Origin of the sequence: Nocardia sp. NPDC005825 (assembly GCF_040630175.1) — a bacterium.
Lineage (GTDB): Bacteria > Actinomycetota > Actinomycetes > Mycobacteriales > Mycobacteriaceae > Nocardia.
This window is the reverse complement of the sequence record NZ_JBEXXC010000015.1, coordinates 56,096-111,109: the sequence shown is the minus strand read 5'-3', so window position 1 is coordinate 111,109 and position 55,014 is coordinate 56,096. Positions and strand designations below refer to the sequence as shown.

General features: G+C 69.0%; 61 protein-coding genes (2 of these 61 only partly in view). 40 read left to right on the top strand and 21 right to left on the bottom strand.

Annotation, left to right across the window (positions count from 1 at the left end):
- A protein-coding gene (locus ABZ382_RS31060) for a PucR family transcriptional regulator (protein WP_357096364.1) crosses the window boundary here: on the top strand, positions 1-1,398 show its 3' portion. Its footprint begins 111 nt before the window's first position; only the last 1,398 of its 1,509 coding nucleotides appear in the window; the start codon falls outside the window, past its left edge; it ends in the stop codon at positions 1,396-1,398.
- Here the strand turns inward: ABZ382_RS31060 and pucL are convergent.
- The 4 genes from pucL to glp all read right to left on the bottom strand — a co-directional run bounded on the left by pucL (position 1,380) and on the right by glp (position 5,102).
- Complete coding sequence (gene pucL / locus ABZ382_RS31055) at positions 1,380-2,300, bottom strand: factor-independent urate hydroxylase (protein ID WP_357096361.1); 921 nt, start codon at positions 2,298-2,300, stop codon at positions 1,380-1,382. The genes ABZ382_RS31060 and pucL overlap by 19 nt on opposite strands.
- Positions 2,301-2,425: 125 nt before the next feature.
- Positions 2,426-2,845, bottom strand: coding sequence for a molybdenum cofactor biosynthesis protein MoaE (locus ABZ382_RS31050; protein WP_357096358.1), 420 nt, complete (start codon positions 2,843-2,845; stop codon positions 2,426-2,428).
- A complete protein-coding gene (gene moaCB / locus ABZ382_RS31045) occupies positions 2,838-3,863 on the bottom strand; it encodes a bifunctional molybdenum cofactor biosynthesis protein MoaC/MoaB (RefSeq protein ID WP_357096355.1) in 1,026 nt (341 codons plus the stop codon). The genes ABZ382_RS31050 and moaCB overlap by 8 nt, the downstream gene beginning before the upstream one ends.
- A gap of 33 nt (positions 3,864-3,896) precedes the next feature.
- On the bottom strand, positions 3,897-5,102 hold the full coding sequence (gene glp / locus ABZ382_RS31040; protein ID WP_357096352.1) for a gephyrin-like molybdotransferase Glp: 1,206 nt from the start codon (positions 5,100-5,102) through the stop codon (positions 3,897-3,899).
- A 107-nt stretch (positions 5,103-5,209) separates the two neighbouring features.
- Between glp and moaA the strand changes: the two genes are divergently transcribed.
- From moaA to ABZ382_RS31025, 3 genes are all read left to right on the top strand, one after another.
- Positions 5,210-6,268 (top strand): GTP 3',8-cyclase MoaA, encoded by a 1,059-nt coding sequence (gene moaA, locus ABZ382_RS31035; RefSeq protein WP_357096350.1) that lies wholly within the window; start codon positions 5,210-5,212, stop codon positions 6,266-6,268.
- Positions 6,261-6,503, top strand: coding sequence for a MoaD/ThiS family protein (locus ABZ382_RS31030; RefSeq protein WP_357096347.1), 243 nt, complete (start codon positions 6,261-6,263; stop codon positions 6,501-6,503). The genes moaA and ABZ382_RS31030 overlap by 8 nt, the downstream gene beginning before the upstream one ends.
- Positions 6,504-6,601: 98 nt before the next feature.
- A complete protein-coding gene (locus ABZ382_RS31025) occupies positions 6,602-7,024 on the top strand; it encodes a DUF1003 domain-containing protein (RefSeq protein ID WP_357096344.1) in 423 nt (140 codons plus the stop codon).
- Here the strand turns inward: ABZ382_RS31025 and ABZ382_RS31020 are convergent.
- From ABZ382_RS31020 to ABZ382_RS31010, 3 genes are read right to left on the bottom strand one after another with little or no spacing between them, the layout of a single operon-like run.
- Positions 7,009-7,785 carry a phosphotransferase gene (locus tag ABZ382_RS31020; RefSeq protein ID WP_357096342.1) on the bottom strand — a complete coding sequence of 259 codons (777 nt, stop codon included), beginning with the start codon at positions 7,783-7,785 and terminating at the stop codon, positions 7,009-7,011. The two genes, ABZ382_RS31025 and ABZ382_RS31020, sit on opposite strands and share 16 nt — an antisense overlap.
- A 26-nt stretch (positions 7,786-7,811) precedes the next feature.
- Positions 7,812-8,648, bottom strand: a complete 837-nt coding sequence (gene nadE / locus ABZ382_RS31015) for an ammonia-dependent NAD(+) synthetase (RefSeq protein WP_357096339.1) — start codon at positions 8,646-8,648, stop codon at positions 7,812-7,814.
- A 31-nt stretch (positions 8,649-8,679) separates the two neighbouring features.
- Complete coding sequence (locus ABZ382_RS31010) at positions 8,680-9,258, bottom strand: helix-turn-helix domain-containing protein (RefSeq protein ID WP_357096410.1); 579 nt, start codon at positions 9,256-9,258, stop codon at positions 8,680-8,682.
- 210 nt (positions 9,259-9,468) lie between these two features.
- On the opposite strand from ABZ382_RS31010, the gene ABZ382_RS31005 reads away from it, so the two are divergent.
- From ABZ382_RS31005 to ABZ382_RS30980, 6 genes are all read left to right on the top strand, one after another.
- Complete coding sequence (locus tag ABZ382_RS31005; protein ID WP_357096336.1) at positions 9,469-10,035, top strand: NAD(P)H-dependent oxidoreductase; 567 nt, start codon at positions 9,469-9,471, stop codon at positions 10,033-10,035.
- 96 nt (positions 10,036-10,131) lie between these two features.
- Complete coding sequence (locus ABZ382_RS31000) at positions 10,132-11,052, top strand: G1 family glutamic endopeptidase (protein ID WP_357096333.1); 921 nt, start codon at positions 10,132-10,134, stop codon at positions 11,050-11,052.
- A gap of 450 nt (positions 11,053-11,502) precedes the next feature.
- The gene (locus tag ABZ382_RS30995; protein WP_357096330.1) at positions 11,503-11,742 is read left to right on the top strand and encodes a redoxin NrdH; all 240 of its coding nucleotides are present in this window, start codon (positions 11,503-11,505) and stop codon (positions 11,740-11,742) included.
- A 22-nt stretch (positions 11,743-11,764) separates the two neighbouring features.
- The gene (nrdI, locus tag ABZ382_RS30990; RefSeq protein ID WP_357096327.1) at positions 11,765-12,235 is read left to right on the top strand and encodes a class Ib ribonucleoside-diphosphate reductase assembly flavoprotein NrdI; all 471 of its coding nucleotides are present in this window, start codon (positions 11,765-11,767) and stop codon (positions 12,233-12,235) included.
- 59 nt (positions 12,236-12,294) lie between these two features.
- Positions 12,295-14,376 (top strand): class 1b ribonucleoside-diphosphate reductase subunit alpha, encoded by a 2,082-nt coding sequence (nrdE, locus tag ABZ382_RS30985; RefSeq protein ID WP_357096407.1) that lies wholly within the window; start codon positions 12,295-12,297, stop codon positions 14,374-14,376.
- A 381-nt stretch (positions 14,377-14,757) separates the two neighbouring features.
- Entirely contained in the window at positions 14,758-15,768 is a 1,011-nt protein-coding gene (locus ABZ382_RS30980) for an alpha/beta hydrolase family protein (protein WP_357096324.1), read from the top strand.
- 34 nt (positions 15,769-15,802) lie between these two features.
- On the opposite strand, the gene ABZ382_RS30975 is transcribed toward ABZ382_RS30980, so the two are convergent.
- Entirely contained in the window at positions 15,803-16,003 is a 201-nt protein-coding gene (locus ABZ382_RS30975) for a hypothetical protein (protein ID WP_357096321.1), read from the bottom strand.
- Positions 16,004-16,296: 293 nt separating this feature from the next.
- Between ABZ382_RS30975 and ABZ382_RS30970 the strand changes: the two genes are divergently transcribed.
- Positions 16,297-17,493, top strand: a complete 1,197-nt coding sequence (locus ABZ382_RS30970; protein WP_357096318.1) for a lipase family protein — start codon at positions 16,297-16,299, stop codon at positions 17,491-17,493.
- Between the two features lie 3 nt (positions 17,494-17,496).
- Here ABZ382_RS30970 and ABZ382_RS30965 read toward each other — a convergent pair whose 3' ends face one another.
- The 3 genes from ABZ382_RS30965 to ABZ382_RS30955 all read right to left on the bottom strand — a co-directional run bounded on the left by ABZ382_RS30965 (position 17,497) and on the right by ABZ382_RS30955 (position 21,035).
- The gene (locus tag ABZ382_RS30965) at positions 17,497-18,771 is read right to left on the bottom strand and encodes a helix-turn-helix domain-containing protein (protein ID WP_357096315.1); all 1,275 of its coding nucleotides are present in this window, start codon (positions 18,769-18,771) and stop codon (positions 17,497-17,499) included.
- A gap of 294 nt (positions 18,772-19,065) precedes the next feature.
- Positions 19,066-20,370, bottom strand: coding sequence for an ATP-binding protein (locus ABZ382_RS30960; protein ID WP_357096312.1), 1,305 nt, complete (start codon positions 20,368-20,370; stop codon positions 19,066-19,068).
- Positions 20,367-21,035 (bottom strand): response regulator transcription factor, encoded by a 669-nt coding sequence (locus tag ABZ382_RS30955; protein WP_357096310.1) that lies wholly within the window; start codon positions 21,033-21,035, stop codon positions 20,367-20,369. Before ABZ382_RS30955 ends, ABZ382_RS30960 begins: the two co-directional genes overlap by 4 nt.
- A 375-nt stretch (positions 21,036-21,410) precedes the next feature.
- Here ABZ382_RS30955 and mgtE point away from each other — a divergent pair, with 375 nt between their 5' ends.
- Positions 21,411-22,799 carry a magnesium transporter gene (mgtE, locus tag ABZ382_RS30950; RefSeq protein WP_357096308.1) on the top strand — a complete coding sequence of 463 codons (1,389 nt, stop codon included), beginning with the start codon at positions 21,411-21,413 and terminating at the stop codon, positions 22,797-22,799.
- A 244-nt stretch (positions 22,800-23,043) separates the two neighbouring features.
- Positions 23,044-24,006, top strand: coding sequence for a class 1b ribonucleoside-diphosphate reductase subunit beta (nrdF, locus tag ABZ382_RS30945; protein WP_357096305.1), 963 nt, complete (start codon positions 23,044-23,046; stop codon positions 24,004-24,006).
- A 256-nt stretch (positions 24,007-24,262) separates the two neighbouring features.
- Here nrdF and ABZ382_RS30940 read toward each other — a convergent pair whose 3' ends face one another.
- Entirely contained in the window at positions 24,263-25,306 is a 1,044-nt protein-coding gene (locus ABZ382_RS30940; protein ID WP_357096302.1) for an ABC transporter substrate-binding protein, read from the bottom strand.
- A 281-nt stretch (positions 25,307-25,587) separates the two neighbouring features.
- Here ABZ382_RS30940 and ctaD point away from each other — a divergent pair, with 281 nt between their 5' ends.
- The 9 genes from ctaD to ABZ382_RS30895 all read left to right on the top strand — a co-directional run bounded on the left by ctaD (position 25,588) and on the right by ABZ382_RS30895 (position 33,866).
- Positions 25,588-27,324, top strand: a complete 1,737-nt coding sequence (gene ctaD / locus ABZ382_RS30935; protein ID WP_357096299.1) for a cytochrome c oxidase subunit I — start codon at positions 25,588-25,590, stop codon at positions 27,322-27,324.
- A 133-nt stretch (positions 27,325-27,457) separates the two neighbouring features.
- Entirely contained in the window at positions 27,458-28,477 is a 1,020-nt protein-coding gene (locus ABZ382_RS30930) for a nitronate monooxygenase (RefSeq protein WP_357096297.1), read from the top strand.
- Positions 28,478-28,590: 113 nt separating this feature from the next.
- Positions 28,591-29,820 carry a phosphoserine phosphatase SerB gene (serB, locus tag ABZ382_RS30925; protein ID WP_357096294.1) on the top strand — a complete coding sequence of 410 codons (1,230 nt, stop codon included), beginning with the start codon at positions 28,591-28,593 and terminating at the stop codon, positions 29,818-29,820.
- Positions 29,821-29,919: 99 nt separating this feature from the next.
- Positions 29,920-30,393, top strand: coding sequence for a protease inhibitor I42 family protein (locus ABZ382_RS30920; protein ID WP_357096291.1), 474 nt, complete (start codon positions 29,920-29,922; stop codon positions 30,391-30,393).
- 21 nt (positions 30,394-30,414) lie between these two features.
- The gene (locus ABZ382_RS30915) at positions 30,415-31,158 is read left to right on the top strand and encodes a peptidyl-tRNA hydrolase (protein WP_357096288.1); all 744 of its coding nucleotides are present in this window, start codon (positions 30,415-30,417) and stop codon (positions 31,156-31,158) included.
- Between the two features lie 147 nt (positions 31,159-31,305).
- Positions 31,306-31,527, top strand: coding sequence for a hypothetical protein (locus ABZ382_RS30910; protein ID WP_357096286.1), 222 nt, complete (start codon positions 31,306-31,308; stop codon positions 31,525-31,527).
- Between the two features lie 25 nt (positions 31,528-31,552).
- Positions 31,553-32,386, top strand: coding sequence for an ABC transporter ATP-binding protein (locus ABZ382_RS30905; protein WP_357096283.1), 834 nt, complete (start codon positions 31,553-31,555; stop codon positions 32,384-32,386).
- A 92-nt stretch (positions 32,387-32,478) separates the two neighbouring features.
- Complete coding sequence (locus ABZ382_RS30900) at positions 32,479-32,976, top strand: hypothetical protein (RefSeq protein WP_357096280.1); 498 nt, start codon at positions 32,479-32,481, stop codon at positions 32,974-32,976.
- Between the two features lie 116 nt (positions 32,977-33,092).
- Positions 33,093-33,866 carry an NUDIX hydrolase gene (locus ABZ382_RS30895; protein ID WP_357096404.1) on the top strand — a complete coding sequence of 258 codons (774 nt, stop codon included), beginning with the start codon at positions 33,093-33,095 and terminating at the stop codon, positions 33,864-33,866.
- Positions 33,867-33,875: 9 nt separating this feature from the next.
- Here the strand turns inward: ABZ382_RS30895 and ABZ382_RS30890 are convergent, their stop codons facing one another.
- A complete protein-coding gene (locus ABZ382_RS30890; RefSeq protein ID WP_357096277.1) occupies positions 33,876-34,154 on the bottom strand; it encodes a hypothetical protein in 279 nt (92 codons plus the stop codon).
- Between the two features lie 75 nt (positions 34,155-34,229).
- Here ABZ382_RS30890 and ABZ382_RS30885 point away from each other — a divergent pair, with 75 nt between their 5' ends.
- From ABZ382_RS30885 to ABZ382_RS30875, 3 genes are read left to right on the top strand one after another with little or no spacing between them, the layout of a single operon-like run.
- Positions 34,230-35,009 carry an enoyl-CoA hydratase-related protein gene (locus ABZ382_RS30885; protein WP_357096274.1) on the top strand — a complete coding sequence of 260 codons (780 nt, stop codon included), beginning with the start codon at positions 34,230-34,232 and terminating at the stop codon, positions 35,007-35,009.
- Between the two features lie 35 nt (positions 35,010-35,044).
- Entirely contained in the window at positions 35,045-36,022 is a 978-nt protein-coding gene (locus ABZ382_RS30880; protein WP_357096273.1) for a class I SAM-dependent methyltransferase, read from the top strand.
- 19 nt (positions 36,023-36,041) lie between these two features.
- Entirely contained in the window at positions 36,042-37,202 is a 1,161-nt protein-coding gene (locus tag ABZ382_RS30875) for a class I SAM-dependent methyltransferase (RefSeq protein ID WP_357096270.1), read from the top strand.
- Between the two features lie 4 nt (positions 37,203-37,206).
- On the opposite strand, the gene ABZ382_RS30870 is transcribed toward ABZ382_RS30875, so the two are convergent.
- Positions 37,207-37,605 carry a PPOX class F420-dependent oxidoreductase gene (locus tag ABZ382_RS30870; protein WP_357096267.1) on the bottom strand — a complete coding sequence of 133 codons (399 nt, stop codon included), beginning with the start codon at positions 37,603-37,605 and terminating at the stop codon, positions 37,207-37,209.
- Positions 37,606-37,724: 119 nt separating this feature from the next.
- On the opposite strand from ABZ382_RS30870, the gene ABZ382_RS30865 reads away from it, so the two are divergent.
- On the top strand, positions 37,725-38,159 hold the full coding sequence (locus ABZ382_RS30865; RefSeq protein WP_357096401.1) for a MarR family transcriptional regulator: 435 nt from the start codon (positions 37,725-37,727) through the stop codon (positions 38,157-38,159).
- A 3-nt stretch (positions 38,160-38,162) separates the two neighbouring features.
- On the opposite strand, the gene ABZ382_RS30860 is transcribed toward ABZ382_RS30865, so the two are convergent.
- Positions 38,163-38,642, bottom strand: coding sequence for a MarR family winged helix-turn-helix transcriptional regulator (locus ABZ382_RS30860; RefSeq protein WP_357096264.1), 480 nt, complete (start codon positions 38,640-38,642; stop codon positions 38,163-38,165).
- A gap of 68 nt (positions 38,643-38,710) precedes the next feature.
- Here ABZ382_RS30860 and ABZ382_RS30855 point away from each other — a divergent pair, with 68 nt between their 5' ends.
- A complete protein-coding gene (locus ABZ382_RS30855; RefSeq protein WP_357096262.1) occupies positions 38,711-39,172 on the top strand; it encodes a MarR family winged helix-turn-helix transcriptional regulator in 462 nt (153 codons plus the stop codon).
- On the opposite strand, the gene ABZ382_RS30850 is transcribed toward ABZ382_RS30855, so the two are convergent.
- Positions 39,153-40,493, bottom strand: a complete 1,341-nt coding sequence (locus tag ABZ382_RS30850; RefSeq protein ID WP_357096259.1) for a PQQ-binding-like beta-propeller repeat protein — start codon at positions 40,491-40,493, stop codon at positions 39,153-39,155. The two genes, ABZ382_RS30855 and ABZ382_RS30850, sit on opposite strands and share 20 nt — an antisense overlap.
- A 162-nt stretch (positions 40,494-40,655) precedes the next feature.
- On the opposite strand from ABZ382_RS30850, the gene ABZ382_RS30845 reads away from it, so the two are divergent.
- The 3 genes from ABZ382_RS30845 to ABZ382_RS30835 are packed head-to-tail and all read left to right on the top strand — an operon-like array spanning position 40,656 to position 42,439.
- A complete protein-coding gene (locus ABZ382_RS30845; protein ID WP_357096258.1) occupies positions 40,656-41,402 on the top strand; it encodes an acyltransferase in 747 nt (248 codons plus the stop codon).
- 30 nt (positions 41,403-41,432) lie between these two features.
- Positions 41,433-41,966 carry a DUF1697 domain-containing protein gene (locus ABZ382_RS30840; RefSeq protein WP_357096255.1) on the top strand — a complete coding sequence of 178 codons (534 nt, stop codon included), beginning with the start codon at positions 41,433-41,435 and terminating at the stop codon, positions 41,964-41,966.
- Positions 41,967-42,004: 38 nt separating this feature from the next.
- Entirely contained in the window at positions 42,005-42,439 is a 435-nt protein-coding gene (locus ABZ382_RS30835) for a cupin (protein WP_357096252.1), read from the top strand.
- Positions 42,440-42,515: 76 nt separating this feature from the next.
- On the opposite strand, the gene ABZ382_RS30830 is transcribed toward ABZ382_RS30835, so the two are convergent.
- From ABZ382_RS30830 to ABZ382_RS30820, 3 genes are read right to left on the bottom strand one after another with little or no spacing between them, the layout of a single operon-like run.
- Entirely contained in the window at positions 42,516-43,778 is a 1,263-nt protein-coding gene (locus ABZ382_RS30830) for a glycosyltransferase family 4 protein (RefSeq protein WP_357096249.1), read from the bottom strand.
- On the bottom strand, positions 43,775-45,328 hold the full coding sequence (locus tag ABZ382_RS30825; protein ID WP_357096246.1) for a glycoside hydrolase family 57 protein: 1,554 nt from the start codon (positions 45,326-45,328) through the stop codon (positions 43,775-43,777). Before ABZ382_RS30825 ends, ABZ382_RS30830 begins: the two co-directional genes overlap by 4 nt.
- Positions 45,325-46,107 (bottom strand): class I SAM-dependent methyltransferase, encoded by a 783-nt coding sequence (locus ABZ382_RS30820; RefSeq protein ID WP_357096244.1) that lies wholly within the window; start codon positions 46,105-46,107, stop codon positions 45,325-45,327. The genes ABZ382_RS30825 and ABZ382_RS30820 overlap by 4 nt, the downstream gene beginning before the upstream one ends.
- A gap of 190 nt (positions 46,108-46,297) precedes the next feature.
- Here ABZ382_RS30820 and ABZ382_RS30815 point away from each other — a divergent pair, with 190 nt between their 5' ends.
- The 4 genes from ABZ382_RS30815 to ABZ382_RS30800 all read left to right on the top strand — a co-directional run bounded on the left by ABZ382_RS30815 (position 46,298) and on the right by ABZ382_RS30800 (position 48,741).
- The gene (locus ABZ382_RS30815; protein ID WP_357096241.1) at positions 46,298-47,083 is read left to right on the top strand and encodes an electron transfer flavoprotein subunit beta/FixA family protein; all 786 of its coding nucleotides are present in this window, start codon (positions 46,298-46,300) and stop codon (positions 47,081-47,083) included.
- A gap of 38 nt (positions 47,084-47,121) precedes the next feature.
- Positions 47,122-48,081 carry an electron transfer flavoprotein subunit alpha/FixB family protein gene (locus ABZ382_RS30810; protein WP_357096238.1) on the top strand — a complete coding sequence of 320 codons (960 nt, stop codon included), beginning with the start codon at positions 47,122-47,124 and terminating at the stop codon, positions 48,079-48,081.
- Between the two features lie 109 nt (positions 48,082-48,190).
- Positions 48,191-48,484 (top strand): hypothetical protein, encoded by a 294-nt coding sequence (locus ABZ382_RS30805; protein WP_357096235.1) that lies wholly within the window; start codon positions 48,191-48,193, stop codon positions 48,482-48,484.
- A gap of 23 nt (positions 48,485-48,507) precedes the next feature.
- Positions 48,508-48,741, top strand: coding sequence for a hypothetical protein (locus ABZ382_RS30800; protein ID WP_357096232.1), 234 nt, complete (start codon positions 48,508-48,510; stop codon positions 48,739-48,741).
- A 274-nt stretch (positions 48,742-49,015) separates the two neighbouring features.
- Here ABZ382_RS30800 and ABZ382_RS30795 read toward each other — a convergent pair whose 3' ends face one another.
- Positions 49,016-49,141, bottom strand: coding sequence for a hypothetical protein (locus tag ABZ382_RS30795; RefSeq protein WP_357096229.1), 126 nt, complete (start codon positions 49,139-49,141; stop codon positions 49,016-49,018).
- A gap of 259 nt (positions 49,142-49,400) precedes the next feature.
- On the opposite strand from ABZ382_RS30795, the gene ABZ382_RS30790 reads away from it, so the two are divergent.
- The gene (locus ABZ382_RS30790) at positions 49,401-49,619 is read left to right on the top strand and encodes a hypothetical protein (protein ID WP_357096226.1); all 219 of its coding nucleotides are present in this window, start codon (positions 49,401-49,403) and stop codon (positions 49,617-49,619) included.
- A gap of 74 nt (positions 49,620-49,693) precedes the next feature.
- Positions 49,694-50,635 (top strand): aminoglycoside phosphotransferase family protein, encoded by a 942-nt coding sequence (locus ABZ382_RS30785; RefSeq protein WP_357096223.1) that lies wholly within the window; start codon positions 49,694-49,696, stop codon positions 50,633-50,635.
- Between the two features lie 18 nt (positions 50,636-50,653).
- Here the strand turns inward: ABZ382_RS30785 and ABZ382_RS30780 are convergent, their stop codons facing one another.
- The gene (locus ABZ382_RS30780) at positions 50,654-51,514 is read right to left on the bottom strand and encodes a LysR family transcriptional regulator (protein ID WP_357096221.1); all 861 of its coding nucleotides are present in this window, start codon (positions 51,512-51,514) and stop codon (positions 50,654-50,656) included.
- A gap of 112 nt (positions 51,515-51,626) precedes the next feature.
- Between ABZ382_RS30780 and ABZ382_RS30775 the strand changes: the two genes are divergently transcribed.
- From ABZ382_RS30775 to ABZ382_RS30760, 4 genes are all read left to right on the top strand, one after another.
- Entirely contained in the window at positions 51,627-52,922 is a 1,296-nt protein-coding gene (locus ABZ382_RS30775) for an NAD(P)/FAD-dependent oxidoreductase (protein ID WP_357096219.1), read from the top strand.
- A gap of 78 nt (positions 52,923-53,000) precedes the next feature.
- Positions 53,001-53,618: a PadR family transcriptional regulator gene (locus ABZ382_RS30770; RefSeq protein WP_357096216.1), complete on the top strand. Its 618-nt coding sequence runs from the start codon at positions 53,001-53,003 to the stop codon at positions 53,616-53,618.
- A gap of 77 nt (positions 53,619-53,695) precedes the next feature.
- Positions 53,696-54,718: an ATP-binding cassette domain-containing protein gene (locus ABZ382_RS30765; RefSeq protein ID WP_357096214.1), complete on the top strand. Its 1,023-nt coding sequence runs from the start codon at positions 53,696-53,698 to the stop codon at positions 54,716-54,718.
- On the top strand, positions 54,715-55,014 hold the start of the coding sequence (locus ABZ382_RS30760; protein WP_357096211.1) for an ABC transporter permease. Its footprint extends 462 nt past the window's final position; only the first 300 of its 762 coding nucleotides appear in the window; the start codon lies at positions 54,715-54,717; the stop codon falls past the right edge of the window. Before ABZ382_RS30765 ends, ABZ382_RS30760 begins: the two co-directional genes overlap by 4 nt.

Here is a 55,014-nt window from a genome sequence, read left to right as displayed (position 1 = left end):
GACCCCCGGCCCTTCGTCACCCCGGGCGCGTTGGTCTGCACCGGCCTGGTGTGGCGGCAGCAGGCCGCGGACTCCGACCGCTATGTCGGCCTGCTCGCCGGATCCGGGGCGGCGGGCGTGGTGGCCGGGCAGGCCCTGCACGGGCACGTCCCCGACGACGTGGTGACGGCCTGTCGAGACCACGGCCTGCCGCTGCTGTCCGCCCCGCAGAGCATGCCCTTCAGCCGCATCATCGAATACCTCGCCGAACAGGCCGCCGAAGTGCGCTGGCGCCGAGTCCAATCCCGCGCCGACCGTCAGCGCCGCCTGCTCTCCGCCGTCGCCGCCGGAGCCGAGATCGATACGGTGATCGCCGATTTCGCCGCCGGACAACCGGTCTCCGCCTGGCTCCTGACCGCCACCGGCACCGTCATCGCGGGCACCGAGCCCCTGACCGACCCCGAGATCGACCGCATCCTCGCCACCGCCCTGACCGCCCCGCGCCTGCCCGCCGTCGCCGTCGGGGCCCTGCGCGTCCTCCAGGTCGGCGCCGGCGATCGAATCACCGCCTGGTACCTGGCGATCCGCCCCTCGGCCCCCGAACTCGACCCCTACGGCGCGGACCTCGCAGCGGTGGCCGAGCTCTACCGCCAGCGCCGCGCCGACCGCCGGCACCTGAACTGGGAACTGGCCGACCGCTTCCCGGCCCCGTTCCCCGACCGGTCCGGACTCGCGGAAGCGGCGATCGTCTGCGAGGTCCACCTCACCACCGGCACCCCGCACGGTGGTCCGGGTCTGCCCGACGGTGCCGCCGCGCTGGGGGCCGTACGCACCGCCCTGCACGATGCCCTGCCGGATATCGTCACCACGATCGACGGGGAGGGCAGGCTGGTCGGTGTGACCGCGGGGACCCAGGCCGCGACGGCGGGCGTGGTGAATCGCCGACTCGGCCGAATCGCACCGGCGCTCGGCGGGATCCGGCTCGCGGTCGGGGTGAGCGCGCGGCAGCCGGAGGAACCGCTGGCGGGGACGATCAGCGCGGCGGCGGCCGCGTCCACGGCGGCGCGGGAGGATGCCGGGCCGGTCAGTGTTCGTGTCGCCGATATCGATTCGGCCGTCGGGCTGTTCACCGCGGTGCCCGGTGGATTACAGCGGCGGTTCGCGGAGCGTGTGTTGGGGCCGGTGCTGGAGTACGACCGGGTGCACGGGGCCGGGCTGGTGGGGACCCTGGAGGTGTTCCTCGGCTGCGACGGGTCGTGGCGGCAGGCCGCGGAGCGAATGCATGTGCACCTCAATACCGTTCGCTACCGGATCAGGCGGATCGAGGAGTTGACCGGGCGGGATCTCGGGCGGATCGAGGATCGGCTGGATCTGTACCTGGCGGTGCGGACGTTGTCGGGTCAGACCGCGCCGGTGTAGGGGTCCCAGGCGATTCCGGGGTCCGGTGCGCCCTCGCGCAGGACACTGGCCTGGATCAGGCCGTAGGGGCGGTCGTCGGCGTGGAACACCTCCCCGTTGTTGGGGACGCCGAAACGGCCGGTGTCGTAGGCGAAGTGGTGCTTGTTGGGCGCGGAGAAGCGGATCTCGGCCAGGCCCGGGTAGGCGGCCAGGGCGGCGCGGCCCATCTCGTACAGGGTCTGCTGCAAGGCCTTCGAGTGCAGGGTGGCGAAGGTTTCGATCAGTGCGGCGCGGATCCCGTGGTAGGCGGCGTCCCAGTCGGCGGGCGGGGTGGCGAAGCGCCAGCGGGCGTCGAGGCTGGTGGCGAGGATGCGGTCGTAGGCGGGTTCCAGGACGGTGAACGGGTCGGTCAGGAAGCCCGCGAACTCCGAGCCGGTGGATTTGAGGATCACCAGGTCCTTGACGCCGCCGATCACCCATTCGCGCCGGTCGGTGCCCCGGCCGCGCACGGTGATCGCGGCGGTGCGCACCTCGGGGCCGACCCGTGTCCAGGTGTGGTCGTGGCCGCTGCCGCCGACCGGAACCCGTTGCCACGCAAACTCTTCGATCTCGATGCGGGCGGAGGTGACCGGCTCGATCTCGCCGGTGAAATGCCGCGCGAGGGCCAGCCCGTAGTCCTCGATGCTGCCGTCGCCGTGACTCTTGGCGTAGGTGTAGATGGTCTGTTTCTGCGAGTCCGTCGGCAGCACCGCGCCCTGATCACCCACGGTGTGCGCCTCGTCGAAAGCGCCGCGCAGGCACGAGGACACGTTCAGATCCCGGATCTCATGCCGTTCGGTGTCGCGGTAGATCCGCACCACCCGGTTCTCGGCCTTCCCGTACTGGTGCGGGCCGAGCACGATCCGGCCGTCGGCTTCGCTCATGGTCGCCTCCCGTGGTCGCTGATCACTGTGCCCCACTGTGACCGACGACGGCCGCCGCACACGCTGGTTCGGCGGACAAATCCCCGCACATCGTGACCGCGACGTTTGGCTCGACGGACAAAGGCCTAGCCGCAGGCGTTGACCCATTCGGAGAGTCCGTCGGCGAACATCTGACGCTTCCAGATCGGGACCTCGTGCTTGATGCGGTCCACGAGTTCGGCGCAGGTGGTGAAGGCCTCGGCGCGGTGCGGGGCCGCGACGGCGACGGCGATCGCCAGATCCCCGATGGTCAGATCCCCGACCCGGTGCACCGCGGCGACCGGCAGCCCGGAGGATGCGGCCACCTCCTCGCACACCTTGCGCAGGAACTGCTCGGCCTGCGGGTGCGCCGAGTACTCCAGCGCCGAAACCGATTGCCCGCCATCGTGATCGCGCACCTTGCCGGTGAACACGACGACCGCCCCGTGGTGCGGACCGTCCACGGCCTGCTCGACCTCGGCCGGATCCAGGTCCTGATCGCTGATCCGGGCCAGCAGCTCACTCATGGTTGCCTCCTCCGGCCACCTGGGCCAGCAGATGTTCGAGCAGCGGTGTCAGCACGGCGATGCCGTCCTTCACCCCGCCCGGCGAACCGGGCAGATTGACGATCACGGTGCGCCCGGCCAGTCCGGCCACGCCCCGGCTCAGCGCCGCGAGCGGGAACTTGGCGGTTCCGGCCTGGCGGATGGCCTCGGCGACGCCCGGCAGCTCCCGATCCAGCAGGGAGAGGGTGGCTTCCGGGGTGGCGTCGGTGGGGGAGGCCCCGGTGCCGCCGGTCGTGACGATCAGGTCCGGTTCCCGGGACAGGGCGTCCTCGAGGCCGTACGTGATGTCGGAGTCCGCGAAGACCAGCGGTCCGCGCACCGAGAAACCCTGCGCGGCAAGCCATTCGGTGAGGACGGGGCCGGTGGTGTCGGTGCGGGTGCCGGCGGCGACGCCGGTCGAGGCGACCACGACGGCGGCCGAGCGGCCCGCACCCGCGAGCGGAGCTGTCGTGGCAGTGGCCTCGCGCGCCGCGTGCTTCTCGTGCTGGTGCCCGGCGTGCCGCTCGGCCTCGGGCCGCACCCAATGTCCGTGCTTGCCACCCTCTTTGGTGACCAGTCGCACCCCGTTGAGCGTGGCCGCCGGGTCCACCGCCTTCACCATGTCGTGCAGCGTGAGTCCCGCGACCGCGACGGCGGTCAGCGCTTCCATCTCGACCCCGGTGGGCCCCTTGGTCTTCGCGGTGGCCTCGATGGTGATGGTGGTGTCGGTGAAGCCGAAGCTCACGTTCACCGACGACAGCGCCAGCTGATGGCACAGCGGGATCAGTTCCGAGGTCTTCTTGGCCCCGTTGATCCCGGCGATGCGGGCGGTGCTGAGCACGTCGGCCTTGGGCATGTCGTCGGCCCGGACCAGTGCGATCACCTCGGCGGTGGTGTGCAGTTCGCCCGCCGCGACCGCGATGCGCGCGGTGTCGGCCTTCGCGCTCACATCGACCATGCGGGCGCGACCTTCACGGTCGACATGCGACAACTCACTCATGGGCACCACCTTGGCACAGCGCAGATGGGGTGTTCACAGCGGCCGGACCTCGACGATCGCGCCCGCGGGCAGCTCGGTGACGGCGGCCGGGACGTCGATGAGCACGTCGGCGTGGGCCATGGCCGCGATCAGATGGGAACCCTGCCCCGACACCAGTGTCACTCCGCCCTCGGTCAGCTTGCCGCGCAGGAACTGCCGTTTCCCGGCGGGGGAGCGGACCGCGTCCAGCAGCGGCAGTTCGGTGATCGGCAGCGCGGGCAGGCCCGCGAGTTCGCGCAGGATCGGGCGGGCGAACACCTCGAACGACACCATGGTGCTCACCGGGTTGCCCGGGAAGCTCAGCACCGGGACACCGTCGACCGTGCTCAACCCCTGCGGGCCGCCGGGTTGCAGTGCCACCGGGCCGAATTCGCCGCCCTGGGCCGCCAGCACCTCCTTGACGACCTCGAAGTCGCCCATGGAGACGCCGCCGGAGGTGAACACCACATCGGCCTGGGCCACGGCCTCGGCCAGCCGCCGCCGGAACTCGGCGTGCTCGTCGGTGGAGTGCGCGACCGACACCACCTCGACGCCGTTGTCGGACAGGGCCGCGGCCAGCGCGATGCCGTTGGAGTTGAAGATCTGGCCCGGCAGCAGGGTCGCGCCGGCGGGCCGCAGTTCGTCGCCGGTGGTGAGGACAGCCGCCCGTACCCGCCGCGTCACCTCCAGATCGGCCAGCCCGACCGCTGCCAGCGCCGCGACGTGCCGGGGCCGCAGCAGGGTGCCCGCCGCGGCCAGCAGTTGTCCGGCGCGCACGTCGGTGCCGGGCTCGCGCACGAAATCGCCGGGGGCGCGGCTGGTTCGGATCGTCACGGTGACGCCGTCGGATTCGGTGTGCTCCACCGGCACCACGCAGTCCGCGCCGGGCGGCACGGGCGCGCCGGTCATCACCTTCACCGCGGTGCCCGGGGCCAGTGTGAGCTTGTCGGTGTTGCCGGCGGCGACCACGCCCGCCAGCGGCAGGGTCGCGGGGACGATCGCCACCGATTCGGCGGCGACCGCGTAGCCGTCCATGGCGGAATTGCGGAACACCGGCAGGTCCAGGGGCGCGTACACGTCGACGGCCAGGCGGCGGTCCAGCGCCGCGGCCATCGGGACGGTTTCCGTGCTCCGACCGGCCAGGGGCCGCAGGGCGTCCTCGATGCGCCGACGATGGTCGTCGACGGGTCGGGCCGGGGCGGTCGCGTGCCGGGAACTCATGCCGCTGAGCCTATACGCGGGTGAATCCTCCAGGTCGTGACCGGCTGATCACCGGGCCCGGCTCGTAGGAATCTACGAAGACTTGCGGTCCCGGCAATAATGGTGCAATGACCGTGGTCGCGATGGGTATGCCCGCTGTGCGAACCGGGCGCCCCGATACCGACGGCCGCCCGGACACTCCGCTCCTGCTCGACCGCTTCGGGCGGGTGGCGCGGGACCTGCGCGTGTCGATCACCGAGAAGTGTTCGCTGCGCTGCACCTACTGCATGCCCGAGGAGGGCCTGCCCGCGATCCCGGCCGACGAACTGCTCTCCACCGAGGAGATCGTGCGCCTGGTGACCCTGGCGGTCAACGAACTCGGCGTGCACGAGGTGCGCTTCACCGGCGGCGAACCGCTCATGCGCCGCGACCTCGAGCAGATCATCGCGGGATGCCATGCGGCACTGCCGGATACACCGCTGGCCATGACCAGCAATGGCGTCGGACTCGAGCATCGCGCGCAGGCCCTGGCCGACGCGGGCCTGAAGCGCATCAATATCTCGCTCGACACCGTGGACCGCGACGGCTTCCACCGCCTGACCCGCCGCGATCGCCTCGCGTCGGTGCAGGCCGGGATCCGCGCCGCCATCGCCGCCGGGCTCACCCCGCTCAAGGTGAACGCGGTCCTCATGCGCGAAACCCTGGACGGCGCGGCCGATCTGCTGCAGTGGTGCCTGGAGGTGGGCGCGGAACTGCGCTTCATCGAGGAGATGCCGCTCGACGCCGACCACGAGTGGGCGCGCGCCAATATGATCACCGCCGCCGAACTCCTGGACGTCCTCGGCAAGCGCTTCACGCTGGCCGAGACCGACCGCGAGGACCCCTCCGCCCCCGCCGAACGCTGGCTGGTGGACGGCGGCCCCGCCACGGTCGGCATCATCGCCTCGGTCACCCGCAAGTTCTGCGGCGACTGTGACCGCACCCGCCTCACCGCCGACGGCCGCATCCGCTCCTGCCTGTTCAGCGACCAGGAGTACGACATCCGCGCCGCCCTGCGCTCCGGCGCCACCGACCCCGACATCGCCGCCCTCTGGCGCGGCGCCATGTGGAACAAATCGGCCGGCCACGGCATCGACGCCGCCGGCTTCGTCCCGCCCACCCGAACGATGGGAGCCATCGGTGGTTGAGGTCCGCTATTTCGCCGCGATCGCCGACGCCGTCGGCAAGGACAAGGAAACCCTGTCCCTCCCGCCCGGCGCGACCATCGCCGACCTGCGCACCACCCTCTCGGCCACCTACGGCCCGAAGCTGGACCCCATGCTCAAGGTCTGCGCCTACCTCATCGGCGACGAACTCACCCGCGACGCGTCCACGCCACTCACCCCCCGCGTGGACGTCCTGCCTCCGTTCGCGGGCGGCTAGGCCCCCGCGTCGAACCCGGCCGCGCATCGCGGCGAATTGCGCTGCCGGGCGCTAACATTCGCCGGTCCCCGCACGTCGTCGCCAGGAGACCGATCCGAATGACGCAACCGCCGCAACCGACCCCGCCGCCGATCCGGCCGCATCCCGCGTTCGCACAGGTCCAGGAGGCGCGGGCCGCCAGCCTGCAGCTGCGGGTGGCGGACTGGATCACCAAGTTCGCGGGCTCGATGACCTTCGTCTACATCCATGCCATCGGCTTCGCGGTGTGGATGCTGCTGGTCGAGAAGAGTCCCTGGCCGACTCTGACGCTGGTCGTCTCGCTGGAAGCGATCTTCCTGTCGACCTTCGTCATGATCGGCCAGAACCGGCAGGCCGATTTCCAGCAGGCCAAGGCCGATCACGACTTCCAGGAACAGGAGCTCGAGCTCAAGACCAATACCGACCTCACCCGGGCCATCCACGCCATGACGGCCGAGCTGCATCGGCGGCTGGTGGAGGAGCCGGATCAGAAGAAGGGGTGACGGAGGCGGTCGATGACGCCGGTGACGCCCGCTCGACGAAGGGCGGGGTCGTCGATGTCCAGGCCGCGCAGCACCTCGAACCAGGGGCCGAGCCGGTGCCAGTGGATGGCGCGGGCGCGGGTCTCGGGGGTGACGCCGTAGGCGTGGGCGACCGCGTCCGCGAAAGGGGGCGGGGTGCCGAACAAGGTCCAGGCGAAGTCGACGGCGGGGTCGCCGACGTGGGCGTCGCCGAAGTCGATGATGCCGGTGACCCGGCCGTCCTCGGCGAGCACGTGTTCGGGGCCGAGGTCGGCGTGGACGACGGTGTCGGCGGGAGTGTCGAGGATCGCGTCGAGCAGGGAGGTGGCGGCGGCGGTCAGCGAATCCGGAAGCAGCGGAAGGACTTCCCGGTGGCAGCGGGTGACGGCCCAGTTCCGTTCCCGGTGCGCGTGGGCGGTCCCGGGCAGGCCCAGCTCGATCGCCTCGGCGGGCGGGGTGTCGTGCAGGGCGCGCAGGAAACGGCCGATCGCGTCACCGTTGTCCGGGGTGTAGTCCGCGATCGGCTCGCCGCGAATCAGCCGGTGCCGCACGACCAGTGGCGACTCGGTGACCACCGCTGGAATCGGGATGGGCAGCGGCAGGCGGGGCGCGAGCCACGGCAGCAACCGGGTCTCCCGCAGCAGCTGGGCATCCACCTCCGGCCGCCGCGGTCGTCGCTCCACCCAGTGCTCATCCACCAGGGTGGCGGAGCTGTCCCATCCGTTGTCGCCGTCGAAGTTCACGCCTCGACCCTAGGAAGCGGCGGGGTTTACTTCCACCAGGTATCGAGCGGGGTCACCGGGACCGCGCGCTTGTGGCGTGTGTTGAGGAAGATCCGCTCCAGCTTCTCCGAGACCTCGGGGCCGACATCCTTGCCCTCGAGGTAGTCGTCGATCTGGGAGTACTTCAGGCCCAGGGCTTCCTCGTCCGGCAGGGCCGGGCGGTCGTCCTCGAGGTCGGCGGTGGGGACCTTCTGCCAGACGCTGGGCGGGGCGCCGAGTTCCTGGAGCAGGGCCGCGCCCTGGCGCTTGGTGAGACCGGTCAGCGGGGTGATGTCGACACCGCCGTCGCCGAACTTGGTGAAGAAACCGGTGACCGCCTCGGCGGCGTGGTCGGTGCCGACGACCAGCAGGTTGAGCTGGCCGGCGATGGCGTACTGGAGCAGCATGCGCTCACGGGCTTTGATGTTGCCGCGCACGAAGTCCCGCAGGCGGGGCTCCTCGTGCAGCTCCACGATGCCGGTCGCGGCCTCACCGGCGGCGGCGTCCGCGCTGGGCTTGACGTTCACCACGACCGAGCGATCCGGCTGGATGAAGGACAGCGCGGTCTGCGCGTCGTGCTCGTCGGCCTGGATGCCGTAGGGCAGGCGCGCCGCCACGAAGGTGGCCTCGCGGCCCTCGGCGCGCAGCTCCTCGACGGCGAGCTGGCACAGCCGTCCGGCGAGGGTGGAGTCCTGGCCGCCGCTGATGCCGAGCACGAAGCCGGTCGCGGGCGTGGAACCCAGGTACTCCTTGAGGAAGTCGATGCGTCGCCGCACTTCGGTTTTCGGTTCGATCGACGGCAGGACGCCCAATTCGGCGATGATCTGTGCGCGCAGGTTCCCCATGGGCACACTCTACTGAACGGGCCCGCCGCCGCTACCGGTCGGCGGGCGCGGTCACCTGCCGGACCAGGGTCTCCCAGTGGTCGCCCACCTGGTCGGGTGTGTAGCGCAGCTGCCGGATCTGGTGCAGCACCAGCCCCGCGTCCAGACTGGCCAGCAGCGTGTCGGCGGTGAGTCCGATGTTCCCGGGCGCCCCTGCCTCCCGGAGCAGCAGGGAGACATGGGTTTTCGCGATGTTGTAGGGCGGTCCGGCGTACTGCCCGCCGATGGCGGCGTTCTTGCGCACATCGCCCTCCACCTCGACGGTGGCCAGCCGGGCCCGCCCGTAGGCGATGAGTCGTTCGGCGGCGGGCGCGCCCGGTCCCAGCGGCGGCGGCCCGAACATGTAGGCCCACTGCAGTTTCTGATCGGACTGGTCGAGCAGCGCCAGCATCAGCCCGGCCCGATTGCCGAAGCGCCGGAACACGGTGCCCTTGCCGACGCCGGCCAGTTTGGCGACCGCGTCCATGGTGACCGCGTCCGCGCCCTGTTCACGCACCAGCGTCTCGGCGGCGTCGAGCAGCAGTTGCCGGTTGCGGGCGGCGTCGCTGCGTTCGTGGCTGCTGCCGGGCATGAGCAGTGGGACCGAATGCGGCGGGGGCTGCTGGGTGCCGACGGGTTCGATCGGGAGGGCGATGTTCGGCAGCGCCGGAACGACGTCATCCGATGATGTGTCGCGTGTCACAGGCTGTCTGCTCCTACCCGGGAATGTAAGCGGACTGGGGTCCGGTTACAGTCTATCGAACGATCCACCGCTGCATCAGTAACCCTTGGAGTGATCATCATGTCGCAGACCCGCATCCTCGTCCTGGTCGGAAGCCTTCGCGCCGCGTCGATCAACCGCCGTCTGGCCGAGGCCGCCGTGCAGACCGCTCCCGAGGGCGTCGAGATCGCCATCTACGAAGGCCTCGGCGACATTCCTTTCTACAACGAGGACCTCGACGTCGAGGGCGGGGTCCCCGCCGCCGCGCAGGCGCTGCGTGAGGCCGTCGGCGCGTCGGACGCGCTGCTGCTGGTCACCCCCGAGTACAACGGCACCCTGCCGGCCGTGCTGAAGAACGCCATCGACTGGGCGTCGCGGCCCTACGGTGCGGGCGCGCTCAAGAGCCGTCCGGTCGCCGTGGTCTCCGCCTCGATCAGCGCGAACGCCGCCAAGTGGTCGCACGACGACGCGGTGAAGGCGCTGGGCGTCGCGGGCGCGGAGGTCGTGAAGGAGGCGTCGCTGAACTTCGGCACCATCGGTTCGCGCTTCGTCGAGACCCACCCGGCCGACGATGCCGAGGCCCTGACTCAGCTGGCCGCCACCGTGCGTTTGCTGGCGGAAGATGTCAAGGCTCGGGCAAACGCCTGATCCCCTTCGCGGTCATTCGCTGAATTCAGCGCAAGGCCACGGCTTTCGAGTCGTGGCCTGCCGCTTTTCTCGGACATTTCGGGCTAACGTCTGTCCATGAAGTTATCAACGGGCAACTCTGTGTGGGGCCGTTGTTTCATGGCGGTCACTCTGGCCGCGTCCGCGGCCTCGATGGCGGTCGGCAACGCGGCCGACGCGACGGCCGAGTCGTACGCCTCGGATGTCTCCGATCTCTCGAATGCCCGCCTCTTCCTCGGCAACTGGGCCGGGTACGTGGTGCAGGGCGATTTCCGGGAGATCAGCGCCACCTGGGTGCAGCCCGAAATCGAATGCCGCAATCCCGGCGTCCTGCAGCGCGTCGTGCCCTGGGTGGGGCTCAACGGCGCCACCGGCCTGGACGGCCAGGTCGCGCTGCCGCTCATGCAGACCGGCGTCGAATCCCTGTGTGCCAGTGACGCCGCCGTGTACGCGGCGCTGCCCGGGCTGCAGGTCGAATCGGTCGCCGCGGGCCTGGCCTACGTCGATCCGCATCTGGCGGGCACGGTGATGAACGCCGGCGGCAAGGTCTCCAACGCCCTGGGCGCGGCCGCGGACGGCCTCTGCTCGCTGGGCATCTTCGGCGGATTCTGCCGCCCGGAGAAGCAGGTCGACGGGTGGTGGGAGCGGTATCCGGACGCGCCGGTGACCTACGACGACGTGACGATCAATCCCGGCGACACCATGCATTCCACGGTCAGCTGGGACGGCGGCCGCTATGTGATGACGCTGGAGAACCGCACCGCGGGCTGGACCCGCACCACCGTCGCGCCCTCGGCCGTACCGGCCCGCACCGCCGAGATCGTGGTGGAGGGCCACCTCGACGCCGCACTGCCCGGGTTCGCGCCGATCACCTTCACCGAGGTCACCATCGACGGGCGGCCGTTGTCCGATTACGACGCGCAGACCTACGGCATCCCGGCCACCAATCGGTTGCTGGCGCCCGGTCCGATCGAGGGCGCGTCGTTCACCATCCGCTAGGACCGGGGGCGATGCCGCGACACGCCGGGGCGAGCGGGCGATCCGGAACCGGTCGCTCGGCTCGGAAGGAATGCGAACCGGGTGGTCGCTCGAGTCTCCTGTGACTCGTGAGATGCGTGTTGATCAGCGGGGATGGTGTGTTTGCTGGAAATGAACTGAATGCCGAAATTGTGATGTGTGACTCAGTCGTGTCGAGTTGCGAATCGACTGTCCAGGTACTTACCCGCCCGGAATTTCACCTTTGTGAGTCGCAACATGTCGTGTTGTATGAGTTTGTCGGCCACTAGGTGTAGTGTCTTGGGAGCTGGAAGGCCACAAGGACGAGACCTCGATCACGGGCCGGTGACCAGGAGCTTCGGCTCCGCTTCCAGGGGTTTGCGCATTTACTACGTGGATCTTGTTTCAGGTGTGCACTGCAGACAGATCAAGGCTGAGGAGAAGGGGATACCAATGACCATCACCGTTTACACCAAGCCCGCTTGTGTCCAGTGCAACGCGACCTATCGCGCCCTCGACAAGGCTGGTGTCGACTACAGCGTCGTCGATATCTCCGAGAGCCCGGAGGCGCGCGACTACGTGATGGCCCTGGGTTACCTGCAGGCCCCCGTCGTGGTCGCCGGGGATGACCACTGGTCCGGCTTCCGCCCGGACCGCATCAAGGCGCTGGCCGACGTCGTCGCCGTCGCCTGACGCTTCCGTCAACGGTCAGGAGATGACCGATATGTCGAGTGAGACACCGAATCTCGTCTACTTCTCGAGCGCTTCGGAGAACACTCACCGCTTCGTCGAACGGCTGGGCCTGCCCGCCGTCCGCATTCCGCTTCACACCGCCGACTCGCTTCGCGTCGACCGACCTTTCGTGCTGATCGTCCCCACCTACGGGGGAGGTCGGCACGTTTTGGGTGGGCAGCGATCCGACAAGGAATTCGTGCCCCGCCAGGTGGCCAAGTTCCTCAACGATCCACACAATCGCGCCCTGCTGCGCGGCGTGATCGCGAGCGGCAACACCAACTTCGGCGATACGTACTGCTATGCGGGAGAAGTGATCTCACGTAAGGCAGGGGTTCCGTACCTGTATCGCTTCGAACTCATGGGAACTGCTGAGGACGTCGAGCGCGTCCGCGAGGGATTGGGAATCTTTTGGCAACGACAACCGCACCGGTCGGAAAGACTGCCCGCGTAGAGCGCCCCGTCAGCGGCGACTCCGCGACCGAGGGACTGGACTACCACGCCCTCAATGCCATGCTCAACCTGTACGGACCCAACGGCGAGATCCAGTTCGACAAGGACCGGGAAGCCGCGCACCAGTACTTCCTGCAGCACGTCAACCAGAACACCGTCTTCTTTCACAATCTGCGGGAGAAGCTGGACTACCTGGTCAAGGAGAACTACTACGAGGTCGAGGTCCTCGACCAGTACAGCTTCGACTTCACCAAGAAGCTGTTCAAGCAGGCGTACGGCAAGAAGTTCCGGTTCCCGACCTTCCTCGGCGCGTTCAAGTACTACACGAGCTACACGCTCAAGACCTTCGACGGCCAGCGCTACCTGGAGCGCTTCGAGGATCGCGTGTGCATGGTCGCCCTGACCCTGGCCGCCGGTGACGAGACCCTGGCGAGCGAGCTGGTCGAGGAGATCATGACCGGCCGCTTCCAGCCGGCCACCCCGACCTTCCTCAACTCGGGCAAGAAGCAGCGCGGCGAGCCGGTGTCCTGCTTCCTGCTGCGCATCGAGGACAACATGGAGTCCATCGGCCGCTCCATCAACTCCGCCCTGCAGCTGTCCAAGCGCGGCGGCGGTGTGGCGCTGCTGCTCAGCAATATTCGTGAGACCGGCGCGCCGATCAAGAAGATCGAGAACCAGTCCTCGGGCGTCATCCCGATCATGAAGCTGCTGGAGGACTCGTTCTCCTACGCCAACCAGCTGGGCGCACGGCAGGGCGCGGGCGCGGTGTACCTGCAGGCGCACCACCCCGACATCTACCGCTTCCTCGACACCAAGCGCGAGAACGCGGACGAGAAGATCCGCATCAAGACGCTCTCGCTGGGTGTGGTGATCCCGGACATCACCTTCGAGCTGGCGAAGAAGAACGAGGACATGTACCTGTTCTCGCCGTACGACGTGGAGCGCATCTACGGCGTGCCGTTCGCCGACATCAATGTCACCGAGAAGTACTACGAGATGGTCGACGACAAGCGGATCCGCAAGTCCAAGATCAAGGCTCGCGAGTTCTTCCAGACCATCGCCGAGCTGCAGTTCGAGTCGGGCTATCCGTACATCATGTACGAGGACACCGTGAACCGGGCCAACCCGATCGCGGGCAAGATCACCCACTCCAACCTGTGCTCGGAGATCCTGCAGGTCTCCACCCCGTCGGAGTTCAACGACGACCTGTCCTACTCGAAGGTGGGCAAGGACATCTCGTGCAACCTGGGCTCGCTGAACATCGCGAAGACCATGGATTCGCCGGACCTGGCCAAGACGGTCGAGACCTCGATCCGCGCGCTGACCGCGGTGTCGGACCAGACCCACATCTACTCGGTGCCCTCGATCGAGCAGGGCAACAACGAGTCCCACGCCATCGGCCTGGGCCAGATGAACCTGCACGGCTACCTGGCGCGTGAGCACGTCCACTACGGCTCCGAAGAGGGCGTGGACTTCACCAACATCTACTTCTACACCATCGCCTACCACGCGATTCGGGCCTCGAATCTGATCGCGCAGGAGCGGGGTTCGTACTTCGGCGGCTTCCCCGAGTCGAAGTACGCCTCGGGTGAGTTCTTCGACAAGTACACCGAGCAGGTGTGGGAGCCGGCCACCGAGCGGGTCCGCCAGATCTTCGCCGACGCCGAGGTCCACATCCCCACCCAGGACGACTGGCGTGAGCTCAAGGCCTCGGTCATGGAGCACGGCATCTACAACCAGAACCTGCAGGCCGTCCCGCCGACCGGGTCGATCTCCTACATCAACCACTCCACCAGCTCCATCCACCCGGTGGCGTCGAAGATCGAGATCCGCAAGGAAGGCAAGATCGGCCGCGTCTACTACCCGGCCCCCTACCTGACCAACGACAACCTCGAGTACTTCGAGGACGCCTACGACATCGGCTACGAGAAGATCGTCGACACCTACGCCGCGGCCACGCAGCACGTCGACCAGGGCCTGTCGCTGACGCTGTTCTTCAAGGACAGCGCCACCACCCGCGACGTCAACAAGGCCCAGATCTACGCCTGGCGCAAGGGCATCAAGACGCTGTACTACATCCGCATCCGGCAGATGGCGCTCGAGGGCACCGAGGTCGAGGGTTGCGTGAGCTGCATGCTCTGAGGTTCGCATCCGAGAAGGGCGTTTCCGGCTTCCGCCGGGAGCGCCCTTTTGCGTTGCTGTGGCCGATCCCACGTTTGCGTCGGGCCCGATTGTGAACTCTCCAGAAGGTGCCTTTCACGCTGTCGGCCGAGGTCGGCGCCTGGTTAGGCTCGCAGTGGTTCGGGCATCGGTTTCCATCGAATTGCGCGGGTGATGCCGGAATCGGGAAACGCATCTGTACAAGCGTTTTGGAGGTGAGTCGATCGAAACGGAGACCCATCGGGTGTATCAACCTCGCACCCGCCCGGTGGGTTCTTCGGACGTGACCGGAATCCCGCGCACCGCAGGAGGAGTTGGCTTGTCGCACTGCCTGATTCGAAGACCCCGATCCGGGGCGGAGTCGTGAGGCGGCGGGCCGCCGCGGGGGTCGCGCTGGCGCTGGCGGTGATCGCGAGCTCGTCGTTCGGGGTGAGCGCCCAGGCGGGCCCGCCCGGGCGGATCGCGTCGCGGGCCGCGGTGACGCGGGTGGAGCAGGTGGGGCCGCGCTGGGAGCGGGTCGAGGTGGCCTCGGCCGCCATGGGCCGCACCGTCGCCCTCGACGTGCTGCACGGCGCCGGGGCCGGGCCCCGGCCCACGTTGTATCTGCTCGACGGCGTCGATGCCGAGGGCGTGTCCGACTGGCTGACCAAGGGGCATGCCGCGGACTTCTTCGCCGACAAACCGGTCGATGTGGTCTTTCCCGCCGGCGCGACCGGCAGCATGTACACCGACTGGCAGCATCCCGACGCCGCGCTCGGCTGGAATCGCTGGGAGACCTTCCTGACCGCCGAACTGCCCGGCGTCATCGAACCGTATCTGCGCTCGGACGGCCGTCGCGCCATCGCGGGCGTGTCCATGGGCGCGCAGGGCGCGATGATGCTCGCGCACCGGCATCCCGGATTCTTCAAGGCCGTCGCGGGATTGAGCGGCTGCTACTCCACCATCGACGGGCCGGGGAGCGCGGTCACCGCGGCCACGGTCGCCTCACGCGGCGGCAATATCCTGAATCTGTGGGGCCTGCCGGGCACCTTCGATTGGCTGACCCACGACAGCACGGTGGGCGCGGAAGCCTTGCGCGGCACGGTGATCTATCTGTCGGCGGCGTCCGGTGTGCCCGGTGCGCCGGATCTGAACGAAGTGCTGAAGTCGCCGGATCGGCTGGCCGCGCTCGGCACGGCCGCCGGCGGCGTGGCGCTCGAGGCCGGGGCCCGGGTGTGCACCGAGCATTTCTCGAAACGGCTGAGCGACTTGGGGATTCCCGCCACCGTGCACTACGAGCCGACCGGCATTCACGCCTGGGAGGATTTCTCGGCCCAGCTGGGCCCGGCCTGGGACGCCCTGGCGGCGGCCTTCGCGCCGGCGGCCGGGCGGTAGCGGGACCACCCGGACGCCTGGGCCGCACGGTATCTCAGTGCCGGAACCCGTATCGGGGTAGTCGCCGCAGTCCGGGCCGGATCCGGCTGTCCACGGTCACGGCCAGGCCGACGTGGACGGCGGCCACGGTGAAGTCCGAGGCCTCCTGCCAGGTGGCCGCGTATTCCATGGTGAGTTCTGCCCCGTCGGCGGGTCCGCCGAGGTAGACGGTGACCCGGTGGGTGAGCGCGTCCATAGTGCTGCTCCTCGAGATCGTGCGGGGGAGAAACGCGAGCCGACCCCTTCGTCGGCTCGCGCGTCTCTGGTACCGAACGTAATCGGATTACCGTGCGCAGGAACGTGTTCCGGTTTCTGCTTGGACATGTCACAAGCCGTGTGCGGGAGTTGTTGTTACGCGGTGGAACAGAAACATCGTCGGCTCGAATCTTCGTCACGCCTTCACAAACCGCGCCCGCCCCGATTGTGACTATTCGGAAGGTTCGTGCACGCCTCTGGCCGGGCGCGACCGCCGTTCCTACGCTGCCCCGCATGAGGATTCGTGTCCCGATCGCGGCGGTCGCCGCACTGCTCGTCACCGTCGCCACGGGATCGGCCGCCGCCCAGCCACTTCTGCCCACCCCGGATCCGGACCCCTTCTACGCCACCCCGTCCGACCTGGCGAGCCATCGGCCCGGCGAGGTGCTGGCCACCCGCGCCATGCCCGCGCTGCCCAGCTTCCCCGACACCGACATCACCCTGATCAAGTTCCGCTCCACCGACTCCACCGGCCACCCCATCGCGGCGACCACGACCGTGTTGTCCCCGCGCGATCGCAAACCCGACGCGCCGGTGCTGTCGCTGCAGCAGATCATCAACGGCCTGGGCGCGCAGTGCGCGGTCTCGCGGGTGCTCTACACCACCGACCCCAATCTGATGATCCGCGAGGCCCCCGCCTGGAACACGGTGCTGAAGCGCGGCTGGACCGTGGCCCTGCCCGACCACCTCGGCCCCCGATTCGCATACGGCGCGGCCAAACTCGGCGGCCAGATCACCCTCGACGGCCTGCGCGCCATCCAGCGGGTCCCGGACCTGCGGGTCGAGCACAGCCCCCTCGCCATGGCCGGCTACTCCGGCGGCGGCATGGCGACCGCGTGGGCGGCGGCGCTGGCCGCGTCCTACGCGCCCGAACTGCGCATCGCGGGCGCGGCCATGGGCGGGGTGCCGATGAACCTGGTCTCCATGCTGGAAACCCTCGGCATGAACCGGCATCCGGCGTTCGGGCTGGCGCTCGCGGCCGGGCTGGGTCTGGAACGCGAGTACCCGGACCGGTTCCCGATCAGCGATCAGCTCAACGACCGCGGCCTCGCCATGCGCGACAAGCTGCTCAACAGCTGCACCAACGACATTCTCGCGGCGGGCGCGGGGCAGGGCGCGCTGGACATCGCCAAGACCACCGTCATGACCGACGACCCGCAGGCTCGGTCGGTGGTGGGGGAGAACAGCTTGGAGCTGTACTCGGGCGTGCCGAACATGCCTGTCTTCGAATGGCATTCGCCGATCGACGGCCTGGTGCCGGTGGACGCGGTGGTGAACACCATCCACCGCTACTGCGCGGCCGGGGCGAAGGTGTGGACCGAGCAGGAGCCGGTGCCCGACCATCTCACCGCGGCGGTCCTCGGCGTCCCGGCCGCGTACGGCTGGCTGGACGCGCGCCTGCGCGGCGAGCCCGCCCCGACCAACTGCTGAGCGTCAGCCCGCCTGATAGGTGCGCGCCACCAGCGCCGAACGCAGATACCAGAGACCGGACGGCTGGGTCGGATCGAATCCGGTCAGCTGTCCGATCCGTTTCAGCCGGTAGTCCACGGTATTGGTGTGCACGTGCAGCATGCGGGCGGTGCGCTGCCGGTTCAGGTTGTTGCTGATGTGGGATTGCAGCGTCTCGAGCAGTTCGGTGTGCGCGTCCAGGGGATCCAGCAGCGACCCGAGGTGGTCGCGGCCGGGACCGGGCCGGGTCAGCTGATACTCCAGGGCCAGCTCGTCGAAGCGGAACAGGCCGCGCACCAGGCGCAGCCGGTGCACGATGTCGAGGAGTTCGTGGGCCTGGTCGGCGGCGTCCGGAATCTGTTGCGGCGCGGCCGGAACCAGCGTCGCGGTGATCGGCACCCGCGCGGCCCGCGACAGCTGCTCGACCAACTCGTCGAGCTGATCGTCGGCGACCGCGGTGGCCGGCACCAGCAGGGTGCCGCCGTCCACGCTGAGCAGCGACAGCACCTTGTCGGTGTAGCGGGTGGCCAGTTCGGCCTGCACCCGCCGCAGTTTGCGGCGCGCCACCACCGCGCCGTCCACGGTGGGGGAGTCCTCCTCCGGATGTTCTGGAATGGACAGCGCCAGCACGTGATACGTCTCGGCGATCTCGATGCCGCACTCGCGCGCCATGGTGGAGGTGCTGTGCCCGCCCAGCAACGCGGAGGTGAGGGTGTGCACGGCGGTGTGATGTTCGCTCACCACCGAGCGCAGTTCGCGCACGTAGGCCATGGCGACCGCGGAGGTCATCCGGTCGAGCAGTTCCACCACCAGCTTCGCCCCGCCGACGATGTTGTCCATATCGGCGGCCGCGATGACCAGGGTGACCTCGCCGTCCTCGTCCTCGCGGCGCACGTGCCGGGACAGGGCGCTGGCCATCACCAGCTCCGAGCCGATCTTGAAGCCCTCGTGGATGGCGTGGTGGATGGTGTCGATCGGGATGCCCTCGCGCGCCCACTGCCCGGCCGCCTCCTCGAGGCGCTTGGTCTTCTCCGGGATGTCGCGTCCGTCGAGCATGCCGACCGCCAGCTCCAGGCAGGTGCGGGTGATGGCGGTGACGTCGCCGTGAATGGCGTCGCCGGGCAGGGTGCCGCACGGCGCGACCGTCTCCACGAAATGCCCCACCATGTGCTGGGCCACGCCGCGAACATCCTTGAGCGGTGACGAGATCGGCGTGCCCGACACGGTGAGTCCGGTCCGGGCCGGAATTCCCACGGCCATCCGTGACTCCCTTCCACCCCCGGGTTGCGCCCCGTGCGGGACCTGAAACGCTAACGCAGGCCGTGTGTCCGAACGGCCGGATCGATCCCTCCCTGTGATGCACAGTAATGCGCGCCGGACGGCGCTGTGACTTCTCACATGTGCCAGGCGGATTCCGCATGACGGCCCCGCGCTGCCGGACGGAGGAATCGCCGTGGTCGGAACGGACGGGCGGCGGCTCGAGAGTGACACCGCGGGGCGGTATCGAATCCGGTCCGCCCGTGACATTCCTGTCTGCCCGCCTGGACACCGTCCCTAGCGGCGCGCCCCGACCGGGCCGCCCACCGGCAGATCGGCGGGCGGCAGCCACAGGGTGGCGATGGCTCCGCCGCCCACCGCGGGCTCGATGGAGGCGTTGCCGCCGTGCGCCTGCGCCACCCACGCCACCAGCGCCAGCCCGATCCCGTTGCGCCCGGTGCGCCCGGCCGCGCCGCGATCGAACGGGCTGGCCGCCAGCACCGGATCCACGCCGGGACCGTGATCACGCACGCTCACCCGCCCCTCCGCCACATGCACCTCGACCGGCGCGGACCGGTTCACCGCGCCGTGGGTCAGCCCGTTCTCCAGCATGTTCCGGATGGCCAGGCTCAGCAGGTGCGGATCACCCAGCACCACACTGGGATGCGCGGTCACCACCAGTCGCTCGTCGGTGGCCTCCTCGGCCACCGTCTCGGCCAGTTGATCCAGCCGCAGCAGCGTGCGCTCGGGTTCGGCGATGCCGGACTGCATGCGGGCTCGGGCCAGCAGCCCGGTCACCAGGCGCGCCATCCGATCCGTCAGCCGCTGCGCCTCGGCGAGGGTCTGCGGCACCTCCTCGGGGCCCGGGCGGGACTCGGTGAGCAACTTCAACGTGGTGAGCGGCGTACGCAATTCGTGCGCGGCGTCGCCGAGGAACTGCTCGTGTTCGTCGAGCAGCCGCAGCGCCTGCCGCTGACCGCGCCCGGAGAGCCCGAAAGTGGCGGCCGCCGAGAGCAATACCAGCAGCAGGCCACCGATGCTCAACTGCCACACCAGGGTTCGATGCGCACCCGCGCCGGCCGGGGATTCCGCCGCGGCCAGGATGACGACGATGTGGTCCCAGTCCTTCCAGAACACCGGCGTGCCCGCCACCGTCACCGAGCGGCCGGTGATGTCGGTGGCCGGGAACATGCTGTCCCGGTAGAGCACGCCTCCGGCGTGATCCTCGGTTTGCGTTGCGAGCGTGGCAATCCGGGTGTCGTCGGGCATGAACGAGCGCTGATAGGTGTGCACCTGTTTCCAGGACTCGCCCTTGGTCCGCTCGACCACCACGACCGCCGTCGGCCCCTTGCCCAGCACGTCGTTGACGACGGTGGACAGCACCAGCGCCTTCCTGTCGTCGTGCTGGATGGCCCGGGCCAACCCGTTCGACACCTGCCGGACCTGGTCCTCGGCGCGGGCCGCCCGCGCGTGCGCGTCGATGGTCGCGGCCACGTACCCGAACGCCAGCACCGCGGCCGCGGTGATCACCGTGACCAGCGCGATCATGAACCAGCGCGCCCGCTCGATGCGGGCCACCGCGGGGGAGCGGTGGGTGCTCACGCGCCCGCGCCGGACATCACGAAGCCCGTGCCCCGCACCGTCTCGATCACGCACGGATCGCCGAGTTTGCGGCGCAGCTTGGCCACCACCGCGTCCACCACGTTGGAGGCGGGCTCGGCCATTTCGTCCCAGCAGCATTCGATGAGATCGGTGCGGGTGACCACCGCGCCGCGGCGGGTCGCCATGAGTTCGAGGACCGCGAACTCCTTGGGGGTCAGGGCCAGCATGATGCCGCCGCGGGTGACGCGCCGGCGCATCAGGTCGATGTCGATGTCCGCCACCGCGATTCGCGCGGCGGTGGGCTGCTCACGGCGGCGGCACAGCGCCCGCACCCGCATCACCAGCTCGGGCAGGGCGAAGGGTTTGGTCAGGTAGTCGTCGGCGCCGTGCTCGAATCCGGCCAGCCGGTCGTCGAGGCCGTCGCGGCCGGTGAGGATGAGGGCGGGCACCGTGTGCCCGGCGGCGCGGGCGCCCGCGACCAGGTCCAGACCGTCGCCGTCGGGCAGGCCGCGGTCCACCACCAGGCAGTCGTAGCGGTTGACGGCGAGTTTGAAGTCCGCGTCGGTGAGGCTCCGGGCGAGGTCCACCGCGAACCCGGCCGAGCGCAACCCCTCGGTCACCTCGCGGCAGAGCTGGTGATCGTCCTCTAGCACCAAAACACGCACAGAGGCAGAGATTAGGGCATTCCGGACCCGCGTCCCAACGGTCCGGACGATCCGATCCTCGGAAAATGATCCAAAAACAATTCGGTGTCGGTCCCGGGGGCCGGAATGGAGATACCGGACACGGCGAGCCGCCTCAGGCGACCCTCTGTATCCTGTACATGGTTGTTTCTGTCTCTGTCGGCGTTCGAGAAGGGGGTGAGGTCCGTGCGCGGTGAACCTCCCAGTCGAAGGCCGCGCGGCATCGCTCTCGGATTCCGTCGATAGAACAGCTTTCTGGCCGATAGAACAGCTTTCTGGCGACGGGTGGGTGCGGTGCCCGCGGTGTGATCCGGTACCCCCGACCACCCTCAACCGCCACCCGGCCGAGGTTTCGCCATGACGCAGACCGAACTGCCCCCTGCCGTGCCCACGGTCGCCGCCGACCTCCCTGCCCCCGAACGGGATTCGCTGCGCGACATCGTCGACTGCCACCACCTGACGCCCGCCGTGGAATGGCTCGACAACCATCCGCCGCACGTCATCGCCGACGAGCTGGCCCGCATGGACGCCGTCACCGCGGTCATGTCCTTCCGGCTGCTCGACAAGGACCGCGCGCTGGCGGTGTTCGAGGAGCTCGAACCGGTGGACCAGCAGCAGATCCTGGCCGGACTGCGCGATCAGAGCTTCCGCGACCTGGTCGAGGGCATGGATCCCGACGACCGCGCCCGCATGCTGCGCGAGGTCCCCGCCAAGGTGGCCAAGCGGGTGCTGGCCGGGCTCAGCCCGCACGAACGGCGCATGACCGCCGGGCTGCTCGGCTACCCGGAGGGCTCCGTCGGGTTCTACATGACCCCGGAAGTCGTTGCGCTGCCGCGGAATCTGCCCGTCGGTGAGGCGCTGCACATGGTGCGCGCCAAGGGGGCGACCGCCGAGACGGTGTACACGCTGCCCGTGGTGGATTCGGGCCGCCGGCTGATCGGCGTGGTCGAACTGCGCGACCTGGTGCTCGGCTCGCCCGACACCATGATCGCCGAACTCATTGCGTCCGAACCGGTCTCGGCGCGCGCCACCGGCTCCGCGGAGAAGGCGGCCCGGCTCATGCAGGGCGCCAACCTGATCAACCTGCCGGTGGTCGACAGCGAGGACCGACTGGTCGGGCTGCTCACCATCGACGACGCCGTCGAGGTCATCGAGGCCGCCGACTCCGAGGACATGGCGCGGCAGGCCGGAACCTCCCCGTGGTCGGGCCACTACATGGCCGCGGGCGTGTTCCAGCTGGCCCGCTACCGGGCGCTGTGGCTGATGCTGCTGCTGGTCGCGGCGACCCTCACGGTCACCGTCACCAACTTCTTCGAGCCCACTCTCGAGCAGGCCGCGCACCTGGCGCTGTTCATCCCCCTGCTCATCGGCTCGGGCGGCAACGCGGGCGCGCAGGCGGCCACCACCTGCGTGCGCGCGCTCGCGGTCGGCGAGGTGCGGGTCTCGGATCTGCTCGCGGTGATCTGGCGCGAATGCCGGGTCGGGCTGCTGCTGGGCTGCATGCTGGCCGCCATCGGCATGGTGATCGGCACGCTGTTCGTGGGGCTGAAGATCGCGGTGGTGGTCGGCATCGCGCTGGTGATCATCTGCGGGTGGGCGGCGACCATCGGCGGCACCATGCCGCTGCTGGCCAAGAAACTGCGCATCGACCCGGCCGTCATCTCCGCGCCCATGGTGACCACGCTGGTCGACGCCACCGGTCTGGTCATCTACTTCACCACCGCGAAGGTGGTACTCGGCATCTGATCGGCAAACCCGGGGTGGGTCCGCAGGGCCCTACCCCGGTGCGCTGTGACGGATTGCACCGCTGTAATTTTCTGCCGTTGGTGACGTGCTTGCCCATCTCCGTTTCGGATTCTCGCAGGACAACGCGAGGGATACGTGAAGACACAACCTATTGTGCTGCGCGGGGATGTCACCTACCAGTAGTAGTGTTCATGGCAAGGGAATTCGCAGGGTCCGGAAGCTGAGAAGGGTGTGTGAGCGGGGCGTGAAGCTCATCGATCGAGTTAGTGCGATCAACTGGAACCGCGTGCAGGACGAGAAGGACTCGGAGGTCTGGGATCGACTCACCGGCAACTTCTGGTTGCCGGAAAAGGTCCCGGTGTCCAACGACATCCCGTCGTGGAACACGCTGACCGCCAATGAGAAGCAACTCACCATGCGGGTGTTCACCGGTCTGACCCTGCTCGACACCATCCAGGGCACGGTCGGCGCGGTCAGCCTCATCCCCGACGCGATCACCCCGCACGAGGAGGCGGTGCTCACCAACATCGCGTTCATGGAGTCGGTGCACGCCAAGAGCTACAGCTCGATCTTCTCCACGCTGTGCTCCACCCGGGAGATCGACGAGGCCTTCCGCTGGTCCGAGGAGAACCGGAACCTGCAGCGCAAGGCCGAGATCGTGCTCGAGTACTACAACGGCGAGGACCCGCTCAAGCGCAAGGTGGCCTCCACGCTGCTGGAGTCCTTCCTGTTCTACTCCGGCTTCTACCTGCCCATGCACTGGTCCTCGCGGGCCAAGCTGACCAACACCGCCGACATGATCCGCCTGATCATCCGCGACGAGGCCGTGCACGGCTACTACATCGGCTACAAGTACCAGAAGGGCCTGGAGCTGATCTCCGAGGCCGAGCGCGAGGAGCTCAAGGCCTACACCTTCGAGCTGCTCTTCGAGCTCTACGAGAACGAGGTCGAGTACACCCAGGACCTCTACGACGAGGTCGGCCTGACCGAGGACGTCAAGAAGTTCCTGCGCTACAACGCCAACAAGGCGCTGATGAACCTCGGCTACGAGGGCCTGTTCCCCAAGGACGAGTGCGAGGTCAACCCCGCCATCCTCTCGGCCCTGTCCCCGAACGCCGACGAGAACCACGACTTCTTCTCCGGCTCGGGCTCCAGCTACGTCATCGGCAAGGCCGTCAACACCGAGGACGAGGACTGGGAGTTCTGACGCCCCGCGTCACCCCACCCGCCTGAAAAGCCCACGGCCCCGAGCGAATTCGCTCGGGGCCGTGCGCTGTCGAAGGCCGGGTGCGCGGCCGCTGAAATCACCGCGTTTGTCAGGTGTGTCCGTGGGGAATACCGGTCATCACGAAATGTTCACGATCGGGCTGGTGAACTTCGCGGTCGGTGCTCGGCCGGGTGGCGACTTCCCCACGTCATCGGGCCGAGCGCCGGATCGAATCGGCCCGTGCGGCGTGCGGTGATCAGTCGGCGACGTAGCCGTTGAGGTTGTTGCGGACGTCCTCGAGCAGGGCGCGGGCGGCGGTGATGCCGCTGCCGTGCCAGATGGCGTCGTCGACGGCGAACTCGCGGCGGTCGCTGACCGCGCCGAGCTGTTTCCAGTTGTCGCCCTTCATGATCGACTTGCCGTAGTCGAGGCCGTCCTTGCCGTCGAACATGAGGAAGATCAGGTCGCCCTCGAGCTTTTCGCGGTCGGCCTCGGTGCTCAGCCCGGAGACGTCGAACGAGTCGCCGCGCTGCGCCTGGGGGCGCTGCGCGCCCGCGTCGCCGAGCACCTGGGCGGCGAAGGTGTTGCCGCCCTGCACCTGAATCGTCTTGGGCTCGAAGCGGATCACCGACGCCTGGGTGAGCGCGGCATTGGCGGCGACGCCGGTGTCCCGGGCCGCGGTGCGGTAGTCGCCGAGGGCCTTGGCGCCGGCGGTCTTGCGGTTGAGGCCCTCCGCGAAACCGGTGAAGGCGGCCTGCCAGCCGTGATCGTCGCCGACCAGGACGGTCGGGGCGATGGCCTTCAGGGCGTCGTAGGAGCCGCGGTCGGCGGCGGGGCCGATGATCAGGTCCGGTTTCAGCTCCGCGATCTTCGCCGGATCCGGGCTGTCGACCGTGCCCACCGCCGGGATGGCGGATATCCCGGAGCCCAGATACGACGGCTGCGGCGTCGGCCCGGCGACGGTTGCCGCGCCGACCACCCGCTCCCACAGGCCCAGCGCGCAGGCGGCGTCCAGGGCGGGAGTCGACAGCACCACGATGCGCTTGGCGTCGGCGGGAACCTCCGCGGTGCCCGCGGCATGCGCGACGGACTTGGTGCCCGCGGCCGAGTCGGGGGCCGTCGGCAGCGCGCACGCCTTGGTGGTGTCGCGCTCGATCCCGACCACGCCCGCACCGGCGATATTCGTGGTGGTGCGCACGATCGAGGCGGAGTTGTCATCGGTCTTGGCGCACCCGGCGGCCAGGCCGACGGTCAGCAGCGTCGCCGCCGAGACCAATCCCACACTGCGCAAATGCCGCATAGGGGAAAAGGTGGAGGCGAACGTGTTTCGGGTGGAAGCAGACTCGCGCACCGGCATGCGGGGCAGCCTACAGCCGTGCCCTCCGACTCCCAATCACGACACCGGCGGCCCGACGGATACGACCTCGGCAGAGCCGAAATACGACACAGAGTAGGACCCGGAGCGAGCGCCGATGGGACACGGTTTACGATCTGTCACAGCGCAAGCCACCGTCGTTCGTCATGTTGCCGAACCGGACGCCGGAAGCAGCGTACGAACGATGGCATACCTGTGGAGGTTTCGTGACTGCCGTAGAACCGCGGCCGGCCAGCCTTGTGGAGGCGGAGCGGCCCTATCCTCAAAGGACGGGTCCGAAGGGATCGTTCATCTTCAAGATGGTCACCACGACGGACCCGAAGGTTCTCGGCGTCATGTACCTGGTGACGGCCATCTCCTTCTTCATGGTCGGCGGCATCATGGCGCTGCTCATGCGCGCCGAGCTCGCCCGTCCGGGCATGCAGTTCCTGTCGCCGGAACAGTTCAACCAGCTGTTCACCATGCACGGCACGATCATGCTGCTCTTCTACGCGACCGCGATCGTGTTCGGCTTCGCCAACATCATCCTGCCGCTGCAGATCGGCGCCCCTGACGTCGCCTTCCCGCGTCTGAACGCGTTCAGCTACTGGCTGTACCTGTTCGGCGGCTCGATGGCGACCGCCGGCTTCATCACCCCCGGCGGCGCGGCGGACTTCGGCTGGACCGCGTACACCCCGCTGTCGGACATCGTCCACTCGCCCGGCGTCGGCGCCGACCTGTGGATCCTGGGTCTGGCCGTCTCCGGTCTGGGCACCATCCTCGGTGGCGTCAACATGCTCACCACCGTGGTCTGCCTGCGCTGCCCGGGTATGACCATGTTCCGGATGCCGATCTTCACCTGGAACATCGCCGTCACCTCGGTGCTGGTGCTGCTGGCCTTCCCGCTGCTCACCGCGGCCCTGTTCGGCCTGGCCTACGACCGCCACCTGGGCGGCCACATCTACGACCCGGCCAATGGCGGCGTGCTGCTCTACCAGCACCTGTTCTGGTACTTCGGCCACCCCGAGGTGTACATCATCGCGCTGCCGTTCTTCGGCATCGTCTCGGAGATCTACCCGGTCTTCTCGCGCAAGCCGATCTTCGGTTACACCACCCTGGTCTACGCGACCCTGGGTATCGCGGCCCTGTCCATCGCCGTGTGGGCGCACCACATGTACGCGACCGGCGCGGTGCTGCTGCCGTACTTCTCGTTCATGACGTTCCTCATCGCGGTCCCGACCGGTGTGAAGTTCTTCAACTGGATCGGCACCATGTGGCGCGGTCAGCTCACCTTCGAGACGCCGATGCTCTGGTCGGTCGGCTTCCTGGTGACCTTCCTCTTCGGTGGTCTGTCGGGCGTCATCCTGGCCTCGCCGCCGCTGGACTTCCACGTGTCGGACACCTACTTCGTGGTGGCGCACTTCCACTACGTGCTCTTCGGCACCATCGTGTTCGCCACCTTCGCGGGCATCTACTTCTGGTTCCCGAAGATGACCGGCCGCATGATGGACGAGCGTCTGGGCAAGTGGCACTTCTGGGCCACCTTCGTCGGCTTCCACACCACGTTCCTGGTGCAGCACTGGCTGGGCAACATGGGTATGCCGCGTCGGTACGCCGACTACCTGCCGAGCGACGGCTTCACCACCCTGAACACCATCTCCACGATCGGTGCCTTCATCCTGGGTTCGTCGATGCTGCCGTTCATCTGGAACGTCTTCAAGTCCTACCGCTACGGCGAGGTCGTGACCGTCGACGACCCGTGGGGCTACGGCAACTCCCTGGAGTGGGCGACCTCCTGCCCGCCGCCGCGGCACAACTTCTACGAGCTGCCGCGCATCCGCTCCGAGCGTCCCGCGTTCGAGCTGCACTACCCGCACATGGTCGAGCGCATGCGCGCCGAGGCCCACGTGGGCTGGGGCTCCAAGTCCCACAACGTGCACGAGCTGGAGAAGGCGTCGCACTAGTCGCCTGACACCTGAATCACCGAAGCGGCGCCCGTCTTTCGACGGGTGCCGCTTCGCGTTGCGGGGAGGACGACTCCGGGTGGGGATCGGGGGCGGCCGGACCGTCGTGGCGGCGAGGCGCTTTCATGGAGTGATGACCGAGAATGCGGGACCGCGTACCGACTGGTCGGACGCGATGGGATTGCGGCTGCCGATCGTCAACGCCCCGATGGGCGGGGTCGCCGGGGGCCGGCTGGCCGTCGCGGTCGCGGCCGCCGGGGGACTGGGCATGATCGGCATGGGCAGCGCGGGCTCGGTCGAGGCGCTCGAACGCGAGCTCGCCGCGGCCGCCCTCGACCGCGAACTCCCGGCCCTGGAACGCGAACTGACGGGGAGCGAGGAAGCGCCCGCACCCGGCCCGATCGGCATCGGCCTGGTCGACTGGGTGACGGCCGCGCGGCCGGGCCTGTTCGACCTCGCCCTCACCGCGAAACCCGCCCTGCTGTCGGTGAGCTTCGGGACCGACCTGTCCTGGGCCGCCCGCGCCCGCGAGGCCGGAATCCGGACGGCGACACAGGTTTACACGGTCGAGGACGCCCGCCGCGCCCACGACGCCGGGATCGACGTGCTGGTCGCGCGCGGTCTCGAGGGCGGCGGCCACGGCGCGCCCGAGCTCGCCACGCTGCCGCTGCTGGAAGCCGTGCTGGACGCCGTGCCGGGCCCGGTGCTGGCCGCCGGTGGCATCGGCTCGGCCCGCGGATTGGCCGCCGTGCTCGCGGCCGGGGCCGCGGGCGCCTGGCTGGGTACCGCCCTGGCGGCCGCGGAGGAATCGCTGCTCGCCCCCGGCGGCCGTCGCGCGCTGCTCGCCGCGCGGGGCACCGACACCATCGTCACCCGGGTCTTCGATGTCGGCATGGAACTGCCGTGGCCGCAGCGGTTTCCGGCCCGGGTGCTGCGCAACGACTTCACCGCGAGCTGGCACGACCGGGTCGATGAGCTGTCCGGCACGGCGGCCACTGCCGCAACCGCACGGGCGGCGCTCGGCGCGGCCGTCGCCGCGGACGATCCCCGCCTCGCTCCGGTCGACGCCGGGCAGGGCGTCGGCCTGGTCACCGCCGTGCGCCCGGTCGCCGACATCCTGACCGAACTGTGCTCGGGTCCCGCGACGGCGTGATGCCCGCCACCGTGGGCGGCGGGCGGCGCACTCCTCGCCGTGCCGACCTGACAGAATGAGCTGCCGCCGCATGTCGGGCGGGCCACGCAGTGCCAGGGACAAGGAGTCATCGATTGAGCGCGTCTGACACGACGGTTCTGGTTACGGTCACCGGACCCGACAAGCCGGGCGTCACGTCGGTGCTACTCGCCGCGCTGGCCAACAACGGGGTCAGCCTGCTGGACGTGGAGCAGGTCGTCATCCGGGGCCGCCTCACCCTGGGCGTGCTGGTGTCGTGTCCCACCGATCCCGAGTCGCTGCAGGACCAGCTCGAGGACGCCATGGCGTCGATCGGCATGGACGTGGCCGTGGAGATCGGGGCCAGCGCCGTGTCGGGCGCCAAGCTGTCCACCCACGCGGTCGTGGTGCTGGGTTCGCCGGTCACCGCCCGCGCCTTCAGCGCCATCGCGCGCAAGCTGGCCGCACAGGGCGTCAATATCGACTCCATCCGCGGCATCGCCGACTACCCGGTCACCGGTCTGGAACTGCTGGTGACCGTGCCCGCCGCCGACGCGGACACCGAGACCGAGCTGCGCACCGCGCTGTCGGCGGTGGCCGCCAAGGAGAGCGTGGACGTCGCGGTCGAGAAGGCCGGTCTGGCGCGACGGGCCAAGCGGCTCATCGTGTTCGACGTGGACTCCACCCTGATCCAGGGCGAGGTCATCGAGATGCTGGCCGCGCACGCCGGTGTCGAGGACGAGGTCCGCGCGGTCACCGAGGCCGCCATGCGCGGCGAGATCGACTTCTCCGAATCGCTGCGCCAGCGCGTGGCCACCCTGGCCGGGCTGGACGCCTCGGTCATCGACGAGGTCGCCGAGCGCATCGAACTCACCCCCGGCGCCCGCACCACCATTCGCACCCTGCGCCGCCTGGGCTTCCGCTGCGGTGTGGTGTCCGGCGGCTTCCGCCAGGTCATCGAGCCGCTCGCGCACGAACTGGAACTGGACTTCGTGCAGGCCAACACCCTCGAGATCCGGGACGGCAAGCTGACCGGCGCGGTCACCGGCGAGATCGTGGACCGGGCCGCGAAAGCCGTTGCGCTGCGCCGGTTCGCGGCCGAGACCGGCGTGGCCATGGAGCAGACCGTCGCGGTCGGCGACGGCGCCAACGACATCGACATGCTCAATGCCGCGGGTCTGGGTATCGCGTTCAACGCCAAGCCCGCGCTGCGCGAGGTCGCCGACGCCGCGCTGTCGCATCCGTTCCTGGACGCGGTGCTGTTCATCCTGGGCGTCACCCGCGACGAGGTCGAGGCCGCCGACGCCCGCGACGGCGGTATCCGCCGGGTGCCGCTGCCGCAGTAAGCCGTGCGGTAGCCGCAACGCGTCCAATTCGCTTGCGCCACCCTGAGCTCCGCTCTCGGTACCGTGGTCGGAAGCCCGGCGATGACCGAAGGAGTCCGAGTGCGTGTGCGTATGCCGCTGGTGATGGTGATGGCCGGCCTCGCGCTGGCCGCTTGCGGCACCACCGATCCGAACGAGGCGCGACCGATCTCGGCGACGAGTGTCGCGGGCAGCACCGCCGTGCAGGCGACGCCCGCCGATCGCGCGGCCGAGCGGATCGGTGCGGACTCCGACGGCAAGGACGTGAGTCTGGCCGTGGGGCAGGGCCTGGTCGTCACCCTCGAGGCGAATCCGACCACCGGATTCGGCTGGCAGCTGGGTGCGCTGGACCAGAACGTGGTGAAGCAGAACGGTTCACCCGAGTACGAGCAGGACACCGACCCGGACGGCAAGGTCGGTGTCGGTGGCAGGTCGGTGCTGAATTTCGTGGCCGTGGCCCCCGGCTCGACCACGCTGAGCCTGGCGTACATGCGGGCCTGGGAGCAGGGCGTCGAGCCCGCCAAGCGGTTCACCGTGAACCTGACGGTGCGTTAGAACGTCGTTGTAGGAGTGGTTGTGTCGAGCGTTGGATCCACCGTCGATGCCGGTTTCGAGGCCAGGCACGCGGAACTGGCCCGGGGCTACGGCGGCGGGGGCGATCCCGCCGACCCGGCTCTGGTCCAGGCCATGCAGATGGTGTTGCACATTCCGAAGAATGATCCGCCCGCGCGGTCGGCGCTGCTGGCGGCCGCCGCCTCGGCGGTGGTCGCGGTGTGCCTGGACGAGCGGGTCGGGCCGGACGGGGAGTGGGAGGAGCGCTATCTGACCTGGAAGCGCTCGCGCATCCGGAAGGTGGCGCGGCGGGCCCGTGGGGCGCAGTGGCTGGCGGCGCAGGAAGTCGACGGTGTCACAGTCGATTTCGGCGGCGCGCAGGCGCGGGCGCTGGTGCCGGGTCCGGTGGGGGAGGTGGATCCTCGGATCCGCCGGCTCCAGATCAGCGGAACCGAGCTGCCCGAGGAGACGGACATCGCGATCGATCCGGAATGTCCGGTGCTATGGGTGGACGCGGAATTGGGTATGACTGTGGGGAAGGCAGCGGCACAGGTAGGGCATGCCAGCATGTTGCTGGCAGGCGCCTTACCGGTGCGGCAAGCGTATGCGTGGGCCGCCACCGGGTTTCGGTGCGCCGTCGCGGAGGCCGATCCGGGCCACTGGGCGGAATTGCGACGGCGGGTGGCCCGGGGCGACGCGGTGGCGGTGCGCGACGCCGGGTTCACGGAGGTGGCCCCGGGGTCGATGACCGTGATCGCGGTGCCGTAGGTCGGAGGGCACGGAGGCGACGGCGCGAATGGCGCACTAGCGAAACCGAATGGTTGGCGTGCTGACCCATATGGGCAGGGCGTATCGACTTCCCCGACCGGGTGGTCCAGGATCGATTCACGAGTTTCCTCGAAAGGAAACCACGAAATGACAACATTGCTGGTTGTTCTCATCGTGTGGACGGTGCTCTCGATCCCGGTGGCACTGATCCTGGCACGGATGTTCCGCTCCACGAGCGCCGATGCGCGGGGCCGGGGAATGCGGCGCCCGGAGTGCGATCCATCGGAATTCGATACGCCCGCCCATGAAATCGCTTATCGTCCCCGCACTTCCGGAGAGGACACGCCCCGGATTCAGCCACCACGTTGACGATCGTCCAGGGCGGTGGGCCAAGATGGACCCCGTGCCGCAACCGGATCCCGATCTGCTCATCGATTTCAGCGACGTCACCGTCCGACGTTCCGGACATACCTTGGTGGGTCCGGTCACCTGGCAGGTGGAATTGGACGAACGCTGGGTCGTGCTCGGCCCCAATGGCGCCGGCAAGACCTCACTGCTGCGGATGGCCGCCGCCGAAATGCACCCCACCTCCGGAATCGCCAATCTGCTCGGCGAAACCCTGGGCCGGGTCGATATCAACGAACTACGCCCGCGTATCGGAATTTCCTCCGCCGCCATCGCCAGCCGGGTGCCGATCGACGAGAAGGTCGCCGATCTCGTCGTCTCGGCCGGTTACGCGGTCATGGGCCGCTGGCGCGAGCGCTACGACGACATGGATACCGACCGGGCCATCGACATTCTGGAAAGCCTGGGCGCGGAACACCTTTCCGACCGCACCTACGGCACCCTCTCCGAGGGCGAGCGCAAACGCGTGCTCATCGCCCGCGCGCTCATGACCGACCCGGAACTGCTGTTGCTCGACGAACCGGCCGCCGGACTCGATCTGGGCGGTCGTGAGGAACTGGTCGAGCGCCTCGGCGACCTGGCCGCGGACCCGGACGCCCCCGCCACCGTGCTGGTCACCCACCACGTGGAGGAGATTCCCCCGGGCTTCACCCACGGGCTGCTGCTCAACGAGGGCGCGGTGGTCGCGCAGGGTCTGCTCACCGACGTGCTGACCTCGGAGAACCTGAGCGAGGCGTTCCGGCAGTCGATCCAGCTGGACCGCATCGACGGCCGCTACTTCGCCCGCCGCAGCCAGCGTTTCGGACGCCACCGCAACCGCTGACGTCCTCCCGCGAACCTCGGCGCGCTGCGATTGCGTCCGTCGGCGATGCCGGGCAAACTGTCCGCAACTGCCGCTGACGGAGGGAGCTGGCCGTGGGCCGGACCATCGGTGCCATCGCAGACCGGGCGACCGGTCCCATCGCGTCCCGGGGCACCGGCGCCCTCGCGGTCCTCGCCGTCGCCCTCGCCGCCACCGGCTGCGTCGCCGATCCACCAGCGGCCCAGCAGGTTTCGAAGTCGCATGCCGCCGAGACGCTGGGCAAGGCCGCGGTCCCCGCGGATCTCAACGGCAAGACCGCGCAGCTCACCTATGACGTCGGCTCGGGCGGCACCATCACCTTCGCCGCGGACGGCCGCAGCCTCACCTACACCGCCGCCGACACCGGACGCCGGACAAATACCCCGGTCGCGGTCGCGCCCATCGAGGCGGGCATCTTCCTGGTTACCTGGACCGACGATTCCGGGGCCGTGGTCAGCCAGGTGCAGGACTACCGAACCGGGAAGGTCGAGGGCACCTGGACCCGGCATCCGGACCCCGCCGGGCCGCCCGTGATCGAAACTCGCACCGGATCAGTCCATTTGACCGAGTGAATCGGGGCCGATGTTATTTCGCTCGGGTAAGGGTTATGGTGCGGAATGTGAGCGAGACAGTTGCACAGCCCGGATCCCAGCCCGCCGCGCGCCCGGTCAAGGACGCGTCCACGGTCATGCTGGTGCGCGACGGCGCGCACGGGCCCGAGGTGTTCCTGCAGCGCCGCGTCGGCGGCATGGCCTTCGCGGCCGGGATGACCGTCTTCCCCGGCGGCGGCGTCGACCCCTCCGACGCGTCGGCCGCCCTGGACTGGGCCGGACCCGAAGCCGCCTGGTGGGCCGAGCGATTCGGCATCGACGCGGGCCGCGCCCAGGCGTTGATCTGCGCGGCCGTGCGCGAGACCTTCGAGGAATGCGGCGTGCTGCTGGCCGGTCCGACCGCCGACACCGTGGTCACCGACACCGCCGTCTACGCCGAGGCGCGTGGGCAGCTGGAGCGCCGCGAACTGTCCTTCGCCGAATTCCTCACCCGCGAGAACCTGGTGCTGCGCGCCGACCTGCTGCGCCCGTGGGACAACTGGATCACCCCGGTGATCGAGCCGCGCCGCTACGACACCCGCTTCTTCGTGGCCGTGCTGCCGGAGGGCCAGCTGGCCGACGGCGCCACCTCCGAGGCCGAGGTCGTCACCTGGTGCACGCCCGCCGAGGCCATCAGCCGCTGGCACGAGGGCCTGGACGTGCTGCTGCCACCGACCTGGACCCAGCTCGCGGCGCTCGGCGAATTCGCCTCCACCGCCGAGATTCTCGCCGCCGACCGCACCATCGTCCCGATCATGCCGGTCTACGATCCCGAGGCCGAGGGCCCGGCGCTGGCCTTCCCGGACGCGGACCGCTACTTCGCGGAACTGCCGGAGAACGCCCGCATCCGGGGCTCGCAGCGACCCGAGTAGGCCGGTAGCTCAGTGCTGCGGCGTGGCCGCGGCCCACACCAGGCTCCACAGCATGGCGCTCACCGCGAATCCGAGCGCCGCCGCCGCGGCCACCACGTGGGCCTGGATCCCCACCCCGACCGCGATCGGTAGCCCGACCTGGACCAGTGCCACCACGAATACGCGCAGCCAATACGACGGCGGCTGTTCGGGTTCCGGTTCGGGCGGGCGCTCCGCCGAGCAGAAGGGGCATCGGCTCGCTACGACCGGCAGGGTCGAGTCGCAGCTGGGGCACCACATGTCACGCATAAGAACTCCACGATCGAGCACGCCCGCACGGGCGGAGGGACACCATACCCAGGGCCCGAAGTAGGGTGATCGGCTGTGGCCGAATTCGTGACCGTGGACCGGGGCGTGGCAGAGGGTGTCGCGGTGCTCCGCATCGCCCGCCCCCCGATGAATCTGATCGATCTGCAGGTGGCGCTCGAGGTGGCGGCCGCCGCCGAGGAGATCGCGGCCGACGGGTCGATCGCCGCCGTGGTGGTCTACGGCGACGCGCGGGTGTTCAGCGCGGGCGACGAGATGGCCGAGCTGGCCCGCCTCACCCCGGAGCAGGCACAGGCCATGGTGGCCGACTTCCAGTCGGCGCTGGGCTGCCTGGCCCGGCTGCCGCAGCCGACGGTCGCGGCGATCAGCGGCTACGCGCTGGGCGCGGGGCTGGAACTGGCGCTGGCGGCGGATCGCCGCATCATCGGCGACAACGTGAAACTGGGCCTGCCGCAGATCAAGGCCGGGCTGATCCCGCTGGCGGGCATCCGCCGTCTGAGCCTGCTGATCGGGCCGTCGCACGCCAAGGACCTGGTGTACAGCGGACGCTTCGTGGATCCGAAGGAGGCCGCGGCGCTGGGCCTGGTCGACGAGGTGGTCGCGCCCGACGATGTGTTCGCCGCCGCACTGCGCTGGGCTGGGCAGTTCGTGGGTGGTCCGGGCGCTGCGATCGCGGCCGCGAAACGGGTCTTCGAGGCCGGTACACATGGTCATGATCGGGCCCGCCGCGAGTGGGCTGACCTGTTCGGAACCGAAGATCAGCAGGTTGGAACACGTTCTTATTTGGTCGACGGACCGGATGCGGTCCCGTTCACCGGTCGTTCAGTGGCCCGATAACACCGCTCACCGGGCTATTCATTAGGCTTGCCTGCATGACAGTTGGTCCTGAAGACCCCGCGCCGAACCCGCACGCCACCGAGGCCGAGGTCCAGGCCGCGTATAGCGACAACAAGCTCGCCCAGGTCCTGTATCACGACTGGGAAGCCGAGACCTACGACGACAAGTGGTCGATCTCGTACGACGAGCGCTGCATCGAGTACGCCAAGGGTCGTTTCGACGCCGTCGCGCCCAGCACCGAGCTGCCCTACGAGCGGGCCCTCGAACTCGGCTGCGGCACCGGCTTCTTCCTGCTGAACCTGATGCAGGCGGGCGTGGCCGAGCGCGGCTCGGTCACGGACCTGTCGCCGGGCATGGTCAAGGTCGCCACCCGCAACGGCCAGAACCTGGGCCTCGACGTCGACGGCCGCGTCGCCGACGCCGAGACCATCCCCTACGAGGACGACACCTTCGACCTGGTCGTCGGCCACGCCGTGCTGCACCACATCCCCGATGTGGAACTCGCGCTCAAGGAGTGCCTGCGCGTGCTGAAGCCGGGCGGTCGCTTCGTGTTCGCCGGTGAGCCGACCACCATCGGCAACATCTACGCGCGTCGCCTGGGCCAGGTCACCTGGAAGGTCACCACCACGGTCACCAAGCTGCCGTTCCTGAGCGGCTGGCGTCGCCCGCAGTCCGAGCTCGACGAGTCCTCGCGCGCCGCGGCCCTCGAGGCCGTCGTCGACCTGCACACCTTCGACCCCTCCGACCTGGAGAAGATGGCCCGCAGCGCGGGCGCCGTCGAGGTGCAGGCCAAGACCGAGGAATTCGCCGCCGCCCTCTGGGGCTGGCCGGTCCGCACCTTCGAGGCCGCCGTGCCCGAGGAGAAGCTGACCATCGGCTACCGCATGGCCCAGTACAAGGCGTGGCTGGCGTTCTCCGCCCTCGACGAGAAGGTGCTGCGCCACGTGGTGCCCCGCCAGTTCTTCTACAACGCCATGATCACCGGCGTGAAGCCCGGCGCGTCCGCCAAGTAGGCCGGCTCCGCGAAACCCCGTGGGCTACGCCTTCACTCGCGACGACATCGCCTACCTCTCCAGTGCCGCCGGCGCGGCGGCCCTGGCCGAGGTGGGCGATTTCGCGCTTTCCTCCGCCTCGCTCCTCAAGGATCTGGAGCGCGTCCGCCGCGGGCACGGCGACCGGGCCGCGGCCCTGATCGAAACCGTCCGCCTGCGCCGCCGGGCGACCGCCAAACTGGCCGCCGCCGGGGACTGGCTGTTCACCGACGACGCCCTCCAGCAGGCGACCCCGTCGGCGGTGGCCGCGCACCGTGCCCGGCGGCTGGCCGGGCGCACCGTGCACGACGTCACCTGCTCGATCGGCGCGGAACTCGCCGCGCTCGCGGCGGTCTGTCCCGCCGTCATCGGCAGCGACCTCGACGACATCCGGCTGGCCATGGCCGCCCACAACGCGGGCGCGCGAAATGTGTTGCTGGCCAAAGCCGACGCGCTGGTTCCGTGCAGCACCGCCGACGTGGTGATCGCCGATCCCGCCCGCCGCGCCGACGGCCGCCGCACCCACGATCCGGCCAAACTCCAGCCGCCACTGCCGGATCTGCTCACCGCCTACTCCGGCCGCGATCTGGCCGTGAAGTGCGCTCCCGGACTGGATTTCGACACCCTGGGCTGGTCGGGCGAGGTCGAGGTCGTCTCCCTCGACGGCGCGGTCCGCGAAGCCTGCCTGTGGTCACCGGGTCTCACCGAACCGGGCGTCACCCGCCGCGCGACGGTGCTGTCCGCGACGGCCGACCCCTGGACCCTCACCGACACCGCCCCCGACGACATCCCCGAACGCGAGCCGGGGGAGTGGATCATCGATCCGGACGGCGCCGTCGTCCGCGCGGGCCTGGTCCGCCACTACGCCGCGAAACACGGCCTGTGGCAACTGGATCCCCGCATCGCCTATCTCACCGGCGACCAGGTTCCCGACGGCGTCCGCGGCTTCCGAGTCCTGGACCGCATGGAATTCCGCGAGAAGCCCCTGCGCGCCGAACTCCACCGCCGCGACTGCGGCCCCCTCGAAATCCTCACCCGCGGCGTCGATATCGACCCCGACGCCCTGCGCGCCCGCATCAAACCCCGCGGGTCGGTGCCGCACTCCCTCGTCGTCACCAGAATCGGCCGCGCCGCAACGGTTTTCCTCTGCGCGACCCCGTAGGGCCTCAGCCCTGATAGGTCGCGTGGGTCGGCCGCATCACCAGGACGACGCGATCGGGGTGGTCGCCCACGGGCTTCTCGTAGGGGAGCCCGTAGCGCTGCGCGAGGACATCGAAGAACTCTCCCCCGGCGTCGGTGTCGATGCGTTCGACGACGCCCCGGATCTCCAGGTAGCGGTACGGGGCCTCGGGATCGTTGATGCTGACCGCCACGTGCGGGTCGCGGGCGGTATTGCGGTGCTTGGCCCGGGTCGTCGTGGTGGTGAAGCGCAGGAACTCCCCGTCCCAGATCTGCCAGATCGGGGTGACCTGCGGGGTGCCGTCGGGATTCAGCGTGGCCAGGTGCGCGAACAGGGGCCGGGTGAGCAGGTCGGTGTACTTCTCGGGAATCACGGTGTGGGACATGCGCACGCCTTTCGAGACGGTAGAGATGACATTGGAATATGAGAGCGAAGATAGATTAGAGCTCTAATGATCGTCAAGGTTCGAACAAGAGGGTGAGCTATCATGCCGGGGTGACGTCGATGCCGGTCGAAGAGCGCCTGGGGACCTATATCAAGCGCGCCGAGCAGGCGCTCATGGGTGCGAAGAACGCCGCCCTCAAGCCCGCGGCCGTGACCATCCCGCAGTACGCGGCCCTCTACGTCCTCAGTGAGAACCCGGGCATCTCCGCCGCCGAACTGGCCCGCCGTTGCGGCGTCACCCCGCCCACCATGAACACGGTGCTCACCAACCTGCGCGAGCGCGGCCTCATCGAGCGCACGCCGCACGAGTGGCATCGCAATGTGCTGGAGACCCGGCTCACCGACGAGGGCCGCAAGGTCATGCGGGCGGCCGACAAACGCGCGGTCCCGGTCGAGCGGGCGCTCGCGGCGGAGTTCACCGCGGCCGAGCGCGCCGCGCTCATCGACCTGCTCGAGCGGGCCGCCGCCGTCCTCGAATCGGTCCGCCCGGACTGATCGCTACCGGGCGTCGTCGGGCCGGTCGGCGGTGACCGTCTCGAAGTCGGCGACGAATCGGGTGAGCAGCCGGGCGAATTCGGTGCGGTCGCGGTCGGGCCAGTCGGCGGTCGCGGCACCGAGCGCGGCCTGCCGATTCGCGTGGGCGCGGTCCAGGGTCGTGCGCGCGGAGGCGGTGAGGTACAGGTGGACGCGTCGCGCGTCGGCCTGATCGGCCCGTCGTTCCACGAGACCCTCGGCGACCGCCCGCGCCACCAGCCGGCTGGCCCGCGGCTGATCCACGCCCAGGGCGGTGGCGATATCGGTGACCACCACCTCGCCCTCCCGGGCCTCGACGGCGTCCAGCACGCCGAACAGGGTCGGATCCACGGCCGGGCCCCCGGCGCGGGCCGCGAGCTTGTTCAGGGCGCGCCGACTCTGGCTGCGGCGAATGGCCACCATGGCGCGTTCGATGGCGGCGATCGCGGGGTCGCTGTCCTTCACCCTTGTCATCCTACAATCGCTTGTTAAAGTACATATACATGTACTTTTACAAATATTGGGAGACGATCATGTCCGACGCACCGAAGTTCCTGGGCTACTGGCTCAAGCGCATCGACAAGACCCTCGAGGACAATTTCGCCGCGTTCCTGGCCGCCGAGGGCCTGCTCCGCCGCCACTGGCAGACCCTGCACACGCTCGCCGACGGCCCGCTCGACACGGCGGGCCTCGATAGCGCGCTGTCCCCGTACCTCGACGCCCACGACCCCACGGCCGCACCGTATGTCGGCGCGCTGGCGGATCGGGGCTGGGTCGGCCGGGACAGCGCGGGGACCTACGCGTTGACCCCGGAAGGCGTCGCCGCGCACGCGAACCTGTGGGAGCGCATCCGGATCCAGCGCGCGGCCGCCACCGAAGGTCTCGGCGCCGACGACTACGGCACCTTGCTGGACCTGTTGCGGCGGGTCGCGGCCAATGTCGACGCCTACGCGCTGACGCTGCGCCCGGACGGAGCTACTTCGTCTCCGGCTTGAACACGAACAGCTCGCCGATCCGGGTGGCCACCACGACCTCGCTCTTGCTGCCCACGGCGGTCGCCACGGTGGTGCCCTCCGCGCCCGGAAGATCGTTGGACTGCACCGTCGCGCCATTGCGGGTGTCGAAGGTGACCAGCGTCAGCTTGTCGCCGATCGGGGCGACCGTGTAGCCGGTGCCGCCCGCGGTCTGAACCGGGCGGCCGCGCAGTTCGAGATCCTTGCGCTCCCAGGCGATCTCGGCCTTGTCACCCTGATCGCGCAGCGCCATCAGATGACCCTCGTCGCCGGCGGGCACCAGCAGGCCGTCCGCGACGGAGATGCCGCCGCGCGCCGGGAAGCCCAGGTCCCGAGTCCATTTCGTCTTGCCGGTGGCGGCGTCCACGGCGATCAGGCGATTGGTGTTGTCGCCGACGTAGACCGTCGAGCCGTCGGCCGAGAGCGCGGGACTGGTGGCGCTGCCCTGTTCGAGCAGCTTCGCGTCCCAGTCGACGCGGACCTCTTTGCCGTTGTAGGTGAGCGCCACCAACGCGGCCTGGCTGTCACCGGGCTTCCACACGGTCGCGTAGAAGCGGCCCGACTTCTGGTCCACCGCCGACACATTCGCGATCGGGCACTGCGGTCCGCCGGTGGCGCAGTCGTCGAGGCCCTGCCCGTCCGGCGGGCGGCTCAGCGACGGGTTGGCCAGGAAGTCGGGTTCGCCGAGCAACTGGAAGGTCGGGACCTGGCGTTCGCCGGTCTGCCGGATCAGGACGTCCACCTGCCCGGACTGGGTGACCGACAGGACCTTCCCGTCGCCGGTGAACTGCACCGACACCGGCGTCCCGGCGGCGGGGGTGCGCCAGCGCGGCTGACCGAGGTTGTTGAACGAGTTCACCGCGCCGTCGTCGCCGACGTACACATTGCCGCTGCCGTCCACCGCCGCGCCGCCGTCGACGGCGCTGGGCCCCAGTGGATTACAGAAACGCTTGCGGCCCGTCGGCATCTGGAACGACACAATGTTGCAGCCGGTGGCGCGGGTGGTGACGTACAGCTGGCCGTCGCCGCCGATGGTGACCGGCTGCGCGACCGGACCGCCCACGGGCCGAGACCAATTCAGCGCCAGATTCCGCGACCCGGTGACCGAGCTGGACCCGCTGTTGCGGGCATCCCCGAACGCCATCGGCCAGCCCTTGCCGGGACCGACGCCGATATCGTCGACCTTGGTACTGCCGTACGAGCACCCCGTCAGTGCGATCAGCCCGGCGCCCGCGAGGGCCAGCACCTTGGACCCGGTGCTCGAGCGTCGATCACGTCCGGTCCGCCGCCTGCCGTTTCGCACCTGCTGGTGTCCCTTCTGCCAGTACGGAAGTCTGAGGATTGTCGCCGGGTTGCCACAGTCGGAGCCCTGCCGTTGCCGCAGCCGGAGCACAGCCTACTTTCGTGCCCGTGGAAGGGGACGGATACCCTCGTTGAAACGACCGGTGAACACAGGGAGTAGTTCGTGACGAGCATGTGGGGCGCACCGCTGCGCTCGCGTTGGCGGGGTTCGCGCCGCCGGGATCCGGAGCAGGCCCGTTTCCTCACGCCCGCGTCTCTGAAGTGGGCCCTCGCCAATCGCGCCTACACGCCCTGGTACCTGGTGCGCTACTACCGGCTGTTCAAGTTCAAGATGGCCAACCCGCACATCGTGCTGCGCGGCATGGTCTTCCTGGGCAAGAACGTGGAAGTCCACGCCACCCCCGAGCTGGCCCGGCTGGAGATCGGCCGCTGGGTGCACATCGGCGACGGCAACGCCATTCGCTGCCACGAGGGTTCGCTGCGCATCGGCGACAAGGTGGTGTTCGGCAAGGACAATGTCGTCAACACCTACCTCGACATCGAGATCGGCGAGTCGACCCTGGTCGCCGACTGGTGCTACATCTGCGACTTCGACCATGTCACCGACGACATCAACCTGCCCATCAAGGATCAGGGCATCGTGAAGTCGCCGGTCCGCATCGGCCCGGACACCTGGATCGCCGCCAAGGTCACCGTGCTGCGCTCCACCCGCGTCGGCCGCGGCTGCGTGCTGGGCGCGCACGCCGTCGTCAAGGGGGACTACCCCGACTACTCCATCTGCGTCGGCGCGCCCGCCCGGGCCGTGAAGAACCGCAAGGAAACCTGGGACGCCGCCGCCGAGGCCCGCGCCGCCCACCTCGAGGCGCTCGCCGACATCGAACGCAAGAAGAGCGGCGTCGCCGCCTCCTGACTGTCACCCCGCGCAGGTAGGTTCACGGCCATGCACCGCTACGCCGCCTTCCTGCGCGGGATCATGCCCACCAACCCCAATATGCGCGGCGAGAAGCTGCGCGGCGTCTTCGAGGGGCTGGGTTTCGAGAAGGTCAGCACGCTGCTGGCGAGTGGCAATGTGGTCTTCCGAACCGACGACACCGACGTGGCCGCCCTCGAATCGACCATCCAACAGGCGCTCACCGCCGAACTGGGCATCCCCGGTGGGACGCTGATCCGCACCCAGGCCCAGCTCCAGAAGCTGGTCGACTCCGATCCCTACGCCGGTCTCACGCACGGCCGCGAGACCTATCTGACGGTCACCTTCGTGCGCGAGCATCCCGAGTCCATCCCCGATTTCGAGGGCTCTACGGTCCGCGTCATCCGCTACGACAAGCCCGCCGCCGCCCTGCTCACCGTCATCGACAACACCGATCCCAGCACCACCGGCTTCATGTCCACGATCGAGAAGGCCTGGGGCAAGGACATGACCACCCGCACCTTCCTGACGGTCCAGAAGACCCTGAAGAAGATGGACGCCTAGGGTTCTCGCCGACCGGTGGCGCGCGATAGCGTGGCGGGGTGACTCTCGGTTCTCGAGCTGTACTGGCCGCGCTCGCATCGTGCGCGTTGGCCGGGTCCTTCGCGGCGACCGCGCACGCGACACCGTCCGACGGGGTCACGGGGGTGATCATCGCGCGCACCACGATCGGGGACACCGACTACATCCTGCGCGAGATCACCATCGTCCCAGGCGGTTCCACCGGCTGGCATTATCACGACGGGACGCTGTACGCGGTCCTGCGTCAGGGCGAGCTGAGCCATTACGGACCCGATTGCGCGATCGATCAGGTCGGCGGGGCGGGGACGGCGTTCGTGGAGCGGGCCGGGACCGGCAATGTCCATCTGGAACGGAATCTGGGGACCGAGTCGCAGATTCTCGACGTGCTCTATGTGCTGCCCGCGGGCAGTCCGCTGTCGGAGGACTCGCCGAATCCGGGCTGCTCGTTCAACTGACCGGTCCGAGCCTCGGATTAGAACTCGTTCCAATTCGAGGCGCAGACGTGTCCGAGGGAAAACCGGGCGTCACCGCTCAGTACGGCTGGTTCGGATCCCGTTCCGGCAGTGGACGTTCCGAGATGACCGGGCGGCCGACCGGATTGCGGACCCGGCGCTTGGCGCCCTGGTAGACCAGCGCGGTCTCCTGCGCCACCACATCCCAGGCGAAGTCGGCGGTGAGGCGCTCGCGGGCAGCCCAGGCGCGCTCCTGCGCGGCGGCCGCGTCGTCGAGCACCGAGATGACCGCTTCCGCAACGCCGTTCACGTCGGCCGGTTCGAACGAGGCGCCGGTGACGCCGTCGGTGACCAGGTCGCCGAGCCCGCCCGCGGTGGAGGTGATCAGCGGGGTGCCCGCGGCGGCGGCCTCGAGGGCCACGATGCCGAAGGGCTCGTAGCGGCTGGGCAGCACGATGGCGTCGGCGCTGTGCAGCCAGCCCAGCAGGTCGGTGTGGTCGAGCTTGCCGACGAAACTCACCGCGCGCGCGACGCGGTGGGCGCGGGCGCGCTCACGCAGCCAGTCGAACTGGGTGCCGATACCGGCCACGGTGAGCGTGGTGCCCGGATGCGCCTTGCGGATGCGCGGCAGCGCGGCGATGGCGTCCTGGATGCCCTTCTCGTATTCGAGCCGGCCCACGTACAGCAGCCGCGGCGGTCCGGAGCGGGGCGCGCGTTCGCGGAAGGTCCACGCGCCCACGTCGATTCCGTTGCGGATCACCGTCATCGGCACCTTCTCGGCGCCGTAGAGCCGGTGCACCTCGTCCTTCATGGACTCAGAACAGGTGATGAGCGCGTCGGATTCGTGGGCCAGCCACCACTCCACCGAGTGCACCTGCCGGTTCACCCGACCCGAGACCCAGCCGCTGTGGCGGCCCGCCTCGGTGGCATGGATGGTCGACACCAGCGGCACGTCGTAGTACTCGGCCAGTGTGATCGCCGGGTGCGCGACCAGCCAGTCGTGGGCGTGCACCACATCGGGGGTCCAGCCCTCGCCGATGCCCGGCTTGTTCAACGCGATCCCGGCCCGCACCATGGCGTGACCCATGGCCAGGGTCCAGGCCAGCATGTCCTCGCCGAAGTCGAACACCGGCGGATCCTCGGCGACCGCCACCACCAGGACGCCCTCCTCGATGAAGGAGTGCGTCGGGTGGGTGGTGGCGTCGGTGCCCATCGGCCGGCGCGCCAGCACGACGACTTCGTGCCCGGCGGCGGCCAGCTCGACGGCCAGGTGATGGACGTGGCGGCCCAGCCCACCGACTACGACGGGTGGGTACTCCCACGACACCATCAAGATCTTCATGCGGGTCCTTCTGAAGCGGGGCCGAGCCTGCGCGCATCGAGCGCGGGGAAGAGTCCGTCGGCCGCGTACCATCCTGCCGCCAACTGACCCGCTTTGGCGAGTTGCCCGGCCGTCACCGCGGCCGCGATCTCGCGCACGGCGTGCGAGTGTTCATGGGCTCGATCACGCGCGTACCCGGCCGCCGAATCCTTCGACACCATGAACGCCCAGTCGCTGGAGACGGCCAGGATCGCCTCCCGCAGCAGCTGGTCGGCAACCGTGTCGCGCAACCCGTATCGGGTGTGCTCGACCGTTCCGGCGTCCACCCGCATCTTGTCGAGGGTGTCCAGCGCGAGCCGCACCACCTCGGCGTTCAGCTGGACCAGATCGGACACCTGGTCCCCGGCCCACACCCGCCAGTCCTTGCCCGAACCCCAGGAGGAATCGGCCAATTCGACGCGTTCGCCCACGTAGCCGCGGGCCCGCGCGTCCGCGAGGGTGCCGACGGTGACCCCGGCCTCGGGCAGCGCCCGCAGCACCTGCTCGAGCCACTGCGGGCCCTCGTGCCACCAGTGGCCGAACAATTCGGTGTCGAAGGCGGCGACCACGAGGGCGGGCCGGCCGATGCGCTCCGACTCCGAGATCAACCGTTCCCGCACGGTCGCCACGAAGTCCGCGACGTCCTTGCCGATGGCCGCCGACGCGAGTTCGGGATCGTAAGGAGCCTTGTCGGGGCCCGACACGGTCTTGCCGGTGACCCGCGCGGGCTTCAATCCGGTGGCGTGATCGTAGTGATGGAAATCACGGTAGTAGGGCTGTCCCGGGTACCCGGATTTCGGCGACCAGACGCGGTAGCTGACCGCGAGATCGCGGCCGAAGGCCACCACGTCGGAATCCCACACCGGCCGGCCGAGCGTGGTGTCGCCGCGCAGCGCGGGACCGTCCACCATGAAATGCGAGATGCCGACCTTGTCGTAGGTCTGCTCCATGCCCGGCGTGAATCCGCACTCGGGCGCCCAGATGCCCGACGGCGTGTGCCCCCAGCGCGCCCGCGCGTCCGCCAGGCCCTCGACGAGTTCGAACTCGCGCAGCCGCGGATCCAGCAGCGGCTGGAACGGATGCGACAGCGGCCCGCCCAGCAATTCGATGGCCTCGGCGTCGATGAGCTCGCGCCACACCGGCGAGGCGCCGTGCATCCAGCGGGTCTCGAAATCGTCGAGAGCGGCTGCGGCGAGCCGGTGTTCGTGTCGCCCGAGCGCGACATTGCCGGCCATGGAGGCCTCGTCGGCGCGCAGTCGCCAGTTGCCCAGCCAGTGGTGCATGCCCTCGAGGCAGTGCGGGTCGTCCAGCTGCGCGGCCAGCACCGGCGTGATGCCCAGGCTGATCAGGTGCGAACGGCCCTCGGCGGCAAGGGTTCTGAGCACCTTCGCGACGGGCAGGTAGGACGCGGCCCAGGACTGGTAGAGCCATTCCTCGCCGACCGGCCAGCGCCCGTGATGGGCCAGCCACGGCAGGTGCGAGTGCAGGACCAGCGTGAACTGGCCCGGCACCGGCGAATTCGAGTCCGTCACGGCTTCACCGCGACGGCCAGCAGATCGAGGCTGGCGTCGATGTCGCGCTTGGAGTCGGCGAGCAGTGCGAAGTCGTCGATGGTCACCGCGGCCACGTCGGCGGCCAGGTCGGCGGGCCACGGCTCGCCCGCCAGCGCCCGCTCGATCTGCGCGTCGATGATCGACCCGCCCCACTTCTCGTCCAGTGCCACGAGTTCGGGCCCGTGGAAGATGCCCGCCATGAGTTCGACGGTGAAACCGGCCTCGACGAGCAGCTCGGTCATCTCGGCGGCATTGAGCTCACGCGTGTGGAACGGGTTGAGCGGTGTGTCGCGTCCGGGGGAGAAGGTGATCCGGTTCGGGGTGGAGATCAGCAGCTTGCCGCCGGGCCGCAGCACCCGCAGGCATTCGCGCAGGAATTGCGCCTGGTCCCACAGGTGTTCGATGACCTGGAAGTTCACCACGATGTCGACCGAGGCGTCGTCGAGCGGCAGGTCGGCCAGGTTGCCCTGCACCATCTCGACGCGCGGGTACTTGGCGCGCACGTGCGCGACCGCGCTGTCGTCGTAGTCGAGACCGGTGACACGCGCGGCGACTCCGGCGATCATATTGGCCCCGTAGCCTTCTCCACTGCCCGCCTCGAGCACGTCCTTGCCCGCGCAACGGTCGAGCATGCGCACGTAGGCGATCTCGTGGCGGCGGAACCAGTAGTTCTCCTCGGCGATGCCGGGCACCGTCCGCTCGCCGGTCAGCGGCAAGGGATCGGTGTGGTTTTCAACAGGTCTCACGGCCTCGCTCATTGCTCCGACGTTAGCGGTTGCGCATATCACACCCGCGACCGGATCAGCCGATGCGGAAAGTCACACGCTAAGTTACCCACGAGTAACTTAACGTAGGGTAATCTCCCGAACGAGCTACTTGTGGACGTACGGCAAAACTCGTGCGACCGCCATACCCAGTGCCACCAGAACAGGAGGTCGACGAAGACCCATGCCGAACATCGTCGTACTGATCAAGCAGGTTCCCGACACCTGGTCCGAGCGCAAGCTCACCAGCGGGGACTACACCCTCGACCGCGAGGCCGCCGACGCCATCCTCGATGAGATCAACGAGCGCGCCGTCGAGGAGGCGCTGTTGATCAAGGAGGCGCAGGGCGGCGAGGTCACCGTGCTGGCCGCCGGCCCCGATCGGGCCACCGAGGCCATCCGCAAGGCCCTCTCCATGGGTGCGGACAAGGCCATCCACATCAACGACCCGGCGATCCACGGCTCCGACGCCGTGCAGACGTCCTACATCCTGGCCGCCGCGCTGGGCCAGATCGAGGGCATCGAGCTGGTCATCGCGGGCAACGAGGCCACCGATGGTCGCGCGGGCGCCGTTCCGGCGATCATCGCCGAGTACCTGGGCCTGCCGCAGCTCACCCACCTCCGCAAGCTGACCGTCGACGGCGAGCGCATCGCCGGCGAGCGCGAGACCGACGAGGGCGTCTTCAAGCTGGAGGCCACCCTGCCGGCCATCGTCTCGGTCACCGAGAAGATCAACGAGCCGCGCTTCCCGTCCTTCAAGGGCATCATGGCCGCCAAGAAGAAGGAAGTTCAGACCTTCACCCTGGCGGATCTGGGCGTCGACCCGGAGACCGTGGGCGTTGCCAACGCCGGCACCCAGGTGACCGGTGTGACCCCGAAGCCGGCGCGCACGGCGGGCGCGAAGATCGTCGACGAGGGCGAGGGCGGCAACCAGATCGCCACCTACCTCGTTGGTCAGAAGATCATCTAAGACCGCCCCCGAGCGAACGAACTTCAGGAGAAAGAACAATGGCAGAAGTACTCGTGCTCGTGGAGCACGCTGAAGGTGCGCCCAAGAAGGTCACCACCGAACTCCTCACCGCCGCCCGCAGCCTGGGCACCCCGGCCGCCGTCGTCGTCGGTGCCCCCGGCACCGGCGACAAGCTGGGCGACGCGCTGGCCGCGGCCGGCGCCGAGAAGATCTACGTCGCCGAGGGCGATGACGCCGAGGGCTTCCTCGTCACCCCCAAGGTCGACGTGCTGGCCGGTCTGTCCGAGTCCGTCGCCCCGGCCGCGATCCTGGTCGCCGCCACCGCCGACGGCAAGGAGGTGTCGGGTCGCCTGGCCGCCCGCATCGGCTCCGGCCTGCTGATCGACGTCATCGCCGTGAACGGTGACGGCTCGGCGCAGCACTCCATCTTCGGTGGCGCGTTCACCGTGGACGCCAAGGCCACCGGCGACGTGCCGGTGATCTCGGTCCGTCCGGGCGCCATCGAGGCCGCCCCGCAGGCCGCCGCCGGTGAGAAGGTCGCCGTCGAGCTGCCCGCGCAGGAAGAGGGCGTCACCAAGGTCATCTCGCGTGAGCCGAACGTGGGCGGCGACCGCCCCGAGCTCACCGAGGCCGCGATCGTGGTCTCCGGTGGCCGTGGTGTCGGTTCGGCCGACAACTTCGGCAAGGTCGTCGAGCCGCTGGCCGACGCCCTCGGCGCCGCTGTCGGTGCTTCCCGTGCCGCCGTCGACTCCGGCTACTACCCGGGTCAGTTCCAGGTCGGTCAGACCGGCAAGACGGTCTCCCCGCAGCTGTACGTGGCCCTGGGCATCTCCGGCGCCATCCAGCACCGCGCCGGCATGCAGACCTCGAAGACCATCGTGGCCGTCAACAAGGACGAAGAGGCCCCGATCTTCGAGATCTCGGACTACGGCATCGTCGGCGACCTGTTCAACGTCGCCCCGCAGCTGACCGAGGCGGTCAAGGCCCACAAGGGCTGAAACCCTTCGCGCTGAGCGCAATCGAGTGGCCCCGGCTGGAAACAGCCGGGGCCACTTGCGTTGACGCCCCGAGCATTGGGGGCTCGGAGACTCGGTCCCGATTGTGAAAATGTGCATTTCACATTTGGGGCGCGATCCGGCGGAGGCCGATCGCGGCATCGAAAGGCAATGCATCGTGCGAATTCTCATCACCGCCGCCGCCGTCGCGGCGGTGCTCTCGGCTGGCGTCGGCCCGGCCACCGCGGACCCCGTGGTCACGCCGGTGCCCACGTTGCCGGACAGCACGTCCGGTTCAGCCATCGATGTGAACCGTATTCTCGGCGGCCTTCAGTCCGCGCTGATTTGCTCGGTGCTGGGCAGCACCAGCATCTGTGCCCCACTCACATATCCGCACATCGGATAGCGCGCATCGAAAAGTATTGCAGCATGCGAATTCTCATCGCCGCCGCCGCTGTCGCGGGCGTTCTCTCGGCCGGGGTCGGTCAGGCGGCGGCCGCACCGATTCCGGTGGTGGACGCTCCGGCCGCCCCGGTCGCCACCACCGGCTCCGCGGGTACCGGCTCGGCGGCGATCGACGTGGTCATCACCGGGGTCGGGTGGGCGCTGTGCGCCGTCTTCAACCCCGAGTGCTTCAAGTATGACAACTGCACACCGGCCTGAGTCGGTTGCCGCAGTTGGCCGAGGCGGTCAAGCTTGCAAGGGCTGAAACCCTTCGCGCTGAGCGCAATCGAGTGGCCCCGGCTGGAAACAGCCGGGGCCACTTGCGTTGACGCCCCGAGTATTGGGGGCTCGAATGCCGAGGCCCAATTGTGAAAATGTGCATTTCACAATTGGGGGCCGGGTCGAGTCCGGTTCGCGACGTCGAAAGGTAGTGCAGTATGCGGGTTCTCATCACGGCCGTCGCTGTCGCGGGTACGTTGGCGGCTGCGGTTGGTCAGGCGGCCGCGGAACCGTTGCCCTTGAATGACGTCGCCGGATCGGGCTCGGCGTCGGGTTCGGCATCGGCATCGGCGGATCCTTGGGTGCCGGGCGGATGCAACCAGTCCTCTGTCGGTGGCACCGGAAGTGCCCGGGCCGAGGGGGTTCTCTCCTACGCCCTGTCAACCGGAAATGTGATCGGGTTCCTCCTCGGTGCCGCCAGCGGGTCCTCATGCCCGTCGGACATCAGCCCCCAACCCTGAGTGGTCCGGATTCCACGTATCGAATTGGGGGCGTCCGGGGCGCCGGGTTCCGGGCCATTCATGAAGTGGAATCGCTCAGCTTTTCTCTTTCTGGCCGTCGCCGGTTCTGGTCACCTGCTCCACCGAAGGGTTTCTCTCATGCGCACATTCATCGCCACGGCGGGTATCGTTGCGGCGCTGGCCGCTGGTGCCGGGCAGGCGGCGGCTGATCCGCTCCCGCTCACCACGCCCGCTCCGATCGCCACCAGCGGTCCGGTCGTGCTGCCGCCGCAGACCTCAGCGCCGTACACCGGCAGCGTGCAACCCGGGACGCCCTGTCAGGCGAGCTGCGGCACACAGCCGCCTTGGGTCTCCTAGCCCGGCCGCCGGGGGGAATCGCCACGGGGACCCTCGTCGTGGCGATTCGAGACAGCGTCGGGCAGGGTGGGGCGATGTCGATCTCACTGCCGCCGGGCGTGGCCGAGAACATCGCGGGCAGCTTCGGGGAGCGGGGGCCGCGGTGGCTGGCCGCGCTGCCCGGGATGGTGGAAGATCGGTGCGCGGCTTGGGAGCTGGAGGTCGCGGGGGAGAGTTTCGGGGGTGGGACGCATTCGTGGGTCGCGCCGGTGCGGCGGGCGGACGGGTCGGTCGCGGTACTGAAGGTGCCGGTGGTCGACGAAGAGAATTGCGGGGAGCCGACCGGGCTGTACTGCTATGGCGGGGACGGGGCGGTGCGGTTGTTCGAATTCGATTCGGGGAGTGGGGCGATGCTGCTCGAATGGGCGCGGCCGGGGACGGAACTGCTGTATCAGCCAGGCTTTCCGAGCCTCGAGGGGCGGGTCGAGAACATCGGGAAGGTGGAGCAGGCGTGCCGGTTGTATCGGCGGCTGCGACGGGAGCCCGGTGGAGTGCCGGAAGGGTTTCCGGGGTTGCCGACGGCGGCGGGGATGGTGCGGGAATGGGAGGGGATGTTCCTGGAGCCGGAAGCCGATATCGCCGAGGTGATTCCGGCGCGGCTTCTGGATCGCGCCGCCGAACGATGCCGCGAGCTGGCGGTGCCGGACGGGCCGCTATTGGTGGTGAATCGTGATACTCATCTGGGCAATATCGTTGCGGCGGAGCGGGAGCCGTGGCTGCTCATCGATCCGAAGGCGTATCTCGGTGAGGCGGCCTTCGACGCCGGGTTCCTGGTGATGATCCAGGTGCAGAGCGACCCCACGCCGGAACATGCGCGAGCCGTGGCCGAGCGGACGGCCGCGGCCTTGGAAGTTCGGCCCGATCGCGCGCACGCCTGGGCGTTCATGCGGTCGATGGAGGAGATCGTCTGGGCCGTCCAGGACGAGGAGCCCGACGACCTGCGCCTGCACCTCGCGGTCGCGGCGGCGCTGGCCTGAATCAGGGCTGCGGACCGATCAGGAGCAGTGCAGCGCCGCCAGCAGGGTGGTGACGATGGGGGAGGGGCGGCCTTCGGTGCGGGTGACGGCGGAGACCGGGATGCGCAACGGGTGGCCGGTGAGGCGGAGGGTGGCGATGCCCTCGGTCTGGCTGTCGGCGTAGAGGATGGTCCACGCGTCGGGGCGGTTGATGAGTTCCATGGTGGCGGTGTGGTCGGGCGGGATGGGCGGGCCGAAGACCGGGCCGGTGGGGAGATCGGCGAAGGCGGCGCGGACCACGTTGTGGAGGAGCACCTGCTCGGACTCGGGCGGGAGCAGCAGGGGGTAGTCGCCCAATTCGGCGAGGGTGACGTCGCCGCCGCGCATGGCGAGGGGGTGGGCGGTGGAGGTGGCGATGACCGGATCCTCGACCCAGAGCTGTTCGACGGTCAGTCCGGGCTGATCGACGCTGCCGCGGATGAGAGCCAAGTCACAGTCCCCGTCGGCGACGGCTTGGATGCGCTGCCGGAACGGCTTGATGACGAACTCGATCTCGGCGCCCGGGTGGGCCTCGCGCGCGCCGGCGATGGCGGAGAGCGATCTGGTTGCGAAGCTCATATTGGCTGCCAGGCGAATGCGTGGCCCGGAGGCCCGCACAGCTGCGCGAATGGCGGATTCCAGGCTCAACATTTGTTTCGCAAGGGGAAGTAGCCGAGTGGTCGCGTCGGTGGGTACGACCGATCTTGTCGAGCGTTCGAAGAGGTTCACGCCAAGGTCGCGTTCCAGCCGGGCGATCTGGTGGCTGATGGCCGACTGCGAGATGAAGCAGCGGCTCGCGGCCCGGCTGAAGCTCAGCTCCTCGCAGACCGCCACGAAGTAGGCGAGTTGGCGCAGCTCCACCGCATTCTCCAATTCATGATCAACGTAGATAAGAGTCATCTTGATTATGCGCCCTGACCCCTGGAACAACCGCGTTCCGAATCACGGTTAGTCATGAGAGAAGGGAGCAGTCATGTACAACGTGGAGGCGGATATCGAAACCGCCGATGTCGTCATCGTCGGATCGGGCTTCGGTGGTCTCGCCGCCGCCAAACAGCTGAACAAGTCGGGCGTGCGCTACGTCCTCATCTCGGGTACCCCCGAACACCTCTTCCAGCCACTCCTCTATCAGGTTGCGACGGGTGTGCTGGCTTCCGATGAGATCGCGCCGCCCATCGCCAATATTCTGCGCAAGCACAAGCACGGTGAGACCCGTCTGGGCAAGGTCACCGCCATCGATGCCCCGAACGCGATCCTCACCTACGAGACGCCCGAGGGCCCGCGCAAAATCCGTTACGGCAAGCTGATCGCGGCGACCGGCGCCAGCCAGTCCTATTTCGGCCGTGACGACTTCGCCGACAAGACGTTCTCGCTCAAGACCATCGACGACGCCCGCAATCTGCGGGCCCAGATCGAGCGCGTCTTCGAGCAGGCCAAGACCGCCGACCCGGAGACGCGCCGGCGGCTGCTCAGCTTCGTGGTGGTGGGCGCGGGCGCGACCGGCGTCGAGGTCGCCGGTCAGCTGAAGGAGCTCGCGAAAAGGTACTTCCACCTGGAGGATACGGTCACTCTCGTGGAGGGTGCGGGCGTGGTGCTGCCGCCCTTCGGTGGACGGCTCTCGGAGTATTCGAAGCGGTCGTTGGAGCAGAGCGGCGTCGAGGTGCTGGTCGACACCTTCGTGACCGACATCGAGGACGGCAAGGTCACCGTCAAGAGCAAGGACGGTGTGGAGCGCGGCATCGCCGCCGAGACCGTGGTGTGGTCGGCGGGTGTGCAGGCGGGCGGCTTCGCCCAGGTGCTGGCGGAGGCCACCGGCTGCGAAACCGACCGTGCCGGGCGTCTTCTCATCAACCCGGATTGCACCGTGGGCGGTCACGCCGACATCTTCGCGATCGGTGACATGACCTTCCTCAACGGCTACCCCGGCCAATCGCCGGTGGCCATGCAGGAGGGCCGCCACGTGGCCGACATCATCCGCGGCAAGAAGGCCGCCGCCACCCCGTTCCGGTACTGGGACAAGGGTTCGATGGCGGTGATCAACCGCTTCAACGCCGTCACCAAGCTGAACGACAAGGTGAAGTTCACCGGTTTCGTGGCCTGGGTGACCTGGCTGGCGGTGCACCTGTTCTACCTGGTCGGCTTCCGCAACCGCTTCGCCGCGGTGCTGTCGTGGCTGGTGGCGTTCATCGGCAGCGGCCGTCCCGGCTTCGGTGAGGTCGAAAAGGGTTCGGCGGCAAAGACTCCCGATCGGGAGCGCGTAGCCGCCTGACCCCGGTATCGCGAAACGAGCCGCCCGGTGGATCACCGGGCGGCTCGTTTCGCGTGTGGGGAGAGTTAACCTGCGAATATGGCTGTTCCTACAACCCGATTGCTGGTGCTGGCGGTGGTGCGTCTGCTGCAACCCGTGCACGGCTACGACGTCCGCCGCGAATTGCTGTCCTGGCATGCCGACGACTGGGCCAATGTGAAGCCCGGTTCGGTGTACGGCGCGTTGAACACCCTGGAGCGGGATGGGTACATCTCGGTGGAGGACGTGGGGCAGGAGGGTGCGCGCCCGGAGCGGCGGACGTATCGGCTGACCTCGGAGGGGGAGAAGGAATTCGGGGAGTTGATGCGGGAGTCGCTGTTCGTGGCGGAGGGGTTCAAGCATCCGTATTTCGCGACGGTGGCGCTGTTTCCGCACGCGCCGAAGGAGGACGTGATGGCCGCGCTGCGCAGCCGGATCCTCCAGTTCGAGGCGCGGCTGGTGTTCCTGGAGCGGGAGGAGGCGCGGATTCTGGCGGGCAGCGGGGATCCGCGGGAGGCGGAGCCGCATCACGTGGCGGATGCGATGAATCTGGCGGCGGCGCATGTGCGGGCGGATCTGGAGTGGTCGCGGCGGACATTGCGGCGGATCGAGAGCGGTGAGCTGGATGCCTGGTCGGGAACCATGGGCGGGGCTCCGGTGCCGCCGCCGGTGAAGTAGCCGGGGGCCGCACGAGCATTAGTCAAGTTTTAATAGTCAAGCTTGACTATTTGAAAAGTCGTTTCTACGGTTGTGGTGTGGATACGACAGCACCCGTTCGCGGTGAACCCACCGACCCGGTGATCCGGGTCCGTGGGCTGGCCCGGACCTTCGCGACCAAAACCGGTGACGTGCAAGCGGTCTCCGGTATCGACTTCGACGTGCGCTACGGGGAGATCATCGGTCTGCTCGGCCCCAACGGCGCGGGCAAGACCACCACCCTGCGCATGATCTCGACCCTGCTCGCCCCCACCGCGGGCGAGGCCACCGTGGTCGGCGCGGACCTGCGCACCGAGGCGCGCACCGTGCGTTCCCGGATCGGGTACGTGCCGCAGGGCGGATCGACCGGTGAGACCGAACTGGTCGAGGACGAATTGATCCTGCAGGCCAGGCTTTTCGGGCTGTCCAAGGCGGAGGCCGAGCGCAACACGGCCGACCTGGCCAAGGCCCTGGAGTTCGACGGCCTGGAGCGGCGCAAGTGCGGTCAGCTCTCCGGCGGTCAGCGCCGGCGGGTCGATATCGCCCTGGGCCTGGTCCATCAGCCCACCCTCATCTACCTCGACGAACCCACCACGGGCCTGGATCCGCAGAGTCGCGCCAACCTGTGGGACCACATCCGGCGGCTGCGCGACGAGGGCACCACGGTCGTGCTGACCACCCACTATCTGGAGGAGGCGGACGCGCTGTGCGACCGCATCCTGGTGATGGACCACGGCGCCATCGTCGCCGAGGGCACGCCCGACGAGCTCAAGCGCCGCATCTCCGGTGACGTGATCAGCCTCGAAATCGAGTCCGGCAGTGCCGATCTGGCCATGGACATCGCACAGGAAGTCCTCGACCTGCGCTCCCGGCTGCGCACCGAGGGCCACGAGAACGGCCACGCCGGACGGAGTCTCGTGCACCTGACCGTGGAACACGGTGACGCCGCGGTGGTTCCGCTGCTGCGCGCCCTCGGCGATCGCGGCATCACGCCCGGTTCGCTCACCGTCAAGCGCCCCAGCCTCGACGACGTATTCCTCACGCTCACCGGGCGTTCGCTCCGGGAAGGAGACCGGTCATGACATTCCTGCGCGACACGGGGCTGATCTTCTGGTCCCAGCTGCGGGCCAACCTGCGCAATCCGGTGTGGGTGATCATCGGCCTGATGCAGCCGATCATCTACCTGGTGCTGTTCGGGCCGCTGGTGAAGGGCATCGCGCCCGCGCTGGGCCCGGGCGCGGACCCGTGGAAGATCCTGACCCCGGCCCTGGTGATCCAGATCGGTTTGTTCGGCGCGCTGTTCGTCGGCTTCGGCATCGTGGGCGAGCTGCGCGCGGGCGTGGTCGAGCGGCAGCGGGTCACGCCCGCCTCGCGCGGC

Bases quoted from the DNA above. Each gene is read 5' to 3' on its own strand.
- ABZ382_RS30880 (WP_357096273.1), top strand. From the start codon at position 35,045: ATGACAGTTGGTCCTGAAGACCCCGCGCCGAACCCGCACGCCACCGAG.
- ABZ382_RS30910 (WP_357096286.1), top strand. From the start codon at position 31,306: ATGACAACATTGCTGGTTGTTCTCATCGTGTGGACGGTGCTCTCGATC.
- ABZ382_RS30770 (WP_357096216.1), top strand. From the start codon at position 53,001: ATGGCTGTTCCTACAACCCGATTGCTGGTGCTGGCGGTGGTGCGTCTG.
- ABZ382_RS30810 (WP_357096238.1), top strand. From the start codon at position 47,122: ATGGCAGAAGTACTCGTGCTCGTGGAGCACGCTGAAGGTGCGCCCAAG.
- ABZ382_RS30855 (WP_357096262.1), top strand. From the start codon at position 38,711: ATGTCCGACGCACCGAAGTTCCTGGGCTACTGGCTCAAGCGCATCGAC.
- ABZ382_RS30865 (WP_357096401.1), top strand. From the start codon at position 37,725: ATGCCGGTCGAAGAGCGCCTGGGGACCTATATCAAGCGCGCCGAGCAG.
- moaA (WP_357096350.1), top strand. From the start codon at position 5,210: ATGACCGTGGTCGCGATGGGTATGCCCGCTGTGCGAACCGGGCGCCCC.
- ABZ382_RS30805 (WP_357096235.1), top strand. From the start codon at position 48,191: ATGTGCATTTCACATTTGGGGCGCGATCCGGCGGAGGCCGATCGCGGC.
- nrdE (WP_357096407.1), top strand. From the start codon at position 12,295: ATGCTCAACCTGTACGGACCCAACGGCGAGATCCAGTTCGACAAGGAC.
- ABZ382_RS30970 (WP_357096318.1), top strand. From the start codon at position 16,297: ATGAGGATTCGTGTCCCGATCGCGGCGGTCGCCGCACTGCTCGTCACC.
- ABZ382_RS31025 (WP_357096344.1), top strand. From the start codon at position 6,602: ATGACGCAACCGCCGCAACCGACCCCGCCGCCGATCCGGCCGCATCCC.
- nrdI (WP_357096327.1), top strand. From the start codon at position 11,765: ATGACCGATATGTCGAGTGAGACACCGAATCTCGTCTACTTCTCGAGC.
- ABZ382_RS30815 (WP_357096241.1), top strand. From the start codon at position 46,298: ATGCCGAACATCGTCGTACTGATCAAGCAGGTTCCCGACACCTGGTCC.
- ABZ382_RS30940 (WP_357096302.1), bottom strand. From the start codon at position 25,306: ATGCGGCATTTGCGCAGTGTGGGATTGGTCTCGGCGGCGACGCTGCTG.
- ABZ382_RS30975 (WP_357096321.1), bottom strand. From the start codon at position 16,003: ATGGACGCGCTCACCCACCGGGTCACCGTCTACCTCGGCGGACCCGCC.
- ABZ382_RS30930 (WP_357096297.1), top strand. From the start codon at position 27,458: ATGACCGAGAATGCGGGACCGCGTACCGACTGGTCGGACGCGATGGGA.
- ABZ382_RS30800 (WP_357096232.1), top strand. From the start codon at position 48,508: ATGCGAATTCTCATCGCCGCCGCCGCTGTCGCGGGCGTTCTCTCGGCC.
- ABZ382_RS30870 (WP_357096267.1), bottom strand. From the start codon at position 37,605: ATGTCCCACACCGTGATTCCCGAGAAGTACACCGACCTGCTCACCCGG.
- ABZ382_RS31010 (WP_357096410.1), bottom strand. From the start codon at position 9,258: ATGCCCGGCAGCAGCCACGAACGCAGCGACGCCGCCCGCAACCGGCAA.
- ABZ382_RS30790 (WP_357096226.1), top strand. From the start codon at position 49,401: ATGCGCACATTCATCGCCACGGCGGGTATCGTTGCGGCGCTGGCCGCT.
- ABZ382_RS31000 (WP_357096333.1), top strand. From the start codon at position 10,132: ATGAAGTTATCAACGGGCAACTCTGTGTGGGGCCGTTGTTTCATGGCG.
- ABZ382_RS30775 (WP_357096219.1), top strand. From the start codon at position 51,627: ATGTACAACGTGGAGGCGGATATCGAAACCGCCGATGTCGTCATCGTC.
- ABZ382_RS30895 (WP_357096404.1), top strand. From the start codon at position 33,093: ATGCTGGTGCGCGACGGCGCGCACGGGCCCGAGGTGTTCCTGCAGCGC.
- ABZ382_RS30995 (WP_357096330.1), top strand. From the start codon at position 11,503: ATGACCATCACCGTTTACACCAAGCCCGCTTGTGTCCAGTGCAACGCG.
- ABZ382_RS30890 (WP_357096277.1), bottom strand. From the start codon at position 34,154: ATGCGTGACATGTGGTGCCCCAGCTGCGACTCGACCCTGCCGGTCGTA.
- ABZ382_RS30840 (WP_357096255.1), top strand. From the start codon at position 41,433: ATGCACCGCTACGCCGCCTTCCTGCGCGGGATCATGCCCACCAACCCC.
- glp (WP_357096352.1), bottom strand. From the start codon at position 5,102: ATGAGTTCCCGGCACGCGACCGCCCCGGCCCGACCCGTCGACGACCAT.
- pucL (WP_357096361.1), bottom strand. From the start codon at position 2,300: ATGAGCGAAGCCGACGGCCGGATCGTGCTCGGCCCGCACCAGTACGGG.
- ABZ382_RS30785 (WP_357096223.1), top strand. From the start codon at position 49,694: ATGTCGATCTCACTGCCGCCGGGCGTGGCCGAGAACATCGCGGGCAGC.
- nadE (WP_357096339.1), bottom strand. From the start codon at position 8,648: ATGGGGAACCTGCGCGCACAGATCATCGCCGAATTGGGCGTCCTGCCG.
- ABZ382_RS30905 (WP_357096283.1), top strand. From the start codon at position 31,553: ATGGACCCCGTGCCGCAACCGGATCCCGATCTGCTCATCGATTTCAGC.
- ABZ382_RS30830 (WP_357096249.1), bottom strand. From the start codon at position 43,778: ATGAAGATCTTGATGGTGTCGTGGGAGTACCCACCCGTCGTAGTCGGT.
- moaCB (WP_357096355.1), bottom strand. From the start codon at position 3,863: ATGAGTGAGTTGTCGCATGTCGACCGTGAAGGTCGCGCCCGCATGGTC.
- ABZ382_RS30820 (WP_357096244.1), bottom strand. From the start codon at position 46,107: ATGAGCGAGGCCGTGAGACCTGTTGAAAACCACACCGATCCCTTGCCG.
- mgtE (WP_357096308.1), top strand. From the start codon at position 21,411: ATGACGCAGACCGAACTGCCCCCTGCCGTGCCCACGGTCGCCGCCGAC.
- ABZ382_RS31050 (WP_357096358.1), bottom strand. From the start codon at position 2,845: ATGAGTGAGCTGCTGGCCCGGATCAGCGATCAGGACCTGGATCCGGCC.
- ABZ382_RS30965 (WP_357096315.1), bottom strand. From the start codon at position 18,771: ATGGCCGTGGGAATTCCGGCCCGGACCGGACTCACCGTGTCGGGCACG.
- ABZ382_RS31005 (WP_357096336.1), top strand. From the start codon at position 9,469: ATGTCGCAGACCCGCATCCTCGTCCTGGTCGGAAGCCTTCGCGCCGCG.